Source organism: Nonomuraea sp. KM90 (assembly GCF_052246675.1).
Lineage (GTDB): Bacteria > Actinomycetota > Actinomycetes > Streptosporangiales > Streptosporangiaceae > Nonomuraea.
On sequence record NZ_JBQQCB010000077.1, the window covers coordinates 1 to 53,332 of the forward strand.

59 protein-coding genes and 4 pseudogenes are annotated in these 53,332 nt (G+C 68.9%); 33 read left to right on the forward strand and 30 right to left on the reverse strand.

Annotation, left to right across the window (positions count from 1 at the left end; all coding sequences use genetic code 11):
- Window positions 1-1,195: 1,195 nt before the first annotated feature.
- The 3 genes from ACTWPW_RS43460 (at window position 1,196) to ACTWPW_RS43470 (ending at window position 4,031) form a co-directional block, all read left to right on the forward strand.
- Window positions 1,196-2,806: a hypothetical protein gene (locus ACTWPW_RS43460; RefSeq protein WP_443172147.1), complete on the forward strand. Its 1,611-nt coding sequence runs from the start codon at window positions 1,196-1,198 to the stop codon at window positions 2,804-2,806.
- Window positions 2,807-2,976: 170 nt separating this feature from the next.
- Entirely contained in the window at window positions 2,977-3,306 is a 330-nt protein-coding gene (locus ACTWPW_RS43465) for a hypothetical protein (protein WP_443172148.1), read from the forward strand.
- The gene (locus tag ACTWPW_RS43470) at window positions 3,303-4,031 is read left to right on the forward strand and encodes an SDR family oxidoreductase (protein ID WP_443172149.1); all 729 of its coding nucleotides are present in this window, start codon (window positions 3,303-3,305) and stop codon (window positions 4,029-4,031) included. The genes ACTWPW_RS43465 and ACTWPW_RS43470 overlap by 4 nt, the downstream gene beginning before the upstream one ends.
- 551 nt (window positions 4,032-4,582) lie before the next feature.
- Here ACTWPW_RS43470 and ACTWPW_RS43475 read toward each other — a convergent pair.
- The 9 genes and pseudogenes from ACTWPW_RS43475 to ACTWPW_RS43515 form a co-directional block, all read right to left on the reverse strand.
- Window positions 4,583-4,693: pseudogene (locus ACTWPW_RS43475) on the reverse strand (IS5/IS1182 family transposase); the annotation flags it as partial.
- 161 nt (window positions 4,694-4,854) lie between these two features.
- The gene (locus ACTWPW_RS43480; protein ID WP_443172150.1) at window positions 4,855-5,799 is read right to left on the reverse strand and encodes a transposase; all 945 of its coding nucleotides are present in this window, start codon (window positions 5,797-5,799) and stop codon (window positions 4,855-4,857) included.
- Window positions 5,800-6,150: 351 nt separating this feature from the next.
- Complete coding sequence (locus ACTWPW_RS43485) at window positions 6,151-6,792, reverse strand: HEAT repeat domain-containing protein (protein WP_443172151.1); 642 nt, start codon at window positions 6,790-6,792, stop codon at window positions 6,151-6,153.
- Between the two features lie 70 nt (window positions 6,793-6,862).
- The gene (locus ACTWPW_RS43490; RefSeq protein WP_443172152.1) at window positions 6,863-7,474 is read right to left on the reverse strand and encodes a polymorphic toxin-type HINT domain-containing protein; all 612 of its coding nucleotides are present in this window, start codon (window positions 7,472-7,474) and stop codon (window positions 6,863-6,865) included.
- A gap of 398 nt (window positions 7,475-7,872) precedes the next feature.
- Window positions 7,873-8,415, reverse strand: a complete 543-nt coding sequence (locus ACTWPW_RS43495; RefSeq protein WP_443172153.1) for a hypothetical protein — start codon at window positions 8,413-8,415, stop codon at window positions 7,873-7,875.
- 6 nt (window positions 8,416-8,421) lie between these two features.
- Window positions 8,422-9,003, reverse strand: a pseudogene (locus tag ACTWPW_RS43500) (recombinase family protein).
- 292 nt (window positions 9,004-9,295) lie between these two features.
- Window positions 9,296-9,538, reverse strand: a complete 243-nt coding sequence (locus tag ACTWPW_RS43505) for a hypothetical protein (protein ID WP_443172154.1) — start codon at window positions 9,536-9,538, stop codon at window positions 9,296-9,298.
- 53 nt (window positions 9,539-9,591) lie between these two features.
- Complete coding sequence (locus tag ACTWPW_RS43510; protein WP_443172155.1) at window positions 9,592-10,473, reverse strand: PhzF family phenazine biosynthesis protein; 882 nt, start codon at window positions 10,471-10,473, stop codon at window positions 9,592-9,594.
- A gap of 110 nt (window positions 10,474-10,583) precedes the next feature.
- Window positions 10,584-10,895 (reverse strand): EthD family reductase, encoded by a 312-nt coding sequence (locus tag ACTWPW_RS43515; protein WP_443172156.1) that lies wholly within the window; start codon window positions 10,893-10,895, stop codon window positions 10,584-10,586.
- Window positions 10,896-11,326: 431 nt separating this feature from the next.
- Here ACTWPW_RS43515 and ACTWPW_RS43520 point away from each other — a divergent pair, with 431 nt between their 5' ends.
- A complete protein-coding gene (locus tag ACTWPW_RS43520; protein ID WP_443172157.1) occupies window positions 11,327-12,229 on the forward strand; it encodes a LysR substrate-binding domain-containing protein in 903 nt (300 codons plus the stop codon).
- A 316-nt stretch (window positions 12,230-12,545) separates the two neighbouring features.
- Here ACTWPW_RS43520 and ACTWPW_RS43525 read toward each other — a convergent pair whose 3' ends face one another.
- From ACTWPW_RS43525 to ACTWPW_RS43555, 7 genes are all read right to left on the reverse strand, one after another.
- Window positions 12,546-13,262, reverse strand: a complete 717-nt coding sequence (locus ACTWPW_RS43525; RefSeq protein WP_443172158.1) for a hypothetical protein — start codon at window positions 13,260-13,262, stop codon at window positions 12,546-12,548.
- On the reverse strand, window positions 13,253-14,695 hold the full coding sequence (locus ACTWPW_RS43530) for a hypothetical protein (protein ID WP_443172159.1): 1,443 nt from the start codon (window positions 14,693-14,695) through the stop codon (window positions 13,253-13,255). The genes ACTWPW_RS43525 and ACTWPW_RS43530 overlap by 10 nt, the downstream gene beginning before the upstream one ends.
- A complete protein-coding gene (locus ACTWPW_RS43535; protein ID WP_443172160.1) occupies window positions 14,692-15,528 on the reverse strand; it encodes an ABC transporter ATP-binding protein in 837 nt (278 codons plus the stop codon). Before ACTWPW_RS43535 ends, ACTWPW_RS43530 begins: the two co-directional genes overlap by 4 nt.
- Window positions 15,525-16,313, reverse strand: coding sequence for a zf-HC2 domain-containing protein (locus tag ACTWPW_RS43540; protein ID WP_443172161.1), 789 nt, complete (start codon window positions 16,311-16,313; stop codon window positions 15,525-15,527). Before ACTWPW_RS43540 ends, ACTWPW_RS43535 begins: the two co-directional genes overlap by 4 nt.
- Window positions 16,310-16,882, reverse strand: a complete 573-nt coding sequence (locus ACTWPW_RS43545; RefSeq protein ID WP_443172162.1) for an RNA polymerase sigma factor — start codon at window positions 16,880-16,882, stop codon at window positions 16,310-16,312. The genes ACTWPW_RS43540 and ACTWPW_RS43545 overlap by 4 nt, the downstream gene beginning before the upstream one ends.
- A 397-nt stretch (window positions 16,883-17,279) precedes the next feature.
- Window positions 17,280-18,611, reverse strand: coding sequence for an alpha/beta fold hydrolase (locus ACTWPW_RS43550; RefSeq protein ID WP_443172163.1), 1,332 nt, complete (start codon window positions 18,609-18,611; stop codon window positions 17,280-17,282).
- A gap of 11 nt (window positions 18,612-18,622) precedes the next feature.
- Window positions 18,623-18,961: an ArsR/SmtB family transcription factor gene (locus ACTWPW_RS43555; protein WP_375117880.1), complete on the reverse strand. Its 339-nt coding sequence runs from the start codon at window positions 18,959-18,961 to the stop codon at window positions 18,623-18,625.
- A gap of 125 nt (window positions 18,962-19,086) precedes the next feature.
- Here ACTWPW_RS43555 and ACTWPW_RS43560 point away from each other — a divergent pair.
- From ACTWPW_RS43560 to ACTWPW_RS43590, 7 genes and pseudogenes are all read left to right on the forward strand, one after another.
- Window positions 19,087-19,645: pseudogene (locus ACTWPW_RS43560) on the forward strand (helix-turn-helix domain-containing protein); the annotation flags it as partial.
- A gap of 74 nt (window positions 19,646-19,719) precedes the next feature.
- Window positions 19,720-20,388, forward strand: coding sequence for a hypothetical protein (locus tag ACTWPW_RS43565; RefSeq protein ID WP_443172164.1), 669 nt, complete (start codon window positions 19,720-19,722; stop codon window positions 20,386-20,388).
- Between the two features lie 353 nt (window positions 20,389-20,741).
- Window positions 20,742-21,356: a recombinase family protein gene (locus ACTWPW_RS43570; protein ID WP_443172165.1), complete on the forward strand. Its 615-nt coding sequence runs from the start codon at window positions 20,742-20,744 to the stop codon at window positions 21,354-21,356.
- Window positions 21,353-21,694 carry a winged helix-turn-helix transcriptional regulator gene (locus tag ACTWPW_RS43575; protein ID WP_225302715.1) on the forward strand — a complete coding sequence of 114 codons (342 nt, stop codon included), beginning with the start codon at window positions 21,353-21,355 and terminating at the stop codon, window positions 21,692-21,694. The genes ACTWPW_RS43570 and ACTWPW_RS43575 overlap by 4 nt, the downstream gene beginning before the upstream one ends.
- 48 nt (window positions 21,695-21,742) lie before the next feature.
- Window positions 21,743-22,684, forward strand: coding sequence for an aldo/keto reductase (locus ACTWPW_RS43580; RefSeq protein ID WP_375117876.1), 942 nt, complete (start codon window positions 21,743-21,745; stop codon window positions 22,682-22,684).
- Window positions 22,685-22,704: 20 nt separating this feature from the next.
- Window positions 22,705-23,718 carry an SMP-30/gluconolactonase/LRE family protein gene (locus ACTWPW_RS43585; RefSeq protein ID WP_443172166.1) on the forward strand — a complete coding sequence of 338 codons (1,014 nt, stop codon included), beginning with the start codon at window positions 22,705-22,707 and terminating at the stop codon, window positions 23,716-23,718.
- Between the two features lie 261 nt (window positions 23,719-23,979).
- A complete protein-coding gene (locus ACTWPW_RS43590) occupies window positions 23,980-24,285 on the forward strand; it encodes a PadR family transcriptional regulator (protein ID WP_443172167.1) in 306 nt (101 codons plus the stop codon).
- Between the two features lie 724 nt (window positions 24,286-25,009).
- On the opposite strand, the gene ACTWPW_RS43595 is transcribed toward ACTWPW_RS43590, so the two are convergent.
- On the reverse strand, window positions 25,010-26,002 hold the full coding sequence (locus ACTWPW_RS43595) for a sugar-binding transcriptional regulator (RefSeq protein WP_443172168.1): 993 nt from the start codon (window positions 26,000-26,002) through the stop codon (window positions 25,010-25,012).
- Between the two features lie 246 nt (window positions 26,003-26,248).
- On the opposite strand from ACTWPW_RS43595, the gene ACTWPW_RS43600 reads away from it, so the two are divergent.
- The 12 genes and pseudogenes from ACTWPW_RS43600 to ACTWPW_RS43655 all read left to right on the forward strand — a co-directional run bounded on the left by ACTWPW_RS43600 (window position 26,249) and on the right by ACTWPW_RS43655 (window position 37,775).
- Entirely contained in the window at window positions 26,249-27,169 is a 921-nt protein-coding gene (locus ACTWPW_RS43600; protein WP_443172169.1) for a nucleoside hydrolase, read from the forward strand.
- A gap of 59 nt (window positions 27,170-27,228) precedes the next feature.
- Window positions 27,229-28,230 carry a sugar phosphate isomerase/epimerase family protein gene (locus ACTWPW_RS43605; protein WP_375117907.1) on the forward strand — a complete coding sequence of 334 codons (1,002 nt, stop codon included), beginning with the start codon at window positions 27,229-27,231 and terminating at the stop codon, window positions 28,228-28,230.
- Window positions 28,227-29,126, forward strand: coding sequence for a transketolase (locus ACTWPW_RS43610; RefSeq protein WP_375117866.1), 900 nt, complete (start codon window positions 28,227-28,229; stop codon window positions 29,124-29,126). Before ACTWPW_RS43605 ends, ACTWPW_RS43610 begins: the two co-directional genes overlap by 4 nt.
- Window positions 29,126-30,082, forward strand: a complete 957-nt coding sequence (locus tag ACTWPW_RS43615; protein ID WP_375117865.1) for a transketolase family protein — start codon at window positions 29,126-29,128, stop codon at window positions 30,080-30,082. The genes ACTWPW_RS43610 and ACTWPW_RS43615 overlap by 1 nt, the downstream gene beginning before the upstream one ends.
- Entirely contained in the window at window positions 30,075-31,532 is a 1,458-nt protein-coding gene (locus tag ACTWPW_RS43620) for an FGGY-family carbohydrate kinase (RefSeq protein WP_443172170.1), read from the forward strand. Before ACTWPW_RS43615 ends, ACTWPW_RS43620 begins: the two co-directional genes overlap by 8 nt.
- Window positions 31,529-32,173, forward strand: a complete 645-nt coding sequence (locus ACTWPW_RS43625; protein ID WP_443172171.1) for a DUF2291 family protein — start codon at window positions 31,529-31,531, stop codon at window positions 32,171-32,173. The genes ACTWPW_RS43620 and ACTWPW_RS43625 overlap by 4 nt, the downstream gene beginning before the upstream one ends.
- A complete protein-coding gene (locus tag ACTWPW_RS43630) occupies window positions 32,170-33,690 on the forward strand; it encodes a sugar ABC transporter ATP-binding protein (RefSeq protein WP_443172172.1) in 1,521 nt (506 codons plus the stop codon). The genes ACTWPW_RS43625 and ACTWPW_RS43630 overlap by 4 nt, the downstream gene beginning before the upstream one ends.
- Window positions 33,687-34,784: an ABC transporter permease gene (locus ACTWPW_RS43635; RefSeq protein ID WP_375117861.1), complete on the forward strand. Its 1,098-nt coding sequence runs from the start codon at window positions 33,687-33,689 to the stop codon at window positions 34,782-34,784. The genes ACTWPW_RS43630 and ACTWPW_RS43635 overlap by 4 nt, the downstream gene beginning before the upstream one ends.
- Before the next feature lie 30 nt (window positions 34,785-34,814).
- A complete protein-coding gene (locus ACTWPW_RS43640) occupies window positions 34,815-35,807 on the forward strand; it encodes a D-ribose ABC transporter substrate-binding protein (RefSeq protein ID WP_375117860.1) in 993 nt (330 codons plus the stop codon).
- Window positions 35,808-35,973: 166 nt separating this feature from the next.
- Window positions 35,974-36,924 (forward strand): annotated as a pseudogene (locus ACTWPW_RS43645) (DUF1593 domain-containing protein); the annotation flags it as partial.
- Between the two features lie 204 nt (window positions 36,925-37,128).
- On the forward strand, window positions 37,129-37,374 hold the full coding sequence (locus ACTWPW_RS43650; protein ID WP_443172194.1) for a hypothetical protein: 246 nt from the start codon (window positions 37,129-37,131) through the stop codon (window positions 37,372-37,374).
- Between the two features lie 122 nt (window positions 37,375-37,496).
- A complete protein-coding gene (locus tag ACTWPW_RS43655) occupies window positions 37,497-37,775 on the forward strand; it encodes a hypothetical protein (protein ID WP_443172173.1) in 279 nt (92 codons plus the stop codon).
- Between the two features lie 393 nt (window positions 37,776-38,168).
- On the opposite strand, the gene ACTWPW_RS43660 is transcribed toward ACTWPW_RS43655, so the two are convergent.
- The 3 genes from ACTWPW_RS43660 to ACTWPW_RS43670 form a co-directional block, all read right to left on the reverse strand.
- A complete protein-coding gene (locus ACTWPW_RS43660; protein WP_375117857.1) occupies window positions 38,169-38,321 on the reverse strand; it encodes an LLM class flavin-dependent oxidoreductase in 153 nt (50 codons plus the stop codon).
- A 236-nt stretch (window positions 38,322-38,557) separates the two neighbouring features.
- Window positions 38,558-39,181, reverse strand: a complete 624-nt coding sequence (locus ACTWPW_RS43665) for an NADPH-dependent F420 reductase (protein ID WP_443172174.1) — start codon at window positions 39,179-39,181, stop codon at window positions 38,558-38,560.
- Window positions 39,182-39,213: 32 nt separating this feature from the next.
- Window positions 39,214-39,948, reverse strand: coding sequence for an SDR family NAD(P)-dependent oxidoreductase (locus ACTWPW_RS43670; protein ID WP_443172175.1), 735 nt, complete (start codon window positions 39,946-39,948; stop codon window positions 39,214-39,216).
- Between the two features lie 144 nt (window positions 39,949-40,092).
- On the opposite strand from ACTWPW_RS43670, the gene ACTWPW_RS43675 reads away from it, so the two are divergent.
- A complete protein-coding gene (locus ACTWPW_RS43675; RefSeq protein ID WP_375117855.1) occupies window positions 40,093-40,704 on the forward strand; it encodes a TetR/AcrR family transcriptional regulator in 612 nt (203 codons plus the stop codon).
- Between the two features lie 282 nt (window positions 40,705-40,986).
- Window positions 40,987-41,514, forward strand: coding sequence for a transposase (locus ACTWPW_RS43680; protein ID WP_443172176.1), 528 nt, complete (start codon window positions 40,987-40,989; stop codon window positions 41,512-41,514).
- Window positions 41,515-41,589: 75 nt separating this feature from the next.
- Here the strand turns inward: ACTWPW_RS43680 and ACTWPW_RS43685 are convergent, their stop codons facing one another.
- Window positions 41,590-42,231 (reverse strand): TetR/AcrR family transcriptional regulator C-terminal domain-containing protein, encoded by a 642-nt coding sequence (locus ACTWPW_RS43685; RefSeq protein WP_443172177.1) that lies wholly within the window; start codon window positions 42,229-42,231, stop codon window positions 41,590-41,592.
- Between the two features lie 72 nt (window positions 42,232-42,303).
- Here ACTWPW_RS43685 and ACTWPW_RS43690 point away from each other — a divergent pair, with 72 nt between their 5' ends.
- Window positions 42,304-42,573: a hypothetical protein gene (locus ACTWPW_RS43690; RefSeq protein WP_443172178.1), complete on the forward strand. Its 270-nt coding sequence runs from the start codon at window positions 42,304-42,306 to the stop codon at window positions 42,571-42,573.
- Entirely contained in the window at window positions 42,570-43,529 is a 960-nt protein-coding gene (locus ACTWPW_RS43695; protein WP_375117852.1) for a zinc-binding dehydrogenase, read from the forward strand. Before ACTWPW_RS43690 ends, ACTWPW_RS43695 begins: the two co-directional genes overlap by 4 nt.
- A 141-nt stretch (window positions 43,530-43,670) precedes the next feature.
- Here the strand turns inward: ACTWPW_RS43695 and ACTWPW_RS43700 are convergent, their stop codons facing one another.
- Window positions 43,671-44,024: a hypothetical protein gene (locus ACTWPW_RS43700; RefSeq protein ID WP_443172179.1), complete on the reverse strand. Its 354-nt coding sequence runs from the start codon at window positions 44,022-44,024 to the stop codon at window positions 43,671-43,673.
- Between the two features lie 285 nt (window positions 44,025-44,309).
- Between ACTWPW_RS43700 and ACTWPW_RS43705 the strand changes: the two genes are divergently transcribed.
- Window positions 44,310-45,620, forward strand: a complete 1,311-nt coding sequence (locus tag ACTWPW_RS43705) for a serine hydrolase domain-containing protein (RefSeq protein ID WP_443172180.1) — start codon at window positions 44,310-44,312, stop codon at window positions 45,618-45,620.
- 71 nt (window positions 45,621-45,691) lie between these two features.
- Here the strand turns inward: ACTWPW_RS43705 and ACTWPW_RS43710 are convergent, their stop codons facing one another.
- Both ACTWPW_RS43710 and ACTWPW_RS43715 read right to left on the reverse strand, forming a co-directional pair.
- Window positions 45,692-46,033, reverse strand: coding sequence for a hypothetical protein (locus tag ACTWPW_RS43710; RefSeq protein ID WP_443172181.1), 342 nt, complete (start codon window positions 46,031-46,033; stop codon window positions 45,692-45,694).
- A 436-nt stretch (window positions 46,034-46,469) separates the two neighbouring features.
- Window positions 46,470-46,697, reverse strand: a complete 228-nt coding sequence (locus ACTWPW_RS43715) for a hypothetical protein (RefSeq protein ID WP_443172182.1) — start codon at window positions 46,695-46,697, stop codon at window positions 46,470-46,472.
- 90 nt (window positions 46,698-46,787) lie between these two features.
- Here ACTWPW_RS43715 and ACTWPW_RS43720 point away from each other — a divergent pair, with 90 nt between their 5' ends.
- Together ACTWPW_RS43720 and ACTWPW_RS43725 are read left to right on the forward strand one after the other, a co-directional pair.
- The gene (locus ACTWPW_RS43720; protein ID WP_443172183.1) at window positions 46,788-47,108 is read left to right on the forward strand and encodes an STAS domain-containing protein; all 321 of its coding nucleotides are present in this window, start codon (window positions 46,788-46,790) and stop codon (window positions 47,106-47,108) included.
- A 36-nt stretch (window positions 47,109-47,144) separates the two neighbouring features.
- On the forward strand, window positions 47,145-47,552 hold the full coding sequence (locus ACTWPW_RS43725; protein ID WP_443172184.1) for an NUDIX hydrolase: 408 nt from the start codon (window positions 47,145-47,147) through the stop codon (window positions 47,550-47,552).
- Window positions 47,553-47,600: 48 nt separating this feature from the next.
- Here ACTWPW_RS43725 and ACTWPW_RS43730 read toward each other — a convergent pair whose 3' ends face one another.
- Together ACTWPW_RS43730 and ACTWPW_RS43735 are read right to left on the reverse strand one after the other, a co-directional pair.
- Complete coding sequence (locus ACTWPW_RS43730) at window positions 47,601-48,038, reverse strand: ATP-binding cassette domain-containing protein (RefSeq protein WP_443172185.1); 438 nt, start codon at window positions 48,036-48,038, stop codon at window positions 47,601-47,603.
- A gap of 190 nt (window positions 48,039-48,228) precedes the next feature.
- Complete coding sequence (locus ACTWPW_RS43735) at window positions 48,229-48,654, reverse strand: hypothetical protein (RefSeq protein WP_443172186.1); 426 nt, start codon at window positions 48,652-48,654, stop codon at window positions 48,229-48,231.
- A 399-nt stretch (window positions 48,655-49,053) separates the two neighbouring features.
- Here ACTWPW_RS43735 and ACTWPW_RS43740 point away from each other — a divergent pair, with 399 nt between their 5' ends.
- On the forward strand, window positions 49,054-49,623 hold the full coding sequence (locus tag ACTWPW_RS43740; RefSeq protein ID WP_443172187.1) for a dihydrofolate reductase family protein: 570 nt from the start codon (window positions 49,054-49,056) through the stop codon (window positions 49,621-49,623).
- Between the two features lie 414 nt (window positions 49,624-50,037).
- On the opposite strand, the gene ACTWPW_RS43745 is transcribed toward ACTWPW_RS43740, so the two are convergent.
- From ACTWPW_RS43745 to ACTWPW_RS43755, 3 genes are all read right to left on the reverse strand, one after another.
- Window positions 50,038-50,499 (reverse strand): hypothetical protein, encoded by a 462-nt coding sequence (locus tag ACTWPW_RS43745; RefSeq protein WP_443172188.1) that lies wholly within the window; start codon window positions 50,497-50,499, stop codon window positions 50,038-50,040.
- 7 nt (window positions 50,500-50,506) lie between these two features.
- Window positions 50,507-50,632 (reverse strand): hypothetical protein, encoded by a 126-nt coding sequence (locus tag ACTWPW_RS43750; RefSeq protein WP_443172189.1) that lies wholly within the window; start codon window positions 50,630-50,632, stop codon window positions 50,507-50,509.
- A gap of 617 nt (window positions 50,633-51,249) precedes the next feature.
- Window positions 51,250-51,558, reverse strand: coding sequence for a hypothetical protein (locus ACTWPW_RS43755; protein ID WP_443172190.1), 309 nt, complete (start codon window positions 51,556-51,558; stop codon window positions 51,250-51,252).
- A 360-nt stretch (window positions 51,559-51,918) separates the two neighbouring features.
- Here ACTWPW_RS43755 and ACTWPW_RS43760 point away from each other — a divergent pair, with 360 nt between their 5' ends.
- Both ACTWPW_RS43760 and ACTWPW_RS43765 read left to right on the forward strand, forming a co-directional pair.
- A complete protein-coding gene (locus ACTWPW_RS43760; protein WP_443172191.1) occupies window positions 51,919-52,569 on the forward strand; it encodes a DUF1345 domain-containing protein in 651 nt (216 codons plus the stop codon).
- A 77-nt stretch (window positions 52,570-52,646) separates the two neighbouring features.
- Window positions 52,647-53,003: a response regulator gene (locus ACTWPW_RS43765; protein ID WP_443172192.1), complete on the forward strand. Its 357-nt coding sequence runs from the start codon at window positions 52,647-52,649 to the stop codon at window positions 53,001-53,003.
- Here the strand turns inward: ACTWPW_RS43765 and ACTWPW_RS43770 are convergent.
- Complete coding sequence (locus ACTWPW_RS43770; RefSeq protein WP_443172193.1) at window positions 52,981-53,223, reverse strand: helix-turn-helix domain-containing protein; 243 nt, start codon at window positions 53,221-53,223, stop codon at window positions 52,981-52,983. The two genes, ACTWPW_RS43765 and ACTWPW_RS43770, sit on opposite strands and share 23 nt — an antisense overlap.
- Window positions 53,224-53,332: the final 109 nt, after the last annotated feature.

Consider the following 53,332-nt stretch of genomic DNA (forward strand, 5'->3'; position numbering starts at 1 on the left):
CCTGCTCCGGGTCCGTGGAACCCGGCGCCCCCGCAGCGTCATGCGACGGCCCGCCCCAACCGCGTCGGGGACATTACGGGCAAATCGCGGAGCCACTCACACAGCACCGCCCGCTGAAGAATCGAGGCCAGGTCGGGCTGCTCGACGAGCCCGACCGCGAGCCCAACGGCTACAAGCGCTACGAGGTGCACCACCTGACGCGGCTCCTGCAGATCAAGCGCCTGACCGGGGCTCGGTGTGCCGCTCGCGCGGGTGGCCGAGATGGGCACGAGCGGCGAAGGGCAGGCCTCCGTCTTCCGGACCGTCGACGCCGAGCTCGAGGCGACGGTCCGCTCTACAACCCCGCGCAGGTCGACGTGCTCCGTCGAGCGCACCTGCTCCACGAGGCCGACGACGGCGGTGCCGACACCGGTGACGACGCCCCGTGACCCCCCTCGATGATGTAGACCGATGGTTATCTTGCGTTCTTGGCCTCTTCCCGCAGGTCAGAGTCGGATGATCTCGTCAGGCACGTAAGGCGTGTTCCCTGGCTCTGAAAGACCGCAGCGCGGTGCTGGGATTCAGATCCGTGCCCGGGATCCGGCTTGTTCACGCCACCACATGTACGTTGCCGTGGTGGGCGAAGACGGCCATGTGCTGGTGCGGGAGGCCGAGCCGCGGGTCTGGGATCTCTACGGGCCGCCCGCGGGAGACGACCATCGGGCGGTGTGAGCGCCGGACAAGTCCGCGGCACCGTGGAGATCCAGTTCCAGCAGCCATCACGGGCAGGACGTCGCCGCGATGCTCGCCGGCCGTGTCCGCGATGACCTGCGGGACGCCGGTATTACCCGCGCCATTGGCTGGCTTCCCGAGAAAGTCGTCATCCGTACGGTGGCCACTTCCTGCGTACGCTCGGTGAGATTCACAAACGCTCTGGCGGGTGCGACGCCCCTGTTGATTTGATAACCGCATTCCCGGTGCCGAGAAGCCAACCGGCAGAGGCGATCAGGAAATCGCGCCCTGTCGGTGGGCGGCGCTAAGATCGCGTCCCATGCTTCCGGGTGGGTTATGGCGGATTGTCAGGACCGTAATAGTCGGTCTGATTGTCGTGGCGGCGGTCACGGGCCTGGTGCTTGGTGATGCCTGGCTCTGGGTGGCCGCCACGTGGACACCGCCGAATTATGCGGGGTTCGCCGAACACGACAGGTTCGACATTGTGACGACTGTCGCGATGTTCGTGTCCGCTCTGGTGAAGGCCGCGCTCCTGTGGCTGATCCTGCGCGCGCCCGTGCCGGGACCGATGAACCGCCAGGCGACGGCGTTGCGTTGGCTGCTTTATCTGGCGGTGGCGTATACCCTCTTCCTCTGGTATCCGATCGCGCTGTTCCCCGATGGGGTTGACCTGGCGTTCGAGCTCGTGCTGTTCGCCGCGATCGACGTCCTCTACCTGTTCGTCATCCGATGGCGGTCCGGCTTGTTGCGCGCGGCGGCCGGCGTGCTGTTCGCGATCGAGCTGGCCGGGGTGGCCAACGATCTGCTCGACCAGCTGGACCTTCTGGAGCTTCCACTGAGCGGCGGCGTCGGGCTGTTCCTGATGCTGAGCGGGCCGGCGGCGACCGTCATCACGGTCATGGGGCAGTGGCGTGACGGCCGGTGGAGCCGCGGCACGCTGACCGCCGGATGGTTGTCGGTGGGCGTGCTCGCGCTGGCGCTGCCGCTCAACATTCTCCTTGAGAGCATCTCCGGCGGCCACACGGTGGTGTGGGTCGTGATGGACGCGGTACAACTCGTCAGCCTCGTGTGGATGGCGGCGACCGCCCGTGAATTGCCCACTGAGGAGCGCTTGACCGACCTCCGGCCCGGGCGGCAGCGCGCGCTCCGGGTCGCGGTGGCGACCGTGGCCGTGCTGCCGGTCATCACACAGATCCACCCGGAGCAGTCCGCGCACCTCTCCTACTCCGGCTGGTCGACGGAGTGTTATGACCGGCCCAGTTTCGGCGACCTGAAGCCCGAGGAACGCGACGCCATGTTCCTGTGCCTGGCTCGGAACACGGCTGACGGGGTGCCCCCCATGTTCCCGGACAGCCTGTCGGACCAGGGGGTTCTCGCGTACGGACGGTCGCTGTGCCGGGCGAAGGACCGCGAGGAGCAGGAGGCGATTCTGAAGCGGGCCGGAAGCGAGCGGCCCGCCTGGGGCGCGAACCCGTGGGAACTCGTCTACGTCTGCCCGGAGATCATCGGAGCGACCCGTCCCGAGCTGTTGCGGTCGACCGCGGAGAAGGAGGCGGCGAACGACTCCTACATCGCCGAGGCGAACGCGAAGTGCCGCGACCCGTGGCCCCGGCGGAAGGGTGTCGTGCAGGCCACGGCCAACTACTTCCTGTTCGTCGACGGTGATCACGGCTATGTGGTCCACGACCCCGAGGACGAAGCGGCCGAAGGCGCGATGGACCAGGCGGTGGACGAGCTCTACGACGACGACGGCTCCCCCATCGGGGTGGCCGGCAGCACGGTGCTCGTCGGGCACGTCGAGGACGTGTCCGATCTGTGCCTCACCGTGAAGGCCTTCCGTACGGCACCGCCACTGCGGACGGCCGGGTGGGAGCTGGTCAACGAGGTGCCGATCGTCAGCCGCAGCGGCCGGCTCAGCGTGCCGGAGATGGGCGATGGCGAGGTGGGCGCGGGCGCCCCGATGCCGAACCTGGCGATCGCGGGCAAGGGCCGCTACCGGCTCCGGGTCTACGTGCGGCTCGGCGAGACAGGGGAGGAGCACCTGGTCGTCGTGTTCCCGGGCGCGTCGAAGAAGAGGCTCAAGGTGAAGCCGTGAGCGGCGGAAGGGCGAACCGGACGCTGGTCAGGCGTTCGGACACCTCCCACAGTCGGCGGCAGGTCTCGGGGTCGGTGGCGGTCGGGGCCGGCTGGACCTGCTTGGGGGCGCCGCGTAGTTCGGCCGTTCAGCCTTCTTACCGGCGGAATGAGCGTTTCTCCCCTTGCCGCGTGCTGGAGGAAGTGTGGCTGCTGGGCGGCGCGCTCCTGGCCGCGTGCCTGGCCGACGACTCTCCCGCCGGCGCGCGCGACGCCGCGCTCATCGCCGTGCTTGACAGCTGCGGCCTGCGACGCAAGCTTCGCGGCCGTGTCTTCAAGGGCCGCAAGGTCACCGGTGACGAGGCCGAATGGGTTGTCTTGGAACCGGTCCACCGCGCCGTCGAAGTGCTGCTGGAGTTCAACGATGATCCCGGGCACCTGTTCGGTCACTACGGCGGGAAGAAGGCCGGCCGCCGCAAGGCACCGCACGAACCGATCCACGAACCAGGAGCGACACCATGAGATGGGACAAACACCGCGTCGTCATCACGGCCGCCGGCCGCGACTTCGGGCGAACCCTGGCCATCCGCCTCGCGGACCTCGGCGCCGAGATCTTCCTCTCGGCACGCGAACTCGCCGCCGCTCAACGAGTCCGCGACGAGATTCGCAACCGCGGCCATCAGCGGGTGCACGCCTTTGCCTGCGACCTGACGGACCCCTCCTCGATCCGCGACTTTGCTTCCAGCGTCGCGGAACACACGGACCGCGTCGACGTACTCATCAACAACGGTTCTCGCTACCTCGCAGGGCCGGACCTGCTGTCCGCAACCGACGCCGACATTGTCGACACCATCGCCTCTGGCGCCACTGGCACGGTCCTGATCACGAAGAGCTTTCTCCCTCTCCTGCTCAACTCGGAGATACCGGATGTCGTGACGATGATCTCCGCCTGCGGAACACCGGGCCACCACCGGTCGGACGCGCACGACGCCTTCTACGCGGCCAAGAGCGCCCAGGCGGGGTTCGCCGAGATCCTCTCCAAGCGCCTGCGTCCTCAAGGGGTCCGGGTGATCTCGCTCTACCCGCCCGACTTCGACAACGCCGACCCGCTCTCCGAGGAGTGGAAGACCACCCCGCGCGAGGCCAAGGACGCCCTCACCGCGCACTCGCTCGTGGAGTGCATCCTCTTCGCCGTCGCCCAGCCCCGCGACTGCTTCATCAAAGCGTTCCACTTCGAACAGGTCTGACCAATGCCTCGCACGTCGACGCACGACGGCTGATGCCAGGTCCGGCAAGCCACCGCCGCTCAGGACCACAGGCATTCAGGTAGTTCCAATACCCGACTCCACCATTATCCCGAGGCCGCGGCGGCATCCACGAGCTGCTAGATCTGGAAACCGTCCGCGCGGTTGCCGACACGGTCGCGGACCTGCGCGACGGGCTGGAGGCCGGCGGCGAAGTATCGGGGCCGGCGGCCCGCCACGCCATCAAGACCGCCACCTCCGGCCCGTTCTTCGCCGGCGCGACCATCAACGCCACCACCGCCCGACGGCTGGCCGCGAGCGAAGACATCATGCTCTATGAGAACCCGAACGCGTTCCTGCTCTGCCGCTACCGCCGCAAGCAGGCCCTATGCCACCGCGAAGGCACTTCGGACTGGCCCAACCTGGACCGGTGCGTACCGTCCTGCGGCAACGTCGTGCGCACCGAGCGAGCATGCAAGGCAACCGCGCGCCCGTGCCAGCCGTCAGGGTGCCGGACGCGGCGGGTTCCACGGTGATGGTGATCGTCCGGCGCCGAGGATCAGCAGGGCCTGCTGGCCGGGGTTGAGTCGCCGCCAGAGCGACCTCATCGACTTACGGTGGCGCCGGATCATCCCGGCGACGTAGTTCAGGGTCTGATGCGACAAATCGACGGCGGCACGATGCTTCTATGGTTTGTCAAGCGAGGGCGGACGATTCGGTTACCGACGCCTGGGGGCGGGTGATGATCTTGTAAAGCTGGCGGGCGACGTATCGCTTCAAGCAGCGGATGATCTCTCTCCTGGACAGCCCGTCGGTGGTTCTGCGCTCAACGTAGGCGGGTGGATGGATCGCAGGACATGCGAGACAGCACGACGACGTACAGGGCCCGGTTGGCCTGCCGGTCGCCGCCATGGTTAAGCCGGTGACGTCGTGTGTTGCCGCTGGAAGCAGGGACGGGCGACACCCCGCATAGGGCCGCGAACGATCCCTCGGAGCGCAGCCGATCGGGGTTGTCGCCGCAGGTGGCCAGGAGTTGCGCGGCGGTCTCAACACCCAGGCCTTGGGTGGTGAGCAGCTCGGGCCGGGTCTGCTCGATCAACGCCTTCAACTGGTTGTAGGCGGCGTCGATCTCGGCGCTGAGGGCGCGGTAACGAGCAGCGAGGTGCCGCAGCGCCACCTTGACGCTTTGGGCTGGGTCGGCCAGATCAGCGGAGGGCCTCAACCGGGAGCAGGCCTCGGCCAGCCGAGCCTTCTTCAGGCCGGCCAACTGCTCGCGGAGCTCGCCGGGGCGGTGACGAGCACCGCCTGCAGCTCGTTGAGGCAGGCGGTGCGAGCCTTCACCGCGCCGGCGCGGACCAGATGCAGCACGCGGATCGACTCGGCCACCCCGTTTCCGCTCTTCGGGACGGCGCGAGCCCTGTCGGCCAGGACAGCTTCGGCAGCGGCGTAGAATCCAGCGGATCCGACTTGCCCTTGGCCGGCGCTGCTGCCGGTCAGGGCGATTTACCTCGATCACCCTGACCTTCGCGCTGCTCAGGTGGCGAGCCAAGGCGGCACCGTAGGAGCCGGTACCTTCAACCCCCACCGCATGCAGCCGGCCGAAGGACCGCATCCACTCCAGCAGGTCCGCGTATCCCGCTCGGGTCGCCGGGAACTCGCGATCGGCGACCCGGCGCCCGTTCATCAACACCACCGCGGCGTGGTGAGTGTCGGCACGTGTGTCGGCCCCGCCCACGATCCGTCGAGCCTTGGGCTTCTTGAACTCCGTCATGTGCACCCTCATCGGCTCGGGGGATATCCGAAGGCGGTGCGCGCCGGGGTAGCCGAGCAGGCGGACCAGTGACGGGACGGGCTCTCTCGCCGAGGCTTCTATCAAGCCACACGCGGCCAGCCCGACACGCACCTTCGGGAGCGCTCCCCCAGAAGAGGCGACAGATCGTGCCGATGGCACCAGTCTCAGTGGTAGAACAGCACCGGAAGCTCCTGGTTGCGACGGTGTGGGTTGTGGTGATCAACCCGTCTACCAGGAGCTTCTTCATGTCACCGGCTGAACAGTGGCATCGCGATCATGCTGTGACCAGGGCACCCGCCGGGGGAGGTTGGAAAAGGTTCACTGTGTCTATTACCTGCGTCGCTTGAGCTGTGCTTCGGCCGCTTCTCGCAGAATGGTGTCCTTCGAGGCCGTCAGCCGCTCCAGCGCCAGGTCGGCCTGGGTGCCCGGTGTCTTCCCGAGCGCCCAGATCGCCTTCGCGGCCAGAGCCCGGCTCTCGTCGTAGTCGAGATAATCCGGCACCCATTCCGTTGCCCGGACCAGAGCGTCGACCGCATCCGGTGATCGCAGGCGATCGAGTGCGAGGACTGCATCCTCGTGCGACTGATGCCAGTCCGTCCGACACAACTCCATGAGAGCGTGGAGGTGCTCTGCGGTCAGGCCGAAGGTGAAGCAGACAATGAGCGCAAGCTCGACGTCCGTCCCATCCTTGCGCTCGACCGCGTCCCGCAGCAGCGACAGGCCCAGGCCCGTGCCGTCGCTGGTCCCGAACCGTCCCAGGACCTCGTCAGGAGTGACCTTCGGGGGGCGTCCAGGTGCGATGACCAGGCCAAGGATCGCTTCACGTTGATCTGGTGTCATCTCGCGATCTCCCTGAATCCCGGTCATGCCGTCGTTGAAGATATCAAGCGCCGGACCCCCGCCGAGGCCGATGTTGACCTGATCCCCTTCCGCTTTGAACAGAGCCGACCTTCCTGCCCAGCCCTTCGACACCAGAGGCATATTTGGGTAGTCGAGCGAAGTTCTCCGTGACAGGTGCCGGACGCCGATATCGGCCAACGAATCAGTGGTGCCGGGCGCTAATTAGCGTGAACTCCACAAGCCTTCCTCCGTACGCTTCGGAAAAGGCCTGCGTCGGCGAAATAAACGTTTCGCTGGTTGCCGGGAGCCGACCCGTGCTCTGCAGGGTTTCGAAGTGTTCATCGCTCATCGTGCGGTAATAGGTCTCGCCGCAGCCGGTGTTGTGGACGAGGAGGTCAGCCTGTCCTGCGGCCGTGCAGTAGGCGTGGGTGTCGGCGATCGAGAGGTTGTGAACGCGCTGGCCGTGCCGTACCTCGTGTTTGATCGCGGTGATCTGGACGTGGGTTCCGGCGGAGGTTTGCAGCCACATGCCGGGCTTGAGTTGGCCGGCGTCGGTCCAGCGGTCGTATTCGGGTACCCAGATCGGGTGGCGGTCGGTGGCGACTACGGTGCCGGTCTTGCCGCCTTGGTCGCCGTCCACGTGGACGGCGATGGACACCAGGCGCTTGACGCCCTTGCTGGTGATCGTTTTGAGCACCGCCTTGGCGGCGGTCCGGCCGGTGGCCGGGTCGGTGGCGATGACCTGGTCGCCGGCCCTCAGCCCGTCGATCGCCTTGCGGCTGCCGTCGGCCAGCAGGACCTTGGTGCCGGGCACGAAGCTGCTGACCGGGCAGGCATTGGCGCCGCCGCTGGGCTGCTTGACGCTGACCGCCCTCGTGGCGGTGACGGTCTTGGTGACCGGAGTCTTGGCGTCGGCGAGGGCCCTTCGGGCCGCTTTCTCGGTCTTCTTGGCCGCTTTGGCGGCGTTGACGGCCGCTAAGATGTCGTCGGCCGTACCTCCGTTCCTGGCGACGATGTTGACGCTGTCGGTGGCGGCCTCGGCCAGCTTCGCGGCGCCGTCTCACACTCCACCTGGCCAGGCGCTCAACAGCGCCACACCTCGTCAAAATTCGAGATCCCCCGGGGCCTTGGGGGCCCCGGGGGATCTCGGAGAATGGACCGTTGGTTCAGTCCACTCCGGTCCAGCGGCTTAGCTTAGTTCATGCGATTTTATCAGTATCCAAGCATATGCTCCTCAACGAAGCCGAGCTGTTCCTCTATGCCGAGAGCAACGGCAGCGTGCCATCGAACTGCTGACGGCCAAGCTGCTGTGGTCATCATCCGCAATTTATCCCTCGCCTCATCTGTGTCCAGTTCACTAAGCGAGAGAATCACTTTCTGGCAGAGCCAGAACGTTGGCGCGTCATGCTCGCGCGAGCGTTCTGCAAGCCGGAACATGCTGTTCGCTGAGGCCTCCTCCCTGATCTCCCCGAGAATATCTATGAGGTCCTCGTAGTCAAGTCCTTTGACATCTGAATCTACGAGTTCGATGACGGCGCTGCCGAGGCCGGTTACGTTGAGCGCGGCGGCAAGATTCGCGAACCGTTCAACACGGCGCCAGTTGCGCTGCGCCGCTGATTCTTTGATCCATTTCACCACAGTACTTGAGACGGCTGGATATCTTTTCGAGATTTCCTGGGCGCGCTCCGGCGAGATATAGCCATCTATCAGTGAATCGACCTTGTCGATGGCACTGTCTCCTGCACCGTGATTCACGGCTAATCATCTACAGCGGTTGAAAGTCTGAGGTGTGTCACGACCGACTCCCAGGGCCTTGGCGATCTCGGCCACGGTGCCCTCCTGCGCCGCATAGCGCGACCGGGCCAACACAATCTGCTCGGCCGACAGTTTGGCAGGCCTGCCGCCGAGGCGGCCTCGAGTACGCGCGGCCGCCCGGCCCACCGCCGCCTGTTCGGCGATCAGCTCCCGCTCGAACTCCGCCAGCGCCGCGAAGATATGGAAGACCAGACGGCCGGTGCTGGTGCTGGTGTCGATCCCCTCGTGCAGGCTGGCGAAGGCCACCCCGCGCTCGGCCAGCGCGTTGACGGTCTCCACCAGATGCCGCGACGAGCGACCCAGCCGGTCCAGCCGCCACACCACCAACGTGTCCCCGGCCCGCAGATACTCCAGTCACCGCGTCAGCTCGGGCCGCTCAGTCAGCTTCCCCGACGCGGTGTCGGCGAAGAGCTTCTCGCAGCCCGCCGCACTCAGCGCGTCGGTCTGCCCGTCCAGGTTCTGCGACGCGCTGGAAATCCGGGCATGGCCGACCCGCTGGCCGGCAAGAGGATGTACAGGCAGGCTCATGACCCTCGATCATGCACCGAAACCCGGCTCTGCGACGGCCCTTTTTACGACATTGATTCCGGACGGAGTTCCGGACGCTTCCGAGGGGCTCGAGGTGATCCCTGCAACCTGTATTTGATCTTGTCCGTTACGGAGGACTTCCGGACACGAAGATCACCGTCACCAGGCGTCACCCACCCAGCCGATCCACCTCGAAACCATGATTGCAGGCGAGCTGCGCCGGAACCGGAACGTACGCTAACGACCCCGCCCAGGCCCCGTTCGGCATCCGCCCTGGCCTGCGGGAAGGCGCTTACCGTACGAAACGGTTCCGGTTGCAGGTCCACCCCCGCTCGCCAGGGCTGGGCGGCCAGGAGTTCCAGCACCTTGCCGCGCCGGTCGGGACTAAAGTGATGCGGGCAGCGGTCTCCTCGCCCAGCCGGATGTAGCGGCCGAGCCTTGACAGGCTCTGGTGGCGGGACTTGGCCTGCAGCTCCGGCGCGGTACGGCCGGCCTCGGCCAGGTGCTGCAGCGCGCTGTGGCGAAGCTGGGGCAAGGTCCAGCAGCGGACAGCCCCAGCCCCATGCGCGGATCGCAGAAGAGGACGGTCTAGTCGTCGCCTCGATGTCCGTCGCGGACCACCGCTAACCCGCCGACCCGGGTCGTGATGCCCGCCGGCCCGCGTCGGGCCGAAGCGAGCACGCTGGCCGGTCGACCGAGGGTGTCGCCCTGCTCCACCTCGATCGCGACCGTCTGCGCCCCTGTCGTGTCGAGCAGATGGGCGGCCAGGCAGCCGGTGCTGTTGGCGTTGGCGACGTCCTCGTCGACACCGATCGCCGGCGCGAACATCCGCGCCGCACCCGGTCGGTCGCCCACCGGCGGTACGTACACGAAACAGCCGAGGAGCCCGTACCGCTGGCACGCCGCTGTCAGCCTGCCGAGGTGTGGGTGGACTCGGAGCAGCGCCGATCGGTCGTGGACCGGTACCAGCATGCGTGGCGCGCCGGGCGCGGCGATCCGTGGCGCGTCGGTCGGATGCGCATCGTCCGCGGTGAGCCCGAGCGCGGCGACGATCGCGGCGCGCTCGTCCGGCGCCGGGTGACGCAGCGCGACGAGGCCCTGGTCGAACCACACCTCGATGCCGGCGGGGCGGCGGATCGCGACGGTGTCGAACGTGCGCCCGCCGGTGTGTTGGCGGTCGTTCAGCTCGCCCAGCGCGGTGCGGGTCAACCGGACGGCCTGCGCGGCAACGGTGCCGTGGCCGCAGCCGGACAGTTCGGCGGTGGCGGTGAAGAACCGGACCGGCCAGGCACCGTCCGGCGTCCGCCCCGGGCCGAGGAACGCCGCGTGCGAGGTGCCGGCCGCAGCAGCGACCGCACGCCGGTCCGCGTCCGTCGCCGCCGGGTCGTCGTCGATGACGGCCGTGGGGCTGCCGCCCCGGCCGTCGCGCCGCACGCACGCGTCAACCACCGTGACATCCGGCCAGGACATCGGCCCACCTTTGACGCTCAACGAACCGGCAACCGCGAACGGCGTTCCGCCGAGAGCCGGACCTGGCCGCAACGGCCGACCGAACGCGTCCCGGAGCATACCGTCCTGCCTCAGCCGGTGCCGTCCTGCACCGGATAGTGGATGATGACCGCACCGCCGGTGGCGTAGTTGGCGACATCGGCGGCCACCCGCTGGCCTTGCGGCGACGCCCGCGCCGCGGCCATGGCGGCGGCGTCAGCGAAGTAGCCTTCGAAGAGCGCGAAATACGGCGCTTCTCCCTTGGTCGCCGCAACGTCGAAGCTGTAGCGCCACGCAAGCAGGCCGGGCCAATTCATGACCAGCGGAAGGTGGTTGGTCACGTAGTAGTCGCGGAAGTGGTCAGGGTCGGCGGGCTTGGAATACAGGACCACCAACTTATGCATGACGACCTCCGTCCAGAGACGAGACCATAACACTCCGGGTGACCTGGGAGCTCCTGCTAAGAACTGCCGCCGACCTCGCTGGGTGCGGAGCATCGGGAACTGGGTGAGGACGGAGGTGGTTTCGAGGAGCGCGTGGGAGTCGGTGGCCAGCCACAGCGGGAGGTCGCCGACGAAGGCTACGACATCGGGGAGGGCCCGGGTGGGTCGGGTCGCGCCAGAATCCATGGTCGAGCACACCGGGCTCGGTGGCCGTGGCCTTCGCGAGAGCCGTGAGGGCGGACTCGAAATCGGCGGTGTGCGTGAGTGCGACGTCCAGTACTGCGGTCAGTTGAATCGTCATATGCGCAGGTTAGGGCTTGATGTGCGGTCGGGGGAAAGACCGGTGCGGGATAGACTCAGAACGGATCGTTATCAATCGGCAGGGAGGGCACGTGGCGCCGGATACGGTGAGCCTGCGGTACTTCCTGGTGCTGGCGCAGGAGTTGAACTTCACCCGCGCGGCCGCACGTATCGGTATCGCACAGCCCGCACTCAGCGCCCGGATGCGCCGATTGGAGGCGGAACTCGGTACGGCCCTGCTGGTCCGCAACACGCGTAGCGTCGTATTGACCACGGCCGGTGCGGCTTTGGCGGAGTCCGCGCCGCCCGCGCTGGCGGCGCTGGACCGGGCATGGGACACCGCCCGGAGCGCGGCGGCCGGTGAACTGGGCACGCTGCGCATCGGATACAGCCTCAGCGCCGGGGCCGAGACGGCACCGGCCCTGGTGGACAGGCTGATTCGCGGCAACAGCGGACTCCAGGTCGGCGCGGTCCCGATGGCGACACCGGAGATCTCCCCCGCGGTCGCCGACGGCCGCATCGATGCCGGGATCACCCGCGGTGAACAGCCGGGCCGTGGCGTGCGCCGGTTCCTGCTGCGGCGTGAGCGCATCGGGGTCCAGCTGGCGCAGCACCATCCGCTGGCCGAACACCTGGAGATCGAGATCGCCGACGCGGCCGCGTATCCGCTGCGACTCCCGGACCGTGCGGCCAACCCCGTGATCCACGATCAGCTGTCCGCACTGTTCCGAGACACCCGACTACACCCCCGATTCCACACGCCCGCTGTCTCTTTCGACATGTCCCAGCGCGACCTGCGCGACGGGGCCACCCTCGCCCCGGCCGGAGAAGCCGCGGTCACGGCAGCACCGGCCGGTCTCACCTGGCGACCGCTGCGGGGCGCGCCCAGCCTGACGATCCACCTGGTCCTCCCACGCGAGCAGTCGCCACTACACCGCCGCATCCGTGCCGTCGCCAAAACCGTGGCGCACGAGCTGCACTGGCTGCCGGACTGACGCGCAAGAGGTCAAGCGAGACGGACGCCTGCGGTGGCCCCGATTGCACACCCATATGGGACGTACACGCCATGTGATGTCCCGGACATCTATGAAGTGCCGATACCAATGGGCAAGTCGGCACATCGGTTCGGGGAGCGAAGTTCCGCACTCCGCCAGTGGAGTCGCACTTCTGGAGTCCCGGCTGCAGGGCGTGGCGCCGGCATCTGGGGCATGGTCGTGTGGCGCGGGGTGGTTCCTGCTGTCGATGGTGGTCCTCAAGGGAGGCTGGCTCGCCGTACGGGCCGCCGAAGTCGTCGCCTGACAGCGCGGCGGGTCAGCGCCGCAGGTCGCGCCCCGCGGTGATCAGCCAGAGGTACGGCAGGGGCAGCATCGCCAGCCAGAACAGGTGTGCCTGATCCCAGTACCCGAACCCGCAGGTCGGTGGCCAGAGCCGGGCCTGCTCGGGGAGCAGGATGGTCCCCAGCACCATCGCCGGCTGGACCACGATCGCGGCCATGGCGGCCTGTCGTCCGGGTGCGAACCGCACGGCGGTCGCCGCGGCCGCCAGCGCGATGCCGAGGCAGACGCCTACCTCGATGAGCAGGTCGCCGACCGGGAACAGGGCGCCCTCCGGCAGGCGGGTCAAGATATAGGAGAAGGCGGCCAGCCAGATCGCGATCGCGGCGCCACCGGACAACAGGCAGCGCAGCGCCTGCCGGACCCATCGGGGGACCGCGGCGGCGCCGAGGTCGGCGGACATGGCATCGACCAGCCCGAAGGCCGCCGCCGCGCCGAGCAGGGTGCCACAGATGCGCATGAGCACGAGCGCGTCGCCCCCGGGCAGTGCCTCCCCGTACTCCAGCAGGCTCACCAGCCCGGCGGTGAAGGCGGCGACCACGGCCAGAGGCCCCCAGTCGATGGCCCGAGCGAGGGGGCGCACCAGCAGGAGCGCCACCCGCCAGCGGGATGGTGGCGGGGCAGGGACGGAGGTGATGGGTGCGGCCGCGGCGGATGCGGCGGCCTGGGGGCGGGCGGGCAGCGTTAGAGGCATGGCATGGCTCCCATCGGTGCGTCAAACTTCCGTTCCAGCCCGAGCAGCGGCAAGGCCTGGTCGATCGTGGTGGTGGGCTTGACGAGCGTGTCCCAGTCGGCCTGGACCTTCTCGCGGGCGCCAGGGGAGGCCAGCAGAAGCTTGGCGTAGCCGATCTCGGCCGGGCCCCAGTCCAGACCGGACAGGCGTCCCAGGTGGCCGTCGATGTAGAGCTGCCGCCGGGCCTCGGGAGGGGAGACTTGGCCGATGAGCCAGAGCGCCACCACCGTGCGGGCCTGACCGCGCACGTCACACAGTGCGGCACGCCGGGAGGGGTTGAAGTGCTTGGCGGCCGAGTCGTACAGCCCGGTCGCCCAGAAGGCCACGTCCTCGGCCAGCATCCTGCGCTGGTCGGGATGCCCCCAGCTCATCGGCGGCCGGATCACGCCGGAATCGACGGCGAAGCTCCAGGACTGGCTCATCTGCCGCACCTGGGGTGCCCGGGACCGCAGCGCGGCGGGCAGCGCCGCCACGACCGGCTGGACCGCCTGTTCCCAGAGCGGGATCCACGGTTCGTAACCGGGAAAGGCACAGTAGGTGAGCCCCTGGCGCTCCGCGCAGCGGTAGGCATCGGGGCCGAAGTAGCGCTCACGCACGCGGGAGTCCACATGGTCGACACTCAGCTCCACGTTCGTGGGAAACCTGCTCGGTGGCCGGGTGGACGCCGCGGTGGCCCCCGATGGCACCGCGACAGCCAGCGCCACCACCACAGCCACAGCGGGTGCCGGCCGTACCCGATGCCTGAGCAGCGCGATCCCGCCGAAGACGGCGGCGACGGCGAGCACGTACACCAGGTGGAGCGCCGACGGACGGTCGGGCCAGTCCGGCTGGTGGACCTGCATCACCGGCAGCAGCCAGCGGGCCTGTCCGTTCGTCGGGTTCACGTAAATGAGGAAGCCGAGCACGGCCACCACCAGCGGCCCGGTGATCAGCCACCGCGTCCAACGGCCGACGGCCACGCCCAGCGTCGCGGCGAGGACTGTGGCGGCCACCGCCGTCAGTGGCTCCCACACGTCCAGCCGCCCTCCGGCGGGGCCGCTCAGCAGCCGGATCGCCAGGTAACCGCCTACGGCCACAGCCGCTGCGAGCGCCGCGACCAGCGGTGTGGCCAACAGCAGGGCCCGCGTGCGGTGCTCGGCCCGCCCGGGCAGGCCGGCGAGGCTTTCCGGCATGCCGTGCCGCCCGTCGCGTGAGGTGGCCAGGCTCGCCGTGATCAGGACCGCCGAGGCCAGGCAGGTGGCCAGCCCGGTGGCGTTGATCGGGTCCATCGTGAGGTCGGGCTGCTGGCCCCGGCTGAGGAAGGTCTGCAGCGCCAGCACCAGGACGGTCGCGCCCCACACGAGCGGGTGCCGCACCAGCCTGCGCGTCTCGAACAGGAACAGCCGCCGCGTCACGCCGCCTCCCCGAGCAGCATGAGGTAGCCGTCCTCGACACCGGGCACCGCCGCGTCGGCGGTCGGCGGTCGCGGGCCGAGCGTGCGGTAGCGGCCGTCGGCCGTCCGCCAGAACAGCTCCGACGTGGCGGGCGCTGTGTCCGACAGCCACACCCGGCCGTCCGCGACGGCCGCGAGCTCGCCGGGGGTGCCGTCGAAGACCGCACGGCCGTCCCGCATGACCACCACCCGCTCGCACAGCGCGGCGACGTCCTCGGTCTGGTGGGTGGACAACACGACGGTACGGCTCTCGCCGAGCCGTGAGACCAGCGCGCGGAACATCATCCGCTGTTCCGGGTCGAGGCCCACGGTCGGCTCGTCGAGAATGAGCAGATGCGGCTCGCCCAGCAGCGCCTGGGCCAGCGCGAGCCGCTGGCGCATGCCGCCCGACAGTTTGCGCACCTTCGTCCTGGCCTGGTCGGTGAGGTCCACCTCGGCCAGCACCCGGCGTACCTCGGCGTGCCGGTGCTTCCGGTCGGTTAGCTCCTTGAGGATCGCCACGTAGTCCACGAGGTCGAAGGCGGTGAAATGCGGGTAGGAGCCGGGGTTCTGCGGCAGGTAGCCGAGTCTGCGCCGCAGCGCGGTCCGCTGCGCGCGGTCGGCCGGGTCCAGGCCGAAGGCGTCCACCGCGCCGCCGTCCGGGGCGAGGGTGGTGGCCAGGCAGCGCAGCAGGGTGGTCTTGCCGGCGCCGTTCGGGCCGAGCAGACCGGTCACGCCGGTGCCGAGCGTCAGGTCGAGGCCGTCGAGCGCCCGTTTGGCGCCGTATGTCTTGGTCAGTTCCTTGATCTGGATCATCTGGTGCTCACTTTGTAGAAGCGGTATGTCAGGAGGAGGGCGGCCACGCCGTACCCGATCTGCGGGGCGGGACCGAAGACGGCCAGCCAACTGCCGATGAAGCGGCCCGTGCCGACGATGGCCAGCCACACCCCGCCCACGGTGAGTGCGGCGATCGGCACCGGCAGCCGGTTCGACAGGGCCAGGCAGCCCGAGGCGGCGGCCAGCGCGGGCAGCAGCCAGGCGGCGGCCAGACCGGGAGGTGCGGCCAGCAGCGGTGAGGCGAGCCCGGCCAGCACGACCGACACCGCCAGCACGGCCGTGGCCCTGGTCAGCAGCAGTCGCGGGCCGGACATCGGGGTGGCGGCGACCAGTTCGTGGGCGGGATCGACGCGGGGCCCGTAGGCGAGCGCGATGCCCGCCAGCGGCAGCATCGGCGCGACGATGAGGAAAGCGGGCAGCAGTTCGGTCTGCGCGCGCGCGGCAAGGACCGCGAACGCCAGTACCGCCACCACGGCGGCCAGCCAGGCCTGGCTCAGCGTCGGTGTCGCCGTCAGCAGCCTGGCCAGGTGGTCGGGCACCCCTCTGTGCCGCAGGAAACGCTCGGCCAGGCTCGGGCGCGGCGTGATCAGCTCGGCCTCCAGCCTCGCCCAGGACACTTCGAGCCAGTCCTTGTCGTACGGCACCGCCGCCCGGCAATCAGCGCAACGACCGAGATGTGCGTCCACGGACATGGCCAGAGCCGGTTCGAGCGTGCCTTCGAGGTAGCGCTCGCGCAGGTCATCGGGAATGTGCCAGCTACTCATGACAGCTCCTCGCGCAACCGGGCCCTGGCCCGCATGGCGCGGGTCTTGATCGTGCCTTCCGGAATGCCCAGGAGACCGGCGGCCTCCTTGGTGGTGAGGCCGTCGAGGACAGTCGCCTCGATGACGGCGCGCAACTCTGGAGAGAGCCTGTTCAAGGCGGCGCCGAGGTCACCGTGCTCCACGCTCAGCAGGACCACGTCCTCGGCCGAGGCGACCGGCGAGCTGTCGTTCGGTTCGATGCCGGAGCCGACCCAGCGCGAGCCGCGGCCACGCAGAGCGGAGATCAGACGGCGGACGGCGATCGTCCACAACCAGCCGGCCGGGTTATCGCCGCGGAAGCCACCCGCCGAGCGCCACACGGCCAGAAAAGTCTCCTGCAGCGCGTCGTCGATGGCGTCCGCGTCGGCGCAGCGGCGGGCCAGGCGGGCGCGCAGCCAGGGGGCGTGGCGCTGGTGGAGGATGCGCAGGGCGACGGTGCTCCGCGCGGCGACAGCGGTGATGAGGTCGGCGTCATTGCTTTCCGCAGTGACGTCCGGGGCCGCGCGCCGACGGAAGGGAAACGGTCTCACGGTATATCTATCGCACGACCTGTATGAGCCGGTTCTCCCAAGTCAGCCGGTTTCGTGATTTGGCCCGTGGATCCTCGTGCCCTTGTTCACCGCGGAGCATCACAGATGGCGGCTGGTGGCGCCGGCCTTACCGACAGGCCCACCCCCGGCGGGAGCGCATGGCATCTACGGCCCCGGGAAGGAAGCCCTCGGCGTACTGGCCATCGAGATCGAACTCCTCCAGCCCGCCACCGCCTGCTGAACGGGACAAGCGAAGGCCGGGCGGTGGAGGGGCAGACGGAGCGTGCAACATAGGTGTGGCATGCCTGGTCCGCGTCCGAGCTGCTCGAATGGATCACCGTAGGGTGGCGAGCATGGGCGGCGGTGTTCTCCCACATGGCCGCCAGGCCTGTGGTCGTCAGCCGAGCAGGAACGTGCGGGCCTGGTCCGCGACCGGCTCAGGGGCCATCCAGAAGGCGGAGTGATCCTGGTCGGCGAGCGTCAGCACGGTCACGTTCGGCAGGATCGCAGCCAGCGCCTGTGCACCGGCGCGTATGAAGGCCTCGCCGTTGCCACCGACGGCCACCGCGACCGGCGCCTTGATCGACCAGCGGTCGGTGGGCAGTGGCTTGCCGTCCTGAAGCCCGCGCATGATCTGGCCGTCGTAGGCGTAGGTGTGGGCGTACTTGACCATGGCCTCCCAGGAGGGGTCCTGCTTCATCGCCGGGATGTACTCGGCCGGGACACCGATCATCTCGGTCATGAAGTATTCGACGGCTTCGCTGCGCTTACCCGCCGCGACCAGGGCGTTCTGGTGTTCGACGTAGTCGGCGGGCGCCGGGGGCTTGGAGTCGTCGACGATGAACGGCGGCTCGTACAGGTAGAGTCCCGTGACCTTGTCACCCAGCGCGCTCGCCGCGTCCAAGGTCAGCCCGCACCCACCGGAACCGCTGGTCAGGGCCGCGGAGCCGCCCGCGATCTCGATGAGCGCGGCGATGTCTTCGATCTCGCGCGCCGGGTTGTAGGGCTGCGGATCGCCGCTGGCCCCTCGGCCGCGCCGGTCGAAGCTGATCACGGTGAAGTCCTTGGACAACGCCTCGGCCACGCCCGCGACGCCGGTGTGGTCTTCGGCGACATTGCTGATCACGATGATGGCCGGGCCGGACCCGGTCTTCTTGTACGCGATCGTGGTGCCGTCGGCGGAGGTGATGGTGGAAAGTTCGGACATGATCGTTTCTCCTTGGCTGGTTGACGGGCCGTCCAGCAGGCCGCCAAGCCGGTCGAGCGCTTCGGCGTAGCCGTCGGCCATCTGGAGTTCGACGGCCCGTTGCAGTGCTTGGCTGTCGGGGAAGCTCGCGGCGACGGAGACGATGCAGCCGTTGCCGGTGGAGGTGAAGGTGACCGAAGTCGGGAAGGTTCCCGTGCCGTCGGGCCGCCACGCCGCGTCGGCGAACACGTCGTCGTAGGCGAGCTCGCAACGATCGACGACGGTGGTGTAGGTGGCGATGCTGCGCACCGGCGCGGCCGAGCCGTCCACTGGCGCGATCTCGAAGCGCCAGCGACCTCCCGGCCGCACGTCCATCTCGTACACGGTCGCGGCCCACCCCTGCGGCCCCCACCAGCAAGTGATCGCCTCGGCGTCCGTCCAGGCCCACCACACACGCTCGAGCTCGGCCGTGTAGGTGCGGCTGATGTGCAGGGTGTTGGCCGACCTATCGACCACGATCCCGTCTGCGGTGTCTGGGGACATGCTCAAGCTCCTCATTGATCGGCCGTGTCGTCGAGAAAGGCACCGAGGCGATCCATCCGCTCCGACCACAGAACGGCGAACCCCTGCACCCAGTCACTCAGCTCACGCATCGCGCCCGGGTGCAGCCGGTAGATCCGCTGCTGTGCCCGCTTGGTCACCTCGACCACTCCCGCCTCGGACAGCAGTCGCAGATGCCGGGACACCTGCGGTTGGCCCAGGCTCAGCGCCTCGACGATGTCACCCACCGACCGCGGGCCGTCCCTGAGCAACTCGACGATCCGGAACCGGTTCGGCTCCGAGATCGCCGTCATTCGCAGTTGCACGCTGTTGACCACACCCCGAACATACATGACGGTGTATATATGTTCAAGTGTATGTATCGCGCCAGGGTGCCGATCGTCTGCGGGCGTGTGCGATCCAGGATTTGACTTCCCGCGTCCTACCTCATGAGCCCTTCGGCCTCTGCGCGAAGGACCTGGGCGCCGTGACCGGCCTAAAGGTGCAGGTGGACGACATCAACGGCGACCAGGTCAACGTCGAGGACGGCTGGCCGCTGCGCCGCGCCGCCGAACGCTTCCAGGTCGCCGCCACCCCCGCCCGGCGCTGGGCACAGCGCTACCGCCAGCTCGGCGAGGCCGGCATGCGCGACCGCTCCCAGCCGGCCGCACCGCAGCCCGCGCCGCACACCGACCCGCACGGAGCGGCGCATCATCAAGATCCGCCTGCCGCGCCGGTGGGGACCGGCCCACATCGCCTACCTGCTCGGCCTGCACCCCTCAACCGTGCACCGCGTGCCAACCCGCTACCGGCTCGCCCGCCTGGCTCACCTCGGCCGTCCCAACCTCGGCTACGGCTACCTGCACAACGCCATCGACGACCACTCCCGCCTGGCCTACACCGAGATCCTGCCGGGCGAGACCGAGCAGACCGCCGCCGCCTTCTGGCAACGCGCCCAGGCTTACTTCACCAGCTGCGGCATCACCGTACGCCGCGTGCTCACCGACAAAGGCTGCTGCTACCGCTCCCACCTGTGGCGACCGCCAAGCGCGTACCCAACCTCGCAGGACAGAGCAGCTAGCCGTCGCGCACGCGGCCGTACGCCTGGGTGATGGCCGCCGTCACGCTGACGTGCCTGGTCGCCGCCGCCTCGCTGGTCGGCAACCACCGCCTATCATTTAGACAAGCATCGAACCACCAGCCGGTCCGGAGGCAAGGCTTCCGCATGACCGCCGCCACCCTGCCCCTCGCCGCGAGCAGCAAGGACGCGGTGTGCTGCGCGCCGATCGCCCGCCAGCCGCTCAGCGAAGGCGAGGCGGCCGAGCTCGTCGTGCTGCTCAAGGCGGTGGCCGATCCGGTCCGGCTGCGGCTGCTGTGGATGATCGGCTCCCACGCAGGAGGAGAAGCCTGCGTGTGCGACCGAGGTCGCCGGAGCATTCCGGGCCAGCGTGACAGCCACTCCAGCCGGGTCATCCCCAACCCCGCATCCACCAGCAGCATCCGCTCCAGATCGGAGCCCAACCTCCACCGTCAGCAGGTGCGCCACCAGCTGCGACGTCAGATCAGAGGCCGCCGTACGCGCGCTGGCGACCACCTTGGCCGCCATCAGATACTCGCGCGCCAGATTGAACAGCAGCATCGGCGAGTCATGCTCCATCGCCCGATCCAGCAGGAACTGCTCCAGCTGCTTCATCGCCTGCCTGCCGGGGCGGTCGTCCACTCCAGATACTTGGCCTGCGCCAGATGGTTCGAGCGGGCCTGGGTCCGGATGGCCGTATAACGACGCCGCCGCGGGTGGCACACCCAGCCCATCCGCGACCTGGGCCACGGCCGCGAACCGACTGGACCAGCATGCCCAACTGGTCCACGGAGCGCCGCCCACGACCTGGATCGACGAACACTACGTCAGCCGACGTCGGCGTGAAACACCGGATCAACTCATCAGCGCTGATCTCCGGGAACGAGCGCAGTCGCTTCCAACTGTTCCTCGGACAACATCTTCTCTGACAACGCACCCCGCCCACCCGCGCCTCGAAGAATCGGACGCCAGCGAACACCGGTCGTTCCGGAAGTCGTTCCACAACCATTGTTCCGAAAGGGCGGTACGGAGCTGATTTTCACTACGATCGGAGGATGGGCAACGGCAGCGATCACCCCATGGGCGGGATGGAACTCGGATACGCGCGTGTCTCCACCACGAGGCAGTCCCTCGACCGGCAGCTCGACGCCTTGGCCGCGGCCGGAATCGGCGACGAGCGGATCTACGTCGACAACAAGACCGGCACCACCGTCGACCGCGATGGCCTGACCCAGCTACTGGCCTGCGCCCGCCGCGGCGACACCATCGTGGTGCACACACTGGATCGAACCGGACGCAACCTCGGCGAGGTGCTCAACCTCGTCCACGACCTCGCCGAGAAGGGCATCGGCCTACGGTCGCTGGCCGACCCGCTGCCGATCAACACCGCCGACGAAGGCATGCGCCGCGTCGCCTTCCTGCTACTGGCCCTGTTCGCCGAGATGGAACGCACCTTCACCGCCGAACGCGCCGCCCGCGTCCGCGCAGTCGCCGAAGCCAGCGGCCGCCAGATCGGCCGCCCCGTCGCCCATGCGGAAGGCAAGATCGAACACGCCCGGCTCCTCGAAGCCGAGGGCAACTCCCTCGGCGTCATCGCCGCTAAGACCGGCATTCCCAAGACCTCGCTGCACCGCTACCTCGCCACCGACTCCGCCGGCGAGCAGGCATGAGATCCGACGTGTTCTTGGCCGACTGCCCGGCCCGTACCACCTTGAATCTGGTGGCCGATGCCTGGTCTGTCGTCGTGGTGTTCGGGCTCGGGCGTGGTCCGCTGCGGTACACCGAGCTGCGCGGCCGGATCGGCGGGATCAGCAACAAGATGCTGACCCAGACACTGCGCAAGCTGGAGCGCGGCAACCTGGTGGAGCGGCGGACCCTGCCTACCGCGCCTGCGGGTGTTGAGTACCGGCTGACTGCCCTGGGGGAGAGCCTGCTGGGGCCGGTGTCGGTGCTCGCCCGGTGGGCCGAGGAACACGCCGACGAACTCGCAGACGCCGACGGCGGTTGACCCCCCAGGGAACCAGATGGTTCCCTGCGGACGGTTAGCGTTGCCGCCATGAAGATCGGAAACAGTGATCTGGAGGTGTCACCGCTGTGCCTGGGCGGCAATCCCTTCGGCTGGACGGCGGACGAGGAGACCTCGTTCGCCGTGCTGGATGCCTTCGCCCAGGCCGGTGGCAACTTCATTGACACCGCGGACAGGTACACCTTCCACGTGCCCGGCAACAGCGGTGGTGAATCCGAGACGATCATCGGTCGCTGGCTGAAGGCCCGCGGCAACCGAGACCAGATGGTGATCGCCACGAAGGTGGGTGCGCTCCCGGGGCTGAACAACTTGAGGCCGGAGACGATCCGGCGCGCCGCCGAGGACTCACTGCGGCGGCTTGGGCTTGATCACATCGACCTGTACTACGCGCACGTGGACGACCCCGGCACCGCACTGGCCGAGACCCTCGGGGCGTTCGACGAGCTGGTCCGGTCCGGCAAGGTACGGCACATCGCGGCGTCCAACTACACCGCGGCGCGGCTGTCGGCGGCACTGGAGACCTCGGCCCGGGAAGGGCTCGCCGCGTACGTCGCGTTGCAGGCCGAATACAACCTGGTGCAGCGCGAGAACTACGAACGGGACCTCGCGCCTGCCGTCACCCGGACCGGACTGGTCTGCCTGCCCTACGTCGCGCTGGCACGTGGTTTCCTCACCGGCAAGTACCGCCCCGACGGCCCCGGGGTGGACAGCCCCCGCGCCGACCAGGCCCGCGCTCACCTGGACGGCAACGGCCCGGCCGTACTGGCCGCCCTGGACGAGGTCGCCGCAGCGCATCACACCACGATGGCCGCGGTCGCGCTGGCCTGGCTCGCCGTCCAGCCCACCGTCGCCACCCCCCTTGCCGGAGCCCGCAACCCGGCCCAGCTCGCCGACCTGCTGCCCTACCTGACCCTGCGGCTCGCCGACGACGAGATCGCCCTGCTGGACCAGGTCAGCGCTTGGAAACAGTGAGAACTCAGGAAGAGGCTCCTATGCGCTCCACGACTCGACGACGCCTTCTTGCTCTCGCAGCAATCGCCGTACCGTTGCTTGCCGACGGCACCGCGCAGGCGGCCGAGCGGTCTGCGCCCTCACAGGTCTCCGTGGCGTATGAGCTGCCCGGTGACCGAGTCTATCCCGAAGGCATCGCCGCCGACCCGCACACCGGCGATCTCTACACTGGATCGGGCGAGGACGGCACGATCTTCACAATGAGGCCGGGGCATCGTGTCGCGGAGGTGTTCCTGCCCGCGGGAGCGGACGGACGCACAGTCGCACTCGGGCTGGAGGTCGACCGGGCCAGACGCCTGTGGGCCATAGACCGCAGTACCGGAGTCGCGGTCTACGACATCCCCAGCCGCCGTCTACTGGCTCGCTTCACCCCGCCCGCCAAAGGCAAGAGCGAACCCCTCGTCAACGATCTGGCCATCGCCCCGGACGGCACCGCGTACATCACCGACAGCTTCCGGACGGTGGTCTACCGGGTCACTCCCTGGCAGCTCGCACGAGCCCGCGAACGGGGCCGTGAAACGCCGCTTACTCCCGCCTTCGACTTGGCCGGTGTCGTGGATCCGTACGAACCCGGTAAGACGGTCACGCTCAACGGGATCGTCGCGGAGCCGTCGGGGCGCTACCTGTTGACGGCCGACATGAGAGGTGCCCTTTACCGCATCGACCTGCACTCTGGCGTGATCCGCAAGGTCACGCTACGTGGCGGCGACATGTCCCTGGCCGACGGCATGGAACTGCGGAACGGCAAGTTGTGGGTGGCGCATCCCATTATCAAGGCCAACGCGATCAGCCGCTGGCGCGTCACGGCGGATGGGCGGGCAGCCATGGAGGAGGGACGGATCACCGATCAAGCGTTGCAGCTCCCGACGCATCTGCTGCACCGGCAGGGGAGGTTGTACGTGGTCCGTTCACAGCTCGATAAGGGCAGCATCGTAGATCCGGACGGTGGCCTCCCGCGGATCCCCTTCACCATCGCCTCCGTCCGCGGCATCTGAAGGTCTGGCTTGCCTTCACGCGCGCTCCGATCAGCCCACGGCGCACCGATCGTCACAACTCCGGGGATTCAGGTCTGACCTGTGGCTACTTGGGTTCCGGTGAGACGGTGCGTTCCGGGAAGCTCGCGGTTGCTGGAGTCGTTGCGGCCCGCCTGCCGGTGACTGTCGCCCAGGGATGTGTGGAGCCGAAGCGGGCGCGGGACCAGCCGCTGTCCGCAACTATTCATTGAATGCATAGTCGCGATCCTGTCAACCGGTCATGTGCTACTCGGCTTCCTCGCCGAGCGCCCGAAGCACGGTTACGAGCTCAAGAAGGAGCACGATCACCGTCTCGCCGGCGCCAGGCCACTGGCGTACGGACAGGTCTATGCCATGTTGCAACGCCTGGAACGCGACGGCCTGGCAGAGGTCGCCGAGACGCAGCAGGAGGGCGGACCCGAGCGCACCCTGTACGCGATCACCGACAGCGGCCAGGCGGAGCTGGAGCGGTGGCTGAACACCGTCGAGCCGTCGGGGTCAGGACCGCGTTGGCCGGGCCGAACGGGGCAGGCAAGTCCACGCTGCTGAACTGGTATCAGGCCTGCTGACGCCCACCACGGGACGTGCGGAGGTCTTCGGCCGGCCGCTGGAGAGGGCCGCGGTCGCGTTCGTCGCCCAGGACAAGCCGCTGCATCGCCGGTGGAGCGTCGCCGACCTGCTGCGCTTCGGCGCCGCGACCAACCCCCGATGGGATCGCGCGGCTGCGCAGCACCTCTTGAACGGCGCGGCGACCTCCAAACCCGTATGCCTCATCGGCCATGGAGGCACGGGCAAGATCCAAATCGCCCTGGAGTATGCATACTGCTACAAACGTTCACGACGTCATCTGGTGGATTCGGGCACAGGAGCCGGCCCTGATCGGTTCCGCCTTCGCCCCCTCGCCGAACAGCTGGACCTGTCAGACGTGGGGGTCCAGCACGTCTTCGATACGCTCCGCCGAAACGAAGAATCGACTCGCTACCTCCTAGCCTTTGACAACGCCGAACACCCGCAGACGCTGCAAGACTTCCTGCCGCCGGACAGGCGGGCATGTGGTTCTCACCACCCGGGATGCTCGCCCGGAACAGGTCGGTACCGCACGCCGCGTCGAGTCGTTCGTCCGAAACGACAGCATCACACTCATCACCGGCCAGTTCCCTCAGCCCACCCGGCAAAAGGCGAATTCGATAGCCGAACACCTGCGAGACCTGCCACTGGCCCTTGCCCTGGCGCTCGCATACATCCGCTCATCCGGCATGTTGCTGTTTGTCGTTCATCCCTGGGAGGGTTCGTCGAGCAGCGTGCGGGCGGTTGCGACGTCGGTGATCAAGACGTTGACCCAGCCGCCGCTGATCGCCGCGCGGATGGCCGCGTGCTTGCGCTCGCCGCCGGCCATGCCGATGCGGCGCGGGATCGTGCGCAGGATCTCCGGGTCGATGCCGACGACGCGGCTGTTCAGGTCGCTGTGGATCAGCTCGCCTGCGCTGTCGAAGTACCGCTGGCAGACATCGCCGACCGCGTGGGCGGCGATGAGCTGGTCCTGGTCGGCGGGGGCGATGGCGTTGCCGCTGTCGCGCAGCAGTGGCGAGGGCTGCACGCTGCCGATGCCGACCAGAGCCATGGTCAGGCTCTGCCACTCCTTGGTGATCGACTGCATGGCCGTGTCCGTGACCAGGCTCCGGCGGGTCTCGGCGGTGCTGACCAGGCCGGGAGCCTGGACGTAGATCGGTTCGGCGCCGACCAGTTCGGCGAGATGGCTCAGCAGGCGGTTGGCCTTGGCCTGGACGGCGCCTTCGCCGACACCGCCGGCGAGCTGGACGACGCGGTCGGCGCCGGCCACGCGGAGCGGGTGCAGCCGATCGGCGACCGACAGCAGCGTCTGGCTCCACGGCGAGATGCCGATTCGCTCCCCGCCTGCCAGGGTCGATTCGAGGTAGGCCGCTCCGGCAGAGCCGATGCCGGCGATGATCTCTGACTCGTCACCGTCGACGTCGACGACGACGGCCTCCTGTAAGCCGTACCGGCTCTCCAGGCCCTGCTCCAGGGCCAGGTGTACGCCTTGGGAGACGACGACCACCGTCCGCACGATCCCGATCTCGCCGGCCCGCTTCAGCAACCGGGACACCTTTGTCTGGGAGATGTGCAGGGCGTCGGCGATGTCGGCCTGGCGGATGCCCTGTTCGTGGTACATGTGCGCGACCTTGGTGATCAGCCGCACCCGCCCGTCGGAGGCGGATCGGCCGGCGCCGCTCGCCTGGACAGCCATCAGGATCCGTCCCCTTCGTCGTCGCGGAGTGCCATCGCCCAACATTGTCCATCCGCGAGGTCACTCGTCGTGCACGCAGGGGCCAGGTTCTTGCTGCCTGATCCGCTCCGTTCTGCGCGCCGTCCTGCGCGCCAGGCAGGCCGGGGCTGCGTGTTTCGGCGAGAACACGCGGTTCGCACTGTGGAAGGTTGCTCAGAGTTATTGACAGACATGCGCGGATCAGCCAATCTACGGACACGGAATATTATGCGCTATCGCATAATTATGCACTACTTGGAGACTGCGATGCGCCAACGCAGGGTGATCATCAACACCGACGCCAAGAACGAAGCCGATGACCAGTTCGCCATCGTCCATGGGCTGTTGTCACCCACGTTCGACGTCAGGGGACTGATCCCGGCCCACTTCGGCACCCGGCGATCACAGCGGAGTATGGAGGAGTCCCGCGAGGAGATCGACCTTCTGCTCGACCTGCTCCACCTGACCGGCTCCGTCACGGTGGCCGACGGCGCGGCGACCGCCCTGCCGGACGAGCGCACCCCGGTGGACTCGCCCGGCGCGCAGTTGATCATCGAGGAATCGAAGCTCGCGACACAGGATGATCCGCTCTATGTGGCCTTTCTTGGTCCGCTGACCGACATGGCCTCCGCGATCCTGCTGGACCCAGGGCTGGTGCGGCGCCCGGTGGTCGTGATCTGGATCGGCGGCCCTGGCTACCGCGGCTACGACGAGGGCCTGGGAATCGAGTTCAACCTCTCCAACGACATCCACGCCGCCAACGTGGTCTTCGGCTCCGGCATCACCGTGTGGCAGGTGCCGCGCGACGTCTACACCAAGGTGTCGGTGAGCTACGCCGAACTGGAGGAGAAGATCGGTGGCGGCGGCACGCTGGGCCGCTACCTCATCAAGCAACTGCACGAGTGGAACGCCGTCTATCACCCCGAGCCGATCGAGTCCCGCTCCTTGGGCGATTCGCCCGCCATCGCGCTGATGCTCTTCCCGATGAGTGGAAACTTTCGCACGAGACCCGCTCCCCGCTTCAGCGCCGACGGCTCCTGCCTGCCCGGCTCCGGCCACCTGATCGGGGTCGTCGAGGAGATCGACGTGCGCTTTCTACTGGCGGACATGTTCGCCAAGATCCGGGCTTTCGGGCGCGAGCACGCCTAGCACACCTACCCAACTGACACACCAGGCCATCACGGGATGACTGACGAGGAGTGATCAACATGACGGATATGCCGACTTTTGGCGCTGGTATCTGGCATTTCGCCACATACAAAGACCGTTACGCCACCGACGGGTACGGGCCGCCGGTCGGCCTGCTGGAGCAGATCGACCGCGCCGGAGCCGTGGGCGAGCTGTCGGTGGTGGACCTGAACTGGCCGTTCGTGGGCTTCGACGGCACGCTGGACGACGTCAAGGCCGCGCTGGCCAAGAACGATTTGACGGCCATCGCGGTCACCCCCGAGATCTACACGCGGGACTTCGTGAAGGGCTCGTTCACCAACCCCGATCCGGCGGTTCGCAAGCATGCGCTGGCGTTGATGCACGACGCCACCGAGGTGGCGCTGGAATTGGGCTGTTCGTACGTGAAGCTGTGGCCGGGCCAGGACGGCTGGGACTACCCGTTCCAGGTGAACTACCACGACGTGTGGAAGCTTGCGCTCGACGGACTGAAGGAGTTGTGCTCGGCGCACCCGGAGATCAACTATGTGATCGAGTACAAGCCGCGCGAACCACGTGTGAAGATCATCTTCCCGAGCGTGGCCCGGACCCTGCTCGGCATCGAACGCATCGGCCTGCCCAACCTGGGCATCCTGCTCGACTTCGGCCACTCGCTGTACGGGCAGGAGACCCCGGCCGACGCCGCGCAGCTCGCCATCGACTACGGACGGCTGTTCGCGATCGACGTCAACGACAACATGCGCGGCTGGGACGACGACATGGTCGTCGGCTCGGTGCACCTGGTGGAAACGTTCGAGTTCTTCCACACCCTGCGCAAGAACAATTGGGATGGCGTGTGGCAGCTCGACCAGTTCCCCTTTAGAGAGGACAGCGTCCAAGCCGCCAAGCAGGCCATCCGCTTCCTCAAGGCGATCCACCGCGCGTTGGACGTTCTGGACGACGACGCGCTCGCCCGGGCCCAGGCCGCGCACGACGCGTTGGCCGCCCAGCGGCTGGTTCAGAACGCGCTGCTGACCTCGATGACCGGGCTGGAGGACGCATGACCGAGCTCGCCGAGGCCGTCCAGAGCCATGTCACCCTGCCGGTGTTCGGCAGGCTGGACCGGCATGCGAGCCGCGCGGAGCAGGTCGCGCACCTCGCCGAGGCCGCGCGGCAGATCCGCATCCAGGACCTCAAGCTCATCCACCACGCACGGGCCGGGCACATCGGCGGCGACTTCTCCGCCATCGACGTCCTCGCCACTCTCTACGGGGCGGTGCTGGACATCAGCCCCGACCGGGTCACCGACCCCGAGCGGGACCGGTTCATCCTGAGCAAGGGCCACGTCGCGGGTGCGCTCTATACGACCCTCGCCGCGTTCGGCTTCCTGGCGGTTGCCGAGCTGGCGACCTTTCTGCAGCCGCTGTCGGCGCTGAATGGTCATCCCAACCGGACGAAGGTGGCCGGCGTGGAGGCCAACACCGGGCCGCTCGGGCACGGCCTGCCGGTGGCGGTCGGGCACGCGTTGTCGGCCAAGCTGGATGTGTCGCTGCGGCGTACGTACGTGCTGGTGGGCGACGGCGAGCTGCAGGAGGGCAGCAACTGGGAGGCGATGATGGCCGCCTCCCAGCACCAGCTCGACCGGCTGACCGTGATCGTCGACCGCAACCGCCTCCAGCAGGGCGCCACCGTCAAGGAGACCAACGACCTCGACCCGCTCGCGGACAAGGCCGCCGCCTTCGGCTTCGCCGTGGTCGAGGTCAACGGGCACGACCACGGCGAGCTGCTGGACGTGCTGTCATCGGTGCCGTTCCGGCCCGGCAAGCCCACCTTCGTCATCGCCCACACGCACAAGGGACATCCGATCTCGTTCATGAGCAACAACGTCGCCTGGCACCACAAGGTGCCGAACGAATCCGAATACCAGCAGGCGCTGACCGAACTGGAGAAGGAGCGTTGATGCCGCGAGCCTCGGTCGCCGATCTGCCCCGCTTCGACTGCCGGGACGCCTATGTGGCGACCCTGTCCGAGCTGGCGCACGAGGACCACCGGATCGTCGGCGTGGTCAACGACTCGGTCGGCTCCAGCAAGCTGACCAGCTTCCGCAGGTCCTTCCCCGACCGGCTGATCAACGTCGGCATCGCCGAGCAGGACATGGTCGGCGTGGCCGCCGGGCTGGCCAATGGCGGGCGGATCCCGTTCGTGTCGGCGGCCTCCTGCTTCCTGACCGCCCGGGCACTGGAGCAGATCAAGGCCGACGTGGCCTACTCCAACCACAACGTCAAGCTGTGCGGCATGAGCCCGGGCGTCGCTTACGGCGAGCTGGGCGCCACCCACCATTCGATCGAGGACATCGCCTGGCTGCGGGCCATCGACAACCTGACCGTCATCGTCCCGGCCGACCCCGTCGAGACGAGCGCCGCGCTGCGCTGGGCCGCGCGGGTGGAGGGGCCGGTGTTCGTGCGGGTCAGTCGCATGAGCGTGCCGCAGGTGAACGCGGACGACTACGCGTTCGTGCCCGGCAGGGCGGTGACGTTGCGCGACGGCGGTGACGTGACGCTGATCGCCAACGGCACCGTGCTGTGGCGGGCGCTGGTCGCCGCCGAGCAGCTGGAAGCTGAAGGCATCTCGGCGCGTGTGCTGTCCATGCCGACGGTCAAGCCGCTCGATGCGGAGGCGGTCGTGGCGGCGGCGCGGGAGACCGCGGGTATCGTCACCGTCGAGGAGTCGACCATCGCCGGCGGCCTCGGAGGCGCCGTCGCCGAGACCGTCGTCCAGCACCATCCGGCCCGCGTCACCATTCTCGGCATCCCCGAGTTCGCCCCGACCGGATCGGCGGCGTTCCTGCTCGACCGCTACGGCATGTCCCCCGAGGGCATCGCCGCCTCCGCACGAGACCTGCTGCGCCATGGCTAGCCCGCTCATCCTGGCCATCGACCAGGGCACCAGCTCCACCAAGGCCCTCCTCGTGGACGACACAGGCCGCGTGGTCTCCCGCGCGTCCGCCCCGCTCGCCGAGACCCAGCCCCGGCCCGGCTGGGTGGAGCAGGACCCGGGAGAGCTGTGGCAGAGCGTGCGGCTGGCGGTCGCCGGCTGTGTCACCCCCGAGCACGCCGCACGGGTCGCCGGCGTGGGCATCAGCACCCAGCGCGAGTCCCTTGTCCTGTGGGATCGCCGCACCGGCGAACCCCTCGGGCCGCTGCTGAGCTGGCAGGACCAGCGCACCGCCGCCCGCTGCCACGAGCTGGCCGATCAGGCCGAGCTCGTGCGGGCGGTCAGTGGCATGCCCCTGGACCCCATGTTCTCCGCGCTCAAGGCCCGCTGGCTGCTCGACACCCACGATCCGGAGCGTAGCCGGGCAGGGGAGCTGTGCCTGGGCACCGTTGACTCCTGGTTGCTCAGCCGCTTCGGTGGCGAGCACCTCATCGAGGTCGGCAACGCCTCCCGCACCCAGCTCCTCGGCGTTCAGGCCGGGGCATGGGATTCACGGCTGCTGGAGCTGTTCGGGGTGTCGGCCGAGGTGCTGCCGCGGGTGGTGCCCTCGTGCGGGCCGTTCCCCGCGGTCCGGGGGCTGGCGCCGCTGCCCGACGGGGTTCCGGTGCTGGCGGTGATGGGTGACTCGCACGCGGCGATGTTCGCCCACGCCGGCTGGCGGCCTGGCGTGGTCAAGGCCACCTACGGGACGGGCTCGTCGGTGATGGCCATCGGCGGCGGACGATCGGAGGGGCTGTGCCGCAGCATCGCCTGGGACATCGGGAACGGTCCGGTACCGGCGGTCGAGGGCAACATCCGCGCGGCCGGCCGCACCATCACCTGGCTGTCGGAGCTGCTGGACGTGCCCGCCGAGACCCTGCTGGCCGAGGCGGAGGACACCGACCCGGGCGAGGTGTACTTCGTGCCCGCGTTCGGCGGGCTCGGCGCTCCCTGGTGGGACCCGGACGCCACCCCCGTCGTCACCGGCCTCACCCTGGGCACCCGGCGCGCCCAGCTCGCCGCCGCCGCCCTGGAGGCCGTGGCCTTCCAGGTCGAGGACGTCGTGGCCGCCATCGAGCAGGCGGTCGGGCAGGTAGGCGTTCTCATGGCGGACGGCGGGCTCACCCGCAGCGCCCGGCTCATGCAGACACAGGCCGACCTCAGCGGGCGGACCGTCGCGCGTTCCGGCGAGCACGATCTGTCCGCGCTCGGCGTGGCCGACGCCGCCGGGCTCGCCGCCAAGCTCTGGACGACCGAGCAACTGCAGCGCCGTCCACGGCCGGTTGAGGAGTTCCGGCCGGCGGCGGACGACCCCTACCGCCGGGCGCGGCAGGCCGCCTGGCGGCAGGCGGTCCGCCGCGCCCGGCCCGCGCAGGAAGGAAGCAGCACATGACCACAACGGCGCCGGCCGCCCGTCGGCGCGTCCCTGCCCGCTGGATCGCCGCCGCGGCCGTCGCCGCGCTGGTCGTGCTCATGGCGGTGGACACGGAGTACCGCACCGCCGAGACGGCCGCCGCGGCGGCGCCCGCGAAGTTCGACCCGGCCGCGTTCGGCGCGCAGAACTACGAGGCCAAGGTCGTACCGGCCATCAAGCAGTCGGCCGTGGACCTGCCCGTCCTGCTCAAGGCGCTGGCCGGCGACAAGGACGCGGCCGGGCAGAAGTACGGCAAGCGCCAGGGCACCGGCCCGTACACCTTCGCGGTCAAGGGCAGGGGCGAGGCGGGGAAGGCGCGCTCGGGCCTGCTGCCGGTCACCGTCGAGGGCGTGCCGGACGGCACGCGGGTGTCGCTGCAGATCGGCCCGGCCATCAACGGCACCGCGCTGCGCGACGCTGCCGGGTTCATCACCTTCGGCCAGTTCACCAACCAGGTCGAGTACGCCGACGCGGCCACCGCGCTGAACAACGAGCTGCGCGCCAAGCTGCTCAACGGCCTGGACGTGGCGGCGCTGGACGGCAAGGAGATCACCTTCACCGGCGCGTTCACGCTGCTCACCCCGCAGACGGTGACCATCACCCCAGTGGAGATCTCATGATGCTGCGGGCCCGCGAGGTCACCAAGGTCTATGGCGGCACGCACGCGCTCAGGGGCGTGGACTTCGCCGTCGCGCCCGGCCGCGTCACCGCCTTGTTCGGGGAGAACGGCGCCGGCAAGTCCACGTTGATGAAGATCCTGGCCGGGATCGAGCAGCCCACCACCGGCCACGTCGAGCTGGACGGCGGGCCGGTGCGGCTGGCCTCCTCGCGGGACGCCGCCGACCTGGGCATTGCCATCATCCATCAGGAGCTGAGTCTGTGCCCGAACCTCAGCATCACCGACAATCTGTTCCTGGCCCGTGAGCTGCGCACCCCGTTCGGCGCGGTGGACCGCAGGGCGCAGCGCGAGCGGGCGCTCGCCGTGCTGCGCACCCTGGAGGAGGACCTCGACCCGGACACGCTGGTGGCCGACCTGCGGCTCGGCCAGCAGCAGATCGTGGAGATCGCGCGGGCCCTGCTCCAGGACACCCGAGTGCTGATCATGGACGAGCCCACCTCCGCGCTCACCGCGCCCGAGGTGGAGGTGCTGTTCAAGGTCATCCGTGACCTCACGGCGCGTGGGGTCGCCGTGGTCTACATTTCCCACCACCTGGACGAGGCTCTCGACATCGCGGACGACGTGGTGGTGTTGCGTGACGGCACGCTGGTGGCCACCGCCGAGGCGGCCGAGGTGGACCTGCGCTGGATCGTCGAGCAGATGGTCGGCCGCGATCAGGACACCCTGTTCCCCGACCGGGAGTCACAGGCGGGGGAGCCGGTCCTTGACCTGCGCGATCTGGTCGTGACCGATCCCGGCAACCCCGACCGGCTCGCCGTCGGCGGCGTGACCCTGACCCTGCGCGCCGGGGAGATCGTCGGCGTCTACGGGCTCATGGGGTCCGGCCGCACGGAGCTGCTCGAAGCACTCGCCGGGCGCCTTTCGCCCGCGTCCGGCCAGATCGTCCTGGCGGGCGAGCCGCTGACGCGGGCGGGCATCCGCGACCGCATCCAGCGCGGCCTCGTGCTCGTCCCCGAGGACCGGCAGCGCGACGGGCTCGTGCAGACCATGACCGTCGGCGAGAACCTGTCGCTGGCCGGGCTCTACCAGTACGTGCGGCGGCTGTTCGTCTCGGCCGCCCGCGAGGGCGAGGCCGTGCGGCGCGTCATCGCCGACATCACCGTCAAGACCAGCGGCGCCAAGGCGGCCATCGGCTCGCTCAGCGGCGGCAACCAGCAGAAGGTCGTCATCGGCAAGGCGCTGCTGACCGGGCCCCGTGTGCTGCTGCTGGACGAGCCGTCCCGCGGCGTGGACGTCGGCGCCAAGGCCGACATCTTCCAGCTCATGGCCGCTCAGGCCCGCCGCGGGCTGGCCGTGTTGTTCACCACCTCCGAGGCCGAGGAAGCACTGCACATCCCCGACCGGCTGCTCGTGCTCGCCCGCGGCGCCGTCGTCGGCGAGTACCGGCGCGGAGAGATCGATCGGGAGGAACTCATGCGCGTATCCGACGGCGCCACGAACGGAGGTGCGCTCCGATGACCTCGACAGCGTCCAGGCCGGCGGCCGAGACAGCCCGCCCGGACCGGGCCGCCGCCACGGCACGCCGGCTGTCCGTGCTCAACGTGGCCTTCGAGCTGCGCGCGTTCATCGCGCTCGCCGTGCTCATCGTGGTGTTCAGCGTGCTGTCCGACGCGTTCCTGACCGTGCCGAACCTGATCACCATGACCAAGCACGTGGCGATCAACGCCGTGATCGCGCTGGGCATGCTGCTGGTCATCCTCAAGGGCGGCATCGACCTGTCGGTGGGCTCGATCGTGGGCCTGTCCGGGGTTGTGGCTGGTGAGCTGCTGGGCGGCCTGCACGTCGGCGGCGTGATCGCCTACCCGCCGGTGTGGGTGGTGATCGTGCTGTGCGTGACGGTCGGCATGGCCGTCGGCGCGGTCAACGGGCTGCTCGTCACCCGCTTCAACGTGGCGCCGTTCATCGCCACCCTCGGCATGCTGTACGTGGCCCGCGGCGCGGCGATGCTCATCTCCGACGGCGCCACCTACCCCAACCTGGCCGGCCACCCCGCCCTCGGCAACACCGGCTTCGGCCTGCTCGGCAGCGGCCGCCCGCTCGGCCTGCCGACCTCGATCTGGATCATGATCGCGCTGGCGGCGCTGGCCACCCTGTTGCTGGCCAAGTCCCCGTTCGGCCGCTGGCTGTACGCCACCGGCGGCAACGAGCGGGCCGCCGACCTGTCCGGGGTGCCGATCCGGCGGGTCAAGACCATCGTGTACGTGATCTCCGGCGCGTGCGCCGCCGTCGCCGGGCTCATCATCGCCTCAGAGCTCACCTCAGCCGCGCCGCAGGCGGGGGAGACCTACGAGCTGAACGCCATCGCCGCGGTCGTCATCGGTGGCGCGGCGCTCAGCGGCGGCCGGGGCACCGTGCGCGGCACCCTGGTCGGCGCGTTCGTCATCGGCTTCCTCGCCGACGGCCTGGTGATCCTGGGCGTGTCGACGTTCTGGCAGATCCTCATCAAGGGCGCCGTGATCATCCTCGCCGTCATGCTCGACCAGGGCCAGCAGCGATTCAAACGTCGGGGAGCCGCCGCCGCGGCGGTCGCCGCGACCAAGCACCACGACTAAGTAGCACCACCCCCCGCAAGGAGAACCACCATGCGCCGTGTCCTGACCATGGCCCTGTCCCTGACCATCGGCTGCGCCGCCCTGACCGCCTGCGGCGGCGGCGCCGAGCAGCCCTCGACCAGCGCGTCCGCGAGCAGCGGCAGCGGCACCGGCGCGGCCGGCGGGCTGATCGCCATCATCACCCCGTCCCACGACAACCCGTTCTTCAAGGCCGAGGCCGACGCGGCCAAGGCGCAGGCGGAGAAGCTCGGCTACCAGACGTCCGTGGCCTCCCACGACGACGACCCCAACAAGCAGAGCGAGCTGATCGACGCCGCGATCTCCCGCCAGGCCAAGGCGATCGTCCTGGACAACGCCGGCGCCGACGCCTCCATCGGCCCGGTGCGCAAGGCCACCGAGGGCGGCGTCCCCGTCTTCCTGATCGACCGGGAGATCAACGCCACCGGCATCGCCAAGGCGCAGATCGTCTCCAACAACTCCCAGGGCGCCCAGCTCGCCGCGCAGTCGTTCGTCGAGGCGATGAAGAGCAAGGGCAACTACGTCGAGCTGGTCGGCAAGGAGTCCGACACCAACGCCAGCGTGCGCTCCAAGGGCTTCGCCGACGTGATCTCCCAGTACCCCGACATGAAGCAGGTCGCCAAGGAGAGCGCCAACTGGGACCAGCAGGAGGCGTTCACCAAGATGGAGACCATCATCCAGAAGAGCCGCGACATCCAGGGCGTCATCGCCGGCAACGACACCATGGCCCTGGGCGCGGTCGCCGCGCTGAAGGCAGCGAACCTGCTGGACAAGGTCACGGTGGTCGGCTTCGACGGCAGCCCCGACGCGATCGCCGCCATCAAGGCCGGCGAGATGCACGCCACCGCGCTACAGCCGGCCGCGCTCGGCGCCACCAGCGCTGTGGACCAGGCCGACCAGTTCATCAAGACCGGCAAGACCGGCAAGGAGGAGAAGCAGTCCATCGACTGCGAGCTCGTCACCAAGGACAACGCCGACGACTTCGGCGTCTTCGCCAGGAAGTAACACCCGAGCCCGAGGAGCGGAGAATCCGATGAGACCGACCGCGACATTACTGGGCCGCCTGCTGACCTGCGCGCTGGCCGTCATCGTCACCTGCGGCGCGGCGCCGCCCGCCGGAGCCGACGCCGCACATCACGGGGGAGGGGACCGCAGGCCGCGCGTCATACTGATGCACGACCCCGAGCTGGACGACCAGAACACGCTGATCCGCTACCTGCTCTACAGCAACGAGTTCGACACCGAAGGGCTGCTGTACGCCAGCAGCGGCGTGCACTGGGCGGGCGACGGCAAGGGCACCACGTGGTTCGTCCCCGGCCGCGAGTACGACAGGCCAGGGCTGAACCTCTGCCCGTGCACGTCCTGGCGGTGGAAGCCCGGCGAGCGCTTCATCCACGAGGCCGTCGACCTGTACGCGCACGCGTACCCCAACCTGCGGGCGCACGCCAAGGGCTACCCGAGCCCGCAGGAGCTGAAGTCGAAGATCCTCGACGGCAACATCGAGTTCGACGGAGACATCTCCAAGGACTCTCCCGGCTCCGGCCTCATCAAGCGCAAACTCCTCGACGACGAGCCCGGCCCTCTGTACCTGCTCACCGGGGCGGGTCAGAGCACGATCGCCCGCGCCCTGAAGTCCATCAAGGACCAGTACGAGCACACGCCCTCCTGGCCCGCGATCTACCGCAAGGTGTCGCAGAAGGCCATCATCCAGTCGTTCGGCGACCAGGACGACACCTACGCCAAGTAGATCGGACCCACCTGGCCGGACGTCGAGTTTCGCCAGATGGCCACCACCATCTGGGGCTACGGCGCCCGCCGGGCCGTCCTGCCGCAGGACGCCGAGCTGCTGTCCGCCGCCTGGACCAAGGCGAACGTGTCCGATGTCGGCCCGTTGGGGTCGTTCTACCGGGTGTGGGGCGATGGCAAGCAGATGGTGCCCGACGACATCTTCGACTTCTTCGGACTCTCCGGCCTGACCGCCGAGCAACTCCGGGAGAAGGGCTACATCGTGTGGACCTCCCTCCAGGAGAAGGGATCGTGGATCTCCGAAGGAGACACCTCCATCTTCATGAACCTCCTCGACAACGGCCTGCGCGCCGGCACCGACGCGAGCTGGGGCGGCTGGGGCGGGCGCGCCGGGACCGACGTCGCCCCCGACGGCACCGCGTCCGCCGACTACGCCTCCACCCGCTGGTTCCGCGCCGCGCAGCACGACTTCGCCACCCGGCTGAAGTGGACCACCACCCGCGGTCACGCCGCCGTCAATCACGCGCCGGACGTCACCGTCTCCGGACGGCTGGACCGCGACATCCGCCCCGGCCGGACGGTGACGCTGAACGGGCGTATCACCGACCCCGACGGGAACGCCGTCACCGCCACGTGGTGGCAGTACACCGACGCCGGCACCTACCCCGGCACGGTCTCGCTGACCCAGCGCGACGGCGCCGCCCGGGTGCGCATCCCGCGTGACGCGCAGCCTGGCCAGACCATCCACCTCATCCTGCAAGGCACGGACGCCGGCACCCCGGCCCTCACCTCGTACCAGCGGGTGGTGCTGACCGTGCGGTCCTGAGCAGATGAGCGGGGCCCGGCGCCCCCTACACTGAAGCGGACGTCCGACTCTGCGGAGAAAGGCGGTGCGGTGGTCCGGGGGCGCGAGGTCACCACCTGCGGCTCCTTGCCCGCGTCGCCCGCATGTACCACGAGCAGGGCAGCCGCCGGCCGGAGATCGCCGCCGCACTCGACCTCTCCCTGCCCCGCGTGTCCCGCCTGCTCAAGGAGGCGGTCACGCGGGGCCTGGTCCGCACCGTGGTCACCCTTCCCGCCCTTGTGTTCGCCAGCGTCAACTCTGATTGCGCTGGCCTGCGCCCCACTTGCAAGCTCACGCCGGCCCGGCGCCGGCCGCAGCAGTGGTTCCGCCGATTGATCGTCGGTTCGGCGTGCCGCGCGGGTTGGCAGATCAGGGGGTGGTGATCGGGCTGGGACGCGGCTGCCAGCGGTCGCCGTCAAGGTTTAGGCCAGTGCCGGTCGTTGGTAAGTGGTCGCAGCTGTCTGCCGGCCTCCTGGCGCAGAGCGCGTTGTTCCTGCCGGTTTCCGGCGTGCCTCCTGATGTCGGTACGTTAAGAATGGGGCCGCAGGCAGCCGGACTTTCTGATCAAGCGCAGGGCCGGGCAGGCGAAGTTCAGCGACGCGATCTTCGTCAAGTCCACCCAGAAGCTCACCGACGTCGTGGCCAAGGGCTACGTGGACAAGGCCGAGGTCGGTCGCGAGCACCCCTCCACCGAGGAGGCCGCCTTCCTCGATGGCAACGGCTCGAAGCTGGTCGTGAGGTCGATGCCGGTCGGCAGTCCTCCGATATCGCCTGCGTTACGCGCAGACCTCGAGCCGGCCGTCGCTGAGCACGTCGAGCGTGGTCAGCATCCGGGCCAGGTGCGGCGGCTCGTAGGAGAAGGTGCAGAGCGTGCTGGCATTCAGCCGCACCCGGCTGGTCGCCGTCGCGGCGACGGTCCACAGCAGCACCGGGTCGAGGTAACGCTTTCATCTACGGCGGGTACGGCTGCTCTTTGCCCGGATAGATGCCATGCATATCGACCGGCTGGACCAGGTGATCGCCGACCCACAGCGTGCCGTAGCCAAGGTCCTCGATCCCGCGGCAGACCGCGCTCAGGCCGGCGGCGCTGCTGGTAACCCGACTATGGGAAGTGTGAAACCAAGCTTCATTGGTGAGTCCTTTCGGTGATCCGTCAACCGTTTGCTCAGACGGGAAGTTCGGTGATGCTGAGGGCGAAGTCCGAGTTCCCCACCCCGTGGTTGGCGAGGCCCACCGTGACCACGCCGGCTCCTTCCAGCCAGTGCGCCATTTTCAGGCCGCCGACGTCCAGCGGGCGCAGCCCGAGGCTCTCGATGAATGCCTCCACACGTGCCTTGGCCTGCGCATTATCGCCAGCGATGAAGACGTCGGGCCGACCCTTCTCCAGGACATGACGGAAGATGGTGTTGAACGCCTTCACCACGCTGGCGCTGGCCGGGGCCGCCTTGGCGGCTTCCTGCGCGATCGAGGTCTTCTCGCGGTGGGCCAGTCCGTCGAACGTGGAATTGAAGGGATTGCTGATGTCGACGATGACCTTGCCCGCGAGAGCGTCTCCGTACTGGGCGACGACCGGTACGACGCCGTCGTACAACAGGGCCACGATGACGATGTCCCCGGCCGGGGTGGTGCCCCATTCTCCCGTCGTGGCGCCGCCGCCGAGAGCCTTGGCCAGGTCGGCGGCCTTGGACTGATCGCGGCCCATGACCTCGACGGTGTTGCCGCCCGCTACCGCCCGCGCGCCGATGGTGCGGGCCATGTTCCCGGTGCCGATGATGCTGATGTTGCTCATGAGATGTCCTGCCCTGGTGGTGGTTGTTCGGTTCAGATGGCGGTGGTACCGCCGTCGGCGACGAGTTCCATGCCGTTGACGTAGCTGGAGTCGTCGGAGGCGAGGAAGAGGGCGGCGGCGGCGATCTCGTCGGGACGGCCCATCTCGCCTCGGGGGATGAGGGACTCGAACTGGCGCTTGGTGGCCTCGTCGAAGAGTTCTTCCTGCTTGGCGGTGGCGACCTGGCCGGGGGTCAGGACGTTGACGCGGATGCGGCGGTCCTTGAGCTCGTTGAGCCAGACGCGGGCCCAGGCCTGCTGGACGGCCTTGCTGCCGGCGTAGACGCTCCAGCCGGGGAAGGCGCCGAGGGAGGCGTTGGAGCCGGTCATGAGGATGGAGCCGCCGTCGTTGAAGAGCGGGAGGGCCTTCTGGACGGTGAACAGGGTGCCGCGGGCGTTGAGCCCGAACCAGGTGTCGAACTGGGCCTCGGTGATCTCGCCGAGCGGGGCGGGCTCGCCCCCGCCTGCGCTGGCCCACAGCACGTCGAGGCTGCCCTTCTCCCGCTTGACGGTGTCGTACAGGCGGTCCAGGTCGTCCAGGTCGGCGGCGTCGCCCTGGACGCCGGTGACGTTGCGGCCGATCTGCTTCACGGCCTCGTCCAGGGCGTCCTGGCGGCGGCCGGTGATGAAGACGTGCGCTCCCTCGTCGACGAACAGCTTCGCGCCGGCCAGCGCCATGCCGGTGGTGCCGCCGGTGATGACCGCTACCTTGCCGTCAAGCTTTCCCATAGTCGCTCCTTTGGGTCGGTGGTGCCGTGTGCACCTGGGATGACGGAGTTATGTACACCGATCTGTGTGCTTACGGTACGGGGCGCCCGGCCGGGACGCAAACTATGTACACCGATCGTTACCAAGCTCGGGTACCATGGACCCATGTCGGAGTTGGAGAAGGGTCCCCAGGGCCGCCGCCGCGGCCGGGGCGCCCGCGAGCGCATCCTCAGCGCGTCCCAGCAGCTGTTCCGCGAGCAGGGCATCAACCGCACCGGCATGGACCAGCTTTGCGCGGCGGCCCAGGTGTCCAAGCGCACGGCCTACCAGCACTTCACCGGCAAGGACGAACTCGTCGCCGAGTACCTGCGCCGGTTCGACCCCTCCGTTCTGTCCGGCGTGTTCGACCGCACCGACCTCACGCCCCGCGAACGGCTCCTCGCCGCCTTCGACGTCCCTCCCACCACCCCCCTGTGCCCCTACATCGGCGCCGCCGTCGAACTCCACGACCCCCAGCACCCCGCATCCCAGTACGCGCGCGACTACAAGAAAGCCGTCGCCGCGCGGCTCGCCGACACCGCCCGCGAAGCCGGCGCCGCCGACCCTGAACAGCTCGGCGAGCAGCTCGCGCTGCTCATCGACGGCGCCGCGGCCCGTACCCGGGTCCTCAACGCCGACGCCTTCCCCGCCGCCGCCGCCATCGCCGCGGTCCTCATCGACAACGCCATCCCCGCCACAGCCGGCGATGACCGGCGACGGGAAGAAGCGTCAAGTTAACCTGGCACTTCGCGGCCGGGCTGGACGCGCTGCGCGCCGGCCACTCGGCCACGCGCCCCTCCAACGCTGTGCCCCCGCCCGGCCAGCCGGCCAGGAAACGGTCGGGCACGTGGATAGGCGTGATGAGCGGATCGGCGATGGCTGTATCACCTGCCGGAGTAGCCGCCAGAGCAGTGCCCCGTAGCTCGCTGGCTTCGCACAGGCCGGCAAGGGCACGCAGAGGCTGCCGATGCGGTTCTGTCCGGCCGCGCTCGCGCGCTGCCCAAAGGCGGCGACGGGATTGTGGAGTCGATCCGCGCCGTGCACCTGGCACGCTCCGGTGCGGTGAAGGCCCGCACTGCTTGCGTCAACGAGCTCGGGGCCTGTCGGCCGAGATGCTCGCCACCACGTGCGCACGACTGCGTCCAGCAGCAAGCTCTGACCTCTGAGATCGAAGACCTCGACGTTCATCTCAAGGCCTTGATCCGCCAAGCCCGTCCAGACCTGCTCGGGGTGCACGGAGTCGGGCCTGAGACCGCGGCCCAACTGCTGATCACCTGTGGCGACAACCCCGACAGGCTAACCTTCCCAGCGGCCTTCGCCGCCCTGTGCGGAGCCGCCCCGATCCCCGCCTCCAGCGGCAAAACCGTTCGCTACCGGCTATCGCGCGGAGGTGATCGGCAAGTCAACCGCGCCCTCTATCTCATCGCGCTCGCCCGCATGGCCTGGTGCCCGCGTACCCGCGCATACGCCACCCGCCGCACCACTGAAGGCAAGTCCAAGAAAGAGATCATCCGTTGTACGAACAACGATCTCCCAGCACCCACTTGACAACCATAGGAGCATCGGGGCGATTCACTCGCCTGCGGAGCAGGCGATTCACTCGCCTGCGGAGCGGCTGACTGGTCAGGACGTGGGGCCGGACTGCGCCGCAGGACCATGGATGATCTGTTCCAGGCAGTCGCGGAAGAGATCGTCGACGGTGCGGCCATCCTGGAAGTACTCTGTCACGCCGGCCATCACGGTGGGGTACGCCGTGGCGTACGCGGCCATGTCGAAGCCGCCCAGGGCGTCCGCGTCGGGGCGGCCGGCCTGTTCCTCCAGGACGTAGCCGACGGTGAAGCGCAACACTGTCAACACGATCAGGCGAGCCTGCCGCAGGGGAATGTCCCGCCCGACCAGTGTGCTCATCGCCAGTTCGGAGATGGCGGCCATCTTGAGGGACAGCTGGGAGGCCGCGATGATCCGGGCTCCGTCCGGGTGGGCCAGCAACGCGTTCCGCAGCCGCCCGGCCAGGCCGATCAGCCAGTCCTGCCAGCGTTCCGACGGCGCGGGCGACGCCAGTTCGGGGAACTGCTGCTCAAGAATCGCCTCGGCGATCGCGGTGACCAGCGCTGCCTTGTTCGGGATGTGCCAGTAAAGGGTCGGCGACTGTACGCCGAGCCGGGCGGCCAGTTTGCGCGTGGTCACGCCGTCGAGACCTTCGGCGTCCAGTAGCGCGACGGCCTCGGTGACGATCCGCTGTTTGTCCAGAGCCAACTCCGGCACCTCCCTTCCGGACTCTATCAGTGATAGAGTCCTCTATCGGTGATAGAGAATTACGTGCCGGAGGAGGAAACGATGAGACACCAGCACTCGCTTCGCGACCTGCTGCACTGGGCGGCCCATCACATTCCGGGGGTTCCCGCGCACACCGAGCGGCCGGCCGGGCACCAGGGCCAGGCCCGCCACGGCCATGGGTGGCGCCGCCACGGCCGTGGGTGGCGGCACCCGCTCACGCACCATCGTTCGCACCACCACGGGTTCAACCACTCTGCGGCCCGTCCGCCTCGCGTGCTGGCGGCGTGGCAGACGCGGATCGCCCGCTTGTTCGGTCAGGAGCTGGGATGAAGGCAGCGGTGCTCCACGAGGTCGGCGGCATCCCGCGCTATGAGGACTTCCCCGATCCGGTGGCCGACGACGGCGAGATGATCATCGATGTCAAGGCAGTCGCCGTCGAGAACGTCGACAAGGCGATCGCATCCGGTGCGCACTACGCCAGTGAGAAGTACATCGGCCGGCTTCCGGTGATCCCTGCCTTCGACGGCATCGGCGCCCTCCCGGACGGCACGCTCGTCGGGTTCGGCAACATCCGCCTGCCCTACGGCGCGCTCGCCGAGAAGGCCGTGGTGCCCCAGGGCTCCTACATGCCGATCCCCGATGGCATCGACCCGGCCGTGGTAGCGGTGATGGCCTCGGCCGTCACCGCGATGTCGATGAAGACGGCCGCGGGGTTCGTTCCCGGCCAGACGGTGCTGGTGCAGGGCGCCACCGGGGTCGCCGGGCGGCTCGCGGTCAAGGTGGCCCGGCTGCTGGGCGCCGGCCGGATCGTGGCCACCGGCCGCGACGACAACCAGTTGCGCGCGGTGCGGGCCATCGGAGCCGACACGCTGATCAACACCGCGGTCTCCGACGAGGCGCTGGCGCAGGCGTACCTCGACGCCAGGGGGGACGGCTACGACGTCGTCGTGGACTACCTGTGGGGCAGGCCCAGCGAGATCCTGCTGCGCGCCCTGGTGCCGCGGTCGTTCGCGTTCGGCAAGCCGACCCGGGTGGTCCAGGTCGGCGAGTCAGCCGGCACCGAGCTTGCGCTCGCCGCATCGAGCCTGCGCACCTCCGGCGTGGAGATCTACGGCGCGGCCAAGGGCCTCGACCCGCAGACCATGGACGAGGTGTACCAGCAGGTCGTGACGTGGACGCGGTCCGGCGAGCTCGCCTTCGACGTGGAGAAGGTCCCGCTGAGCGACATCGAGACCGCCTGGCAGCGAACCGACCTCAAGGGCAGGCGGCTTGTCGTGGTGCCATGACCGGCCCGCGCCCACGACACACCAGCATGGTCACCGGTCGGCGTTCCGTCGCCGTCGCCACCCACGACGTCGACGGAACCGTCTCGAGCGGCGGTGCCAGCCCCAGCGGCCGCAGGCCACGATCCGGGCCCCACGAGGCGATCACATTGCGACCCCCAGCATGTCCCAGCGGCTGGTGACAGCCAGCGGCTCGACTGCCGCAACAGCGATGAGGCCGCGGATCGGCGCGACGGTCCATCGTGCCCCGCCGGCGCGGGCCAGATACAGCTTGAGCGGTGCGACGTAGCCGCGGTCGTCCAGTAGTACGGTGCGCACGCTGCTGCCCTTGCCGCAGATCCGCGTGTGTTCGTCGTCCAGGCGCAGATCCAGGTCCTCGACGTACAGGCCGCAGACCTCGGGGGAGCGGGCGCCGCACACGTAGGCGGTCTCGAACAGCACCCGGTCGCGCAGCCGGTCCAGCGGCGCCTCCTCGCGCGGCCTCCGCGAGCAGATCACCACCAGTACCTTGGCGACGTTGGCGGCCTCGGCCGGGCCCGCACGGCGCCTCGTAATCTCGGAAGTGAATCCGGACGCCTATGAGAGTTCGGAGCGCATAATCTCGAAACTCACATCTGGGAGTGTATTTCCGAGATTGCACTAATCTCGGAAACGCGAGGATAACGGCCAGGCGGTCGGACGATCAGCGCTCTGTCGCGTGCGACCGTAGCGGCATCGAGCGGCTGTCCGTCCAGGGTGGCACCCGTCCCGGGTCAGGTGGAGGCCGGCCACTAACCTGTCGGGGTGGGATGGGATCTGGGCGAGCTTGTCGCGAAGTATGACGTACCGGGCGCACAGGTTGCCGTGCTGGCCAACGGGGAGATCCGGGACGAGGCTGCGGGCGTGCTGAGTCTGCGCACCCGGGTCGAGGCCACGACCGACTCGGTGTTCAAGATCGGCTCGATCACCAAGATCTGGACGGCCACGCTGATCCAGCAACTGGTCGACGACGGTGTGCTGGATCTCGACCGTCCTGTCCGCGACTACCTGCCCGGCTTTCGGTTGAGCGACCCAGCTGCCACCGCCTTCCTGACCGCCCGCCACCTGCTCACCCACACCGGCGGTATCGACGGCAACCACTTCACCGACACCGGTCGCAACGACGACGCGATCGAGAAGTTCGTCGCCACCCTCGCCGAGGCGGACCAGCTCCTCCCGCCGGGCACCGTCTTCTCCTACTCCAACAGCGGATACGTGGTGCTCGGCAGGCTGGTGGAGGTGTTGCGCGGCAAGCCCTTCCACGACGTGCTCCGCGAACGCCTGGTGATACCACTGGGCCTGCACACCGCCGCTACCGACACCTACGAGGCGATCCTGCACCGTGCCGCGGTCGGCCACATCCAGACCGGCGGAGAGGTCGTTCCGGCGAAGGAGTGGGCGGTCCGCTACTACTGCGCGCCCAGCGGCTCGCACCTCGCGATCAGCGCGCGCGACCTGCTGGAGTTCGTCCTCCTGCACCTCACCGACCCTGCGCTGGCGGCACTGCGCGAACCCCAGGTTGAATCCGTCCCGGACTTCGGTGGCGGTGTCATCGGCTGGGGACTTGGCTGGATGCTCTACCAGGACGGCGTCGTCGGCCATACCGGTGTCTCCAAGGGTCAGAAGGCATGGCTTCGCGTCGTGCCATCGGCGGGTGTGGCGGTGGCCGTGCTGACCAACAGCACGGGTGGTGCGCCATTGGCCTACGAGATCTTCGGTGCGGCGCTCAGGGACCTTGCCGGCGTCGAGACGGCGCCACTACCCGTGCCGCCCTTGAACCCGACAGGGATCGACGCGGACCGCATGTGCGGCACCTACCGCTCCACCCTGTACGACATCACCCTCACCAGCGAGCACGACCGCGCGATCCTCACCTACCGCCCACGCAACGAGATCGCCGAGTCCTTGCTCGGCGGGTCCGAGAACCGGGTCGAGGTGGTCCGTCTCAACGACAGCTCGGTCATCACCGTCGAACCGAAGTCCGGCGGCCACCAGGTCCTGTCCCTGGTCGGCTCCGACGGGCACGGCCGCGCCCGCTTCCTGCACAACGGCGCCGCCGCCTACCGGATCGCCTGATGGTCACGGGCCCCGAACTCCAAGGCCACGGTGAATCCGGCGAGTGAAGTCTCTCTTGGCTGTGAAGGTTTTCAACGCGCTGCCCAGTCGCGGTCGCGGGCGGGCGGCGCGGATCTCGGCGTCGGCGACCTTGTCGTCCAGCAGCGCGTACAGTTGCGTCGTCTCAGCAGAAGCGTGGCCGAGACGGCGGCGTCGTAGGACAGCGGCCCGCACCGGCCGTTGATCGAGGCGCGAAACAGCGGCCCGGCGGTGTAGCCGGCGCGGGCCAGGTAGAGCTTGAGCAGGGCGACGTAGCCGCGGTCGTCCAGCAGAACGGTGCGCACGCCGCCGCCCTTGCCGTGGATGCGGACGTGTTCATCGTCCAGGCGCAGGTCGAGGTCCTTGACGGCCTTGACGGTGTCGATCCGGTCCATCGGGTTGGCGGCCAGCAGTTCGTGGCGGACGCCCCACTTGGCGAAGGAGGCGACGGTGGCGCGCTTGCGCTTGCGGCTGGCCGGCGACAGCTCGGTGAGCTCGGCCAGGAACGCCCGGACGGGGGCGCGGTCAGCTCGGCGATGTCCTCCCCGTGGTGGGCGGCGAAGGCAATCAGGTTGCCGCGGTAGGCGCGCCGGGTGTGGGCGGAGGCGCCGGCGTTGGCCAGGTCGGTGAGGAAGTCGTCGAGATGGCGGGCGAGCGGGTGGGCACGGCCGAGTTGCTCGGCGATGACTGGATCCATTCGGTACGCCCCCATCATCCGCCGAGTTGCCAGATAACCCGGAAACACGTGCCGCTGCGGCGCCGATCGTGGTGGCGAGGACCCAGCCCGCGACCGTGAGCACCAGTGTGGCGATCTTCGCCGGCCCGACAGGGTCAACAAGCAGTGTCATGTCCCAGACTCATCAGCGGGATGAGCAGGTCCAGGCAGTATATGAAGGGGTCCCAGGCCGGATGCCCGTCGGCCTTGATCGGGCACAGGCCCGCTGTGGGTCCGCAGGTGGCGTGGGTGGACAGGAGGGTGCCGGCCAGAAGCAGGGCCAGCACGCCGGCGACGGCCTGGCCGGGCTGGTAGCCGTACCCGACGGTGATGTCCTGCAGCAAGCCCCACGCCCGCCAGATCCGTCCGCGTGCGCGTGCGGTGCGCCGGAGCTTCTCCCGTGGCAGCCCGTCCCGCCGCAGCGATCCCGCGCGATGACCCCGGCGTTCCTGCTGCATCACCAGTACCTGCCCGGCGTGTGCGTGCTCGCGCTGGCCGGCGAGCTTGACCGCACCAACAGCGGCGAGCTGACCGCCTACCTGAAACAGGCCCGCCGCCCCGGTGATCACGTGGTCGCCGACCTGGCCGAACTGTCCTTCATGGACAGCTCCGGCCTGCACATCCTGCTGGACTGCCATCGAACCTGCCTCGCCGAGGGCGCGAGCCGGCATCTCGCCGCGGCCTATGGCGTCCCCGCCCGCGTGCTCGAGGTAGGAGACAAGAGAATCTTCTCCGCTGCAGCCGGGTTCGCCTGATCTGGAATGCTGGCAGGCGTGTTTGGTGACCGTGTAATGAACGTGGTGGCGGCGGCCGTCACCCATCAGGGGCGCTTGCTCGTCGTAAGCAAGAAGGTGGCGCCGGAGGTGTTTTACCTACCCGGAGGAAAGCCTGAAGCCGGGGAGAGCCCGCGGGAGACCCTGGTTCGGGAACTGAACGAGGAACTCGGGGTCGCGCCGCGCGATATGGACCTGCTCGGCCAGGTCGAGGACATGGCAGCGATTGAGGGCGTGCCGATGCGCATGACGGTCTTCACGGCCAGACTGGCCGGACGTCCGAAGGCCGCCGCGGAGCTTGCCGCTCTGGGATGGACCGATGGGCGTGACAGTTATGGACCTCGCTTGGCCCCAGCGGTTCGTAACCAGGTGCTTCCCCTGCTCATCCAGACGGGAGCCCTCGTTCTTGACGAGCCAAAATGTTGACCCACCCAATCACCTTCCAACATGAACGCCCCGTGATCACGTAGGCGATCACGGGGTCGCCTCTGTTTGATCTACTTCGCCAACAGTGTCTCCACCCGCCCCCCTTGGCTGTCGCGGCAGGATCGGTCGCAGGCCAGCGACGACCTCGTGGATCGCGGCGCGGCGGGCCGCCCCCTCGACGCGCTCCATGTCGTCGAGGGCGATGTTCTCCCTGGCCGTGAGGTCGTAGCTGGTGGCGTCCTGGAAGACGGCGCGGATCCGGTGCCGCAGCTCGTTCGGGCTCCCGCAGGTCGACGCCGTCCCGCAGGTTCGCCTCCCGCGTCGGGTCGTAGAACCGGCAGAGCAGTTTGACCAGGGGGTCGTCTTGCCCGCGCCGTTGAGCCCAACCAGCGCGGTGGGGCGCCCGACCGGCAGCACGATGTTCGCGCCGCGCAGGTTCCACGGCTGGTCGTCGCCGTAGCGGAACCACACGTCCCGGAACTCCACCCCTTCCGCAACGGGGGCGTCGGCGCTGGCAGAGGAGGCAGCGGCAGGTCAGGGGCGGAGCCGACCACGGCCAGGTAGTGCTCGAAGAGCAGCAGCGCCTGGTGCGCGGACACGACGTGCGAGACGATCGTGGCCAGCGAGCCCTGCACCGCCCCGATGGCGGCGACCACCAGCGCGACGTCGCCGACGCTCAGCAGGCCCGACGCGGCAGAGCGCGCCGCCCACAGAAGCAGGCCGCCGGCCACGACGGCGCCGAGGACCGCGAGCCCGCCCTGGACGGCCCCTCCCGCCGGTTGATGCGACGGCTCGCCGTCTGGATCGTACGGATCTCGCCGGCCATCCACCGCCACAGGTACGGCCCGGCGCCGTACAGGCGCAGTTCCTTGACCACCTGGCCGTTGGTCAGCAAGTCGGAATAGAAGACCTCCCGCCTGGTCGCCTGCCCGGTCCGCGCTACCATCTCCGCCCGCCGCCGGCTGAACGCGAGTTCGGCGAGCAGCGGAGGCACCGCGGCGAGCAGCACGGTCACTGCCATCCATGGACCGAGGAGCACCAGCGTGCCGGCGAAGCCGGCTACCGTGAGCGCCGCCTGGACGATGCCCAGGCCGCTGTCCACGACGGCCCCGGGACCGCTCGCTCCGCTCGACCGGGCGTGCTGGATGCGGTCGAGAAAGCGAGGGTCCTCGAAACGCGGCAGCCCGACGAAGCGGTCACCGGCGGCGTACAGGCTAGGCGTAGTGCCGCGTCAGGCAACGTTTGCGACGTTCGTCGTTGACCCTGAGCCGACGGTAGGTGACGTGGCACCGTGCATCGAAGTCGAGCGTTATGGGCGCCGTCCCGTTGCGAATCTGAACGCCCCGAGCGCCGAATTGGTCGCGCGCTCGGTCTGCGGTCTGGTTCGCATCACGACGGTGTTGAGTAGGTGGGATCGGGCGCCGATGAGAAATGGCGCCGACAGTCGTCTAAGTAGACGTCCGGTGAAAACGCGCTGCGCGCATCAAGGGAGAGCAACAAGATGAGACCACTTCGATACTCGATCAACGTCACGCTCGACGGCTGCTGCCATCACGAGGCAGGGCTCCCCCCGGACGAGGAGTCGATGCGCTACTGGACCGCTGAGATGGAGCGAGCCGATGCCCTGCTATTCGGCCGGGTGACCTACGAGATGATGGAGTCGGCGTGGCGGAAGCCTGCCACGGACACGTGGCCTGACTGGATGGATGAGTGGCAGATCCCGTTCGCCGAGACCATCGACCGGGCGAAGAAGTACGTCGTGTCGAGCACGCTGAGCGGGGTCGATTGGAATGCCGAGCTGCTGCGAGGCGACTTGGGGCAAGCGGTTCAGCGGCTCAAGCAGGAGTCAGGCGAGGGCCTGTGGGTGGGTGGCGTGACGCTCCCCCTGGCGTTGGCAGATCTGGGACTGATCGACGAGTACGAGTTCCTTGTGCAGCCGGTCCTTGCCGGACACGGGCCGACGTTGCTCGCCGGTCTGCGCGAGCGCATCCAGCTTGAGCCCGTGGACCGCCGTGAGTTCCGGTCGGGGGCGGTCGCCCTGCGATACCGGCCCACGCGAGTTACGGCTTGACGTGATTTATTCTGGCATGTTGGCCGCGCTGGCCGTGCCCCCGAACGCGCGGACATATCGACGGGGGACATCGCCTCGAGGTGCCGGTAGCGGACAGGGCAAACGTTGCCTGACGTGACAGTAGCGTTGAGGTACACCCTCCGCTCGGTCTCCGCCCGCAGGTAGCGGGCCGCGTGAGGCAGGAACGAGGCGACGCCGACGGCAGCAAGGGCCGCGGCCGGCGTCAACGACTCGGACCAGCCGGTGACACCGGAGGCGAGCAGGTCGATCACCAGCTTGGTCAGCCACACGATCGCCACCGGGGCGAGACCGCCCAGGACGGAGAGCAGGAGGTAGGCGGTTATGGGGCCGGGCGCGGCTCGCCAGACGAACGCCAGCGCCTGTCCCCCCGTACGTATCGACACGACCGCGAGATCAGCGGGCGGCCGGGAAGCCTGTCACCGCGAACGCGTGCTGGAGCGGTCCGTGGTCGGGCTCGACCACGACGGAGGCCACCTGCCGGAGCGGCTCGGCCAACTCGCCCGTCTCGTCGGCGGTACCAGCCACCACCGCCAGCACGGAGCCGCTGCCTTCCTGGCGGCCAGCGGCATACTGCAAGAAGTCGGGCAGGCGCTCCTTGCGAAGACCGCAGGGCGGGGAGAAGAAGCCCACCAGGGCGTGGTCACCCAGCTCCGCGAGAGTGACCGACTGACCGTCCGTCGTCGTCGCCTCGAACGCCGCGATGGGCGAGCCGGCGGCGAGCGCGATCTCGCCGCCGAGTACGTTCGCCCCTTGTGCCTTGGCGCGCAGGTCGGGCAGCACGGCGGTGTGCTCGCTCATCCGGCGTACGACACCGAACGTGAGCAGCAGGTCGGCCGCGACGAGCAGTCCGACCAAAAGGTGATCATGTTTCCCATCGGTTCTCCTGTGCGGGTTGCGCGCTGCGGGCGAACAGCGCGAAGAGGTCGTCCATCCTGGTCACCAGGAGGCTGACGGCGGCCCCGGCCAGCAGTTCGACGAGCTGATCCACTGGTGCCGACGGAACCGGTGGCGCAGCGAATCGCCCGGTCGATGTCGTCCTGGTCGAGCCGCTGGACGAGCCCGTAAGGATGCTGGCCGATGCGGATGCCGCGGGTCGGGTTGCGGAGGATGCTGCGCCGTTTGCGGCAGAACGCGAACAGCGATCGGGCCGCAACCAGGAAGTTCGAGCGGTGAAATCCCTGCATCCCGTCGAGGATCGAAGTGAGGTCCTCCCGAGTGACTTCCCGCACGTGTTCGTATCGGTCCGACCAGTGCAGCAGCGTGGGACGCAGCCGGTTCACCTGGATCCAGACCGACTTGATGTTGCGGGGCTTGATCCGGGGGGCGGCGTCGCGCAGAGCCCCGGGCCCAGGCCTCGACGTCGTCTCGGATGCCTGGGGCGAGTCCTCCGAGCTTGGCTTCCAGCCACCCGTCAAAGGCCGGCGGCCGGTCATCGCCGAACGCCCCCATCTCCTGGAGCACCTCGAGGGTCCGCTCGACGGTGATGCCCAGCGCGCGCAGCGCGGGGGCCACACCTCCGAGTAGTAGACGACGTCGAGGCAGGTATGCTGGGACAACACGATGACCAGAGCGCGCCGGACGGCGAATCGAACACCACGTCGGACCTCAGGCAGTGGGGGTGGCTTGGGCCGGGAAGAACGTTTTGATAGCCGGGGCCCCGGCCGGCCGGGTGCCCTTGGCGGTGGCGCGTAGCACCTTGCCGAAGTACGTATCGGCGTCGGCCGGTTCCATCTCCCACAGCGGCCGGCCGAACCAGGCCCGCACCTGCTCCAGATGCACCATGTCGGAGGAGATCGTCCCGTCCGACAGCCCCGCCGCCGCCCGGGCCAGCACGAACCCGGCCAGCACGTCGGTCTCCAGCGCCTCCAGGTCCTCCACAGTGGCCAGGGCACGCGCCACACGCAGATCCTTCACCACGGCCACCGCCAACTCCGGCCGCCTCGCCTTCACCCTCATAGGAAGACGAACGACCAGGGACGACAGATCCTCAGAATCCCCGAAATCTCATCAACGTCTGCAGAAGCCGGAGCTTCAACCAAAAACGCCCAGGTCCTGGGGCTAGAGAGGCCGAAAAAGCCCAATGGAACTCAAGGGTTATCAGGTAATCCGCGCACCGATCGGCGCGGACCGTCCCGCGCCGCCGGAGCCCTGGCGGCTAGCAGGTAGTGGCGGCTTACCGCTGGCCGCATCCCCGGACGGGCGCTGGCCGCGATGCCCGCCGGCCCGTTCGCGGCGAGGCTGGAAGCACGAGAACAGAGGATAGGGGCGATTCTGATGACGCGGGTGTCCGAGATGCTCGGAGCCTCGGTACGGCGGGCCGCGCTGACCGCTGCCGCGGGCGGGCTCCTGGCCGTGGCTATGGCCGCGGCGGTGGTGCCGTTGCCGTACGTGCCGTTGATCGGCTGGGATGCGGCGGCCGTGGTGTTCCTGGCGGTCACCTGGGCGCGGATCGCCTGGCTCGACGGCCCGCAGACGGCCGCCGACGTGGACCGGGAGGATCCCACGCGCGCGGGTGCGGACGTGGCCGTGGTCGTCGCGGCGGTGGCCAGCCTGGCGGCGGTGGGCTACATGATCATGATCGCCGGAACCGGGGAAGCCTTGGTCGTGGGCCTTGGCGTCGCCAGCGTCGTGGCGTCGTGGGCGGTCGTGCACACGATCTTCAGGCTGCGGTACGCGCTGATGTACTACTCCTCGGGCGGCGAGGGCATCGACTTCCACACCGGCGACCCCAGCGGGGCCCAGCCGCGCTTCACCGACTTCGCCTATCTGGCCTTCACCGTCGGGATGACGTTCCAGGTCTCCGACACCGAGTTGCGCACCTCCGCGTTCCGCTCGACGGTGCTGCGCCAGGCCCTGCTGTCGTACCTGTTCGGGACGGTCATCGTGGCCCTGACCATCAACCTCGTCGCGGGCCTGGGCCGATGACCGCGCCGGCGGTACGCACGAGAGGGTTCCAGCTAGCGGGAATGCCCCGCGCCCTGCCGGGGTGGGAGCCTGGGGAGGTGGAGTTGCGCTGCCTGATCGTCGATGACAGCCGGCGGTTCGTGGAGGCCGCGAGCCGGCTGCTGGAGTTGCAGGGCGTCCGGGTCGTCGGGACGGCCGAGACCGGAGGCCAGGCGTTGGAGCTGGCCTCGGCGCTGCGGCCCGACGTCGCGCTGGTCGACGTCGGGCTGGGCGAGGAGAGCGGCTTCGACGTGGCCGGCCGCCTGGAAGCCGTCCCGGTCATCATGATCTCGACCCAGGACGCCGACGACTTCGCCCAGCTGGTGGAGGCGAGCCAGGCGGTCGGGTTCCTGCCGAAGGCGCGGCTGTCGGGGCCGGCGATCCGCGAGCTGCTCAGCGGGCATCGAGGAAGGTGAGCACGGCCAGCACCCGGCGGTGGTCGTCGTCGGCCTCGGTCAGGCCGAGCTTGGTGAGAATGCTGCGTACGTGCTTCTCCACCGTGCCCTCGGTCACCCACAACCGGCGGGCGATGCCGGCGTTCGAGCGGCCCTCGGCCATCAGCGACAACACCTCGCGCTCGCGCGTGCTGAGCACGTCCAGCGGGTCGTTGCGGCGCCGCGCCTGTCGCGAGGCCAAGGTTCCCGGGCGTCGCGGCGGCCCGAACGTGGTCACCTTGTCGGGCCGTCGGATGGATCAGTACGCCGCCACGACGATCAACCGGCGGCTGGCAGCCATCTCGGGGCTG

Excerpts from the sequence above, each read along its gene's own strand:
- ACTWPW_RS43760 (WP_443172191.1), top strand. The coding sequence starts at position 51,919 with ATGACGCGGGTGTCCGAGATGCTCGGAGCCTCGGTACGGCGGGCCGCG.
- ACTWPW_RS43675 (WP_375117855.1), top strand. The coding sequence starts at position 40,093 with ATGTCGGAGTTGGAGAAGGGTCCCCAGGGCCGCCGCCGCGGCCGGGGC.
- ACTWPW_RS43625 (WP_443172171.1), top strand. The coding sequence starts at position 31,529 with ATGACCACAACGGCGCCGGCCGCCCGTCGGCGCGTCCCTGCCCGCTGG.
- ACTWPW_RS43725 (WP_443172184.1), top strand. The coding sequence starts at position 47,145 with ATGAACGTGGTGGCGGCGGCCGTCACCCATCAGGGGCGCTTGCTCGTC.
- ACTWPW_RS43525 (WP_443172158.1), bottom strand. The coding sequence starts at position 13,262 with ATGCCTCTAACGCTGCCCGCCCGCCCCCAGGCCGCCGCATCCGCCGCG.
- ACTWPW_RS43510 (WP_443172155.1), bottom strand. The coding sequence starts at position 10,473 with ATGTCCTGGCCGGATGTCACGGTGGTTGACGCGTGCGTGCGGCGCGAC.
- ACTWPW_RS43640 (WP_375117860.1), top strand. The coding sequence starts at position 34,815 with ATGCGCCGTGTCCTGACCATGGCCCTGTCCCTGACCATCGGCTGCGCC.
- ACTWPW_RS43665 (WP_443172174.1), bottom strand. The coding sequence starts at position 39,181 with ATGAGCAACATCAGCATCATCGGCACCGGGAACATGGCCCGCACCATC.
- ACTWPW_RS43515 (WP_443172156.1), bottom strand. The coding sequence starts at position 10,895 with ATGCATAAGTTGGTGGTCCTGTATTCCAAGCCCGCCGACCCTGACCAC.
- ACTWPW_RS43580 (WP_375117876.1), top strand. The coding sequence starts at position 21,743 with ATGAAGATCGGAAACAGTGATCTGGAGGTGTCACCGCTGTGCCTGGGC.
- ACTWPW_RS43690 (WP_443172178.1), top strand. The coding sequence starts at position 42,304 with ATGAGACACCAGCACTCGCTTCGCGACCTGCTGCACTGGGCGGCCCAT.
- ACTWPW_RS43600 (WP_443172169.1), top strand. The coding sequence starts at position 26,249 with ATGCGCTATCGCATAATTATGCACTACTTGGAGACTGCGATGCGCCAA.
- ACTWPW_RS43720 (WP_443172183.1), top strand. The coding sequence starts at position 46,788 with ATGACCCCGGCGTTCCTGCTGCATCACCAGTACCTGCCCGGCGTGTGC.
- ACTWPW_RS43740 (WP_443172187.1), top strand. The coding sequence starts at position 49,054 with ATGAGACCACTTCGATACTCGATCAACGTCACGCTCGACGGCTGCTGC.
- ACTWPW_RS43470 (WP_443172149.1), top strand. The coding sequence starts at position 3,303 with ATGAGATGGGACAAACACCGCGTCGTCATCACGGCCGCCGGCCGCGAC.
- ACTWPW_RS43570 (WP_443172165.1), top strand. The coding sequence starts at position 20,742 with ATGGGCAACGGCAGCGATCACCCCATGGGCGGGATGGAACTCGGATAC.
- ACTWPW_RS43635 (WP_375117861.1), top strand. The coding sequence starts at position 33,687 with ATGACCTCGACAGCGTCCAGGCCGGCGGCCGAGACAGCCCGCCCGGAC.
- ACTWPW_RS43710 (WP_443172181.1), bottom strand. The coding sequence starts at position 46,033 with ATGGACCGGATCGACACCGTCAAGGCCGTCAAGGACCTCGACCTGCGC.
- ACTWPW_RS43620 (WP_443172170.1), top strand. The coding sequence starts at position 30,075 with ATGGCTAGCCCGCTCATCCTGGCCATCGACCAGGGCACCAGCTCCACC.
- ACTWPW_RS43565 (WP_443172164.1), top strand. The coding sequence starts at position 19,720 with ATGGCCGCCGTCACGCTGACGTGCCTGGTCGCCGCCGCCTCGCTGGTC.
- ACTWPW_RS43535 (WP_443172160.1), bottom strand. The coding sequence starts at position 15,528 with ATGATCCAGATCAAGGAACTGACCAAGACATACGGCGCCAAACGGGCG.
- ACTWPW_RS43655 (WP_443172173.1), top strand. The coding sequence starts at position 37,497 with ATGTACCACGAGCAGGGCAGCCGCCGGCCGGAGATCGCCGCCGCACTC.
- ACTWPW_RS43575 (WP_225302715.1), top strand. The coding sequence starts at position 21,353 with ATGAGATCCGACGTGTTCTTGGCCGACTGCCCGGCCCGTACCACCTTG.
- ACTWPW_RS43610 (WP_375117866.1), top strand. The coding sequence starts at position 28,227 with ATGACCGAGCTCGCCGAGGCCGTCCAGAGCCATGTCACCCTGCCGGTG.
- ACTWPW_RS43695 (WP_375117852.1), top strand. The coding sequence starts at position 42,570 with ATGAAGGCAGCGGTGCTCCACGAGGTCGGCGGCATCCCGCGCTATGAG.
- ACTWPW_RS43595 (WP_443172168.1), bottom strand. The coding sequence starts at position 26,002 with ATGGCTGTCCAGGCGAGCGGCGCCGGCCGATCCGCCTCCGACGGGCGG.
- ACTWPW_RS43540 (WP_443172161.1), bottom strand. The coding sequence starts at position 16,313 with ATGAGTAGCTGGCACATTCCCGATGACCTGCGCGAGCGCTACCTCGAA.
- ACTWPW_RS43480 (WP_443172150.1), bottom strand. The coding sequence starts at position 5,799 with ATGACGGAGTTCAAGAAGCCCAAGGCTCGACGGATCGTGGGCGGGGCC.
- ACTWPW_RS43670 (WP_443172175.1), bottom strand. The coding sequence starts at position 39,948 with ATGGGAAAGCTTGACGGCAAGGTAGCGGTCATCACCGGCGGCACCACC.
- ACTWPW_RS43605 (WP_375117907.1), top strand. The coding sequence starts at position 27,229 with ATGACGGATATGCCGACTTTTGGCGCTGGTATCTGGCATTTCGCCACA.
- ACTWPW_RS43585 (WP_443172166.1), top strand. The coding sequence starts at position 22,705 with ATGCGCTCCACGACTCGACGACGCCTTCTTGCTCTCGCAGCAATCGCC.
- ACTWPW_RS43615 (WP_375117865.1), top strand. The coding sequence starts at position 29,126 with ATGCCGCGAGCCTCGGTCGCCGATCTGCCCCGCTTCGACTGCCGGGAC.
- ACTWPW_RS43555 (WP_375117880.1), bottom strand. The coding sequence starts at position 18,961 with ATGTATGTTCGGGGTGTGGTCAACAGCGTGCAACTGCGAATGACGGCG.
- ACTWPW_RS43550 (WP_443172163.1), bottom strand. The coding sequence starts at position 18,611 with ATGTCCCCAGACACCGCAGACGGGATCGTGGTCGATAGGTCGGCCAAC.
- ACTWPW_RS43630 (WP_443172172.1), top strand. The coding sequence starts at position 32,170 with ATGATGCTGCGGGCCCGCGAGGTCACCAAGGTCTATGGCGGCACGCAC.